Genomic DNA, 57,254 nt, shown 5'->3' with positions numbered 1-57,254 from the left:
TGCTGCGACGCTGTGATGACTTGAGCGCCTTCGTCCAGGCCCGAAATGATCTCGGTCAGTTCGCCGTCGGTGGAGCCGATCTTGACGTTGACCGGGCGCGGACGCCCATTCTCCAGCACGTAGAGCGTGCGCGAGCCGTCGGTGGGCGGCGTCGGGGCTTGGCGCTGGCGGTTGCCGCCGGGGCGGCCCATGCGGCCGGTGAACAGGTCGCTCAGGCTCCACGCGCGGGCGGCAGGCGCCGTGGGCCGATAGCGGAAGGCGGTGGCCGGCACGGTGAGCACGCCCTTGGCCTGCTTGGTGACGACCGAAACGGTGGCGGTCATGCCGGGCCGCAGCAACAGCTCGTTATTGTCGACCTCAAGCCGCGCATTGTAGGTGACGACGCCGTCGGTGGTGACCGAGGCGTAGGAAATATCGCGGATCTCGGCATCGAATGGCCGATCCGGAAAGGCATCGACGGTGAAACGGGCATGCTGGCCTGTCTTGACCGCGCCGATGTCTGCCTCGTCGACCGCAGCCACCAGTTCCATGTTCCTGAGATCGGCGGCGATGATGAACAACACCGGCGCCTGCAGGGAGGAGGCGACCGTCTGGCCGGGATCGACCGAGCGCGTCAGCACGATGCCGTCGATCGGCGCATAGATGGTGCTGTTGGCAAGGTCGGTCTGCTGCGATTTCAGATCGGCATTGGCGATGGCGAGGTTGGCCTGGGCGCTATCGAGCGCCGCCTTGGAGCGATCGCGGGTCGCGGTCGCCGCCTCGAGCGACTGCTCGGTCGCCATGCCGCGTTTGGTCAAAGCCGCCGCGCGGACAAGCGCCTTCTCGTTTTCGGCGAGCGTTACCGTGGCGTCCTCGACATTGGCCGCCGCACCCTTGGCGGAGGCCTCAGCCCGTTCGATCTGGACCTGCAGCTTGGCGGTGTCGAGCGCTGCCAGCACGTCGCCCTTCCTGACCCGCTGGTTCTCCTCGACCGACACCGAACGGATGATGCCGGAGAGCTGGCTGGAAATGTCGACCTGGGTGAGCGGCTGCAGCGTGCCGGTCGCCGACACCGCGACGGTGAGGTCGGCCTTTGCGGCTGGCACCGTGGTGTAGTCGATCCTGGCCGGCGTGCCGGCATACCACTGATAGGCGCCAAGCCCGCCGGCGAGCACGATCAGCGCCAGCAGGGCATAGAGCCAGCCGCGCCGGCGCGACTTGCGCAGACCTTGCTTGTCGAGCCCGAGCGCCGTCTCGATGGTGGTATCCGATTCCGTCTTTGGCAGATTGACAATTTGGTCCACGCTGGACCCCTATAATGCGCAAATGTCCCGATCTGTGCACAGATCAGGCTTGATGGTTCGAATATCAAATTAAATTTCGCCCATGTTTGGATTGAGGCAGGAATGAAAACCCGGAATTACTTGCTTTACGATGTGTTTACGACGGAGCGACTGGCCGGCAATCCTTTGGCCGTCGTGCTGGACAGCAAGGGATTGGACACGGCCGCGATGCAGGCAATCGCCCGCGAATTCAACCTGTCCGAATCGGTTTTCGTGCTGCCGCCGAACAATCCAAAGCATAAAAACCGCATCCGCATCTTCACGCCCGACTATGAAATGCCGTTCGCCGGTCATCCAACGGTCGGCTCGGCGATCGCGCTGGCCGAACTGGCGGAGGAGGGCGGCGCTGGCATCTTCGTACTGGAGGAAAACATCGGCCCGGTGCGTTGTGCCGTCAGCAAGCATGATGGAGCGACGTTTGCCGAGTTCGATCTGGCGAAGCTGCCGGAGCCGCTGAAGCTGGAGGCCGATCCGGAGGCTATCGGTGCAGCCCTTGGCCTGACGCCGCACGAAATCGGCTTCGAGAATCATCGCGTCGCGTTCTGGTCGGCGGGCGTGCCCTATGTGACCATTCCGGTCGCCAATCTCGAAGCGGCGGGCCGCATCCGTCTGGATAACCAAGCCTGGTCGGAACTGGCGCCGCGCAAGAGCGAATGGGCCTTCGCCAGCCCGTATGTCTATTGCCGCGAGACGGTGAACCACGAAAGCGCCTTCCATGTGCGCATGATCGTGCCCGGCACGCCATCGTATGAAGATCCGGCGACGGGTTCGGCGGCAGCGGCTTTTGCCGGCGCCATCATGCATTTCGACGCGCCGACCGACGGCATTTGGCAGCTGTGGATCGAGCAGGGGCTGGAGATGGGCAGGCCATCGCGAATTCGCCTCGAATTGAACGTGGAAGGCGGAAAACTGGCCTCCGCACGCATCGGCGGCAATGCCGTGAAGGTGGCGGAGGGCAAGCTGTTCGTTTGATCGCATGGGCTGAAAGCGATTTGTCGGGAAATGACTCCGGCAGGGCTGGACATGACCGATGGTGGCGGCTATATGCCCGCCAACGCCGGTTTTTGCCGGCCGAGTGGGTGCGTAGCTCAGTTGGTAGAGCAGCTGACTCTTAATCAGCGGGTCCACAGTTCAATCCTGTGCGCACCCACCAAATTCCTAGAAGACTTGGTGGAAAGACCCTGAAAACGAGACGCGTTTGGCGTGTCACGAGCGCGTGAGCGTGACCGTGACTACCGTGCCGATGCCGTCACTTTCCCAGCCATGCGCCTGCAGAAACACGCCAGGGAATGGCCCGATGCCGGCCTAGGCATCGGCCATGAAGAAATTCAACTGTTGAACGGGCCAGATCCCGCATTGCGCCGCCCTGATCGCAGACCTGTCCATTCCAGCCATCGTCCCAGCCGCGGCGGCCGGAGTCTGGTTCAGTGCGGCATGCCATGATATGCGTGGCGCCGCTGCATGCCGGGATCGGGCAGGCGTCGAACAGCTTGTTTCCTTTAGTTGTTGCGAAAATATCACGTCTAATGCGAGCGAGCTGTAGTATTATTCGTGCAGGGCAATGCTTGGGGATCAAACGCATGCGGGCTTCCGTTTTTATCGGTTCTGTATTCTTTGCGGCTTTGATGGCTGGTACGGCACTTGCCGCGGACCGGACGGTCGAGCTGCCGGTCGCATCGAGCTACAACTGGACGGGCGGCTACATTGGCGCCCAGATCGGCGGCGGGTGGAGCAAGGTTGATCAGCCATGGGGTGTTACCGAGGCTAGTCCGAACATCTTCGACCAGGACAATGCGGATGGAAGCGGTGTCGTCGGCGGCTTGCATGCCGGCTACAACTGGCAATCCGGCTCATTCGTGTTCGGTGGCGAAGCGGACATCAACGCAACCGGCATAGATGGCGACGACGGCGGAAGCGGAGGCGACATCAATGGCTTCAAGGCGAGATGGGTTGCTTCCGTCCGCGCCAGGGCTGGTGTCGCATTTGATCGGGTGCTGATCTACGGTACGGGCGGTTACGCCTACCTCAATGGAAAAGCAGACACTCGAGATGTGGGTCGACAGGAAAGTCACTCGGCTTCATTCAACGGATGGACGATAGGCGCAGGCGCTGAATACGGTGTCACCGACAACATTACGGTTCGTGGCGAATATCGCTACGCAGATTTCGGCTCAAAGACCGTCGTCTTCAACAACTATGTCGAAGACATTAGCCCGGCCTTGCACACTGTCACGATAGGTGTGTCGTATAAGTTTTGACCGTCTTCGGCGCGGCCCCCCCCGCGTCGACCAGCTGCGGCAAAGTTAATCACCCGCATAGCCCCGTTTCACGGAAACGGGGGAACCGGTTCAGCTCTTGTTTCGAGGCAATTCCCAAGGGGAGTGCTACGCGCCTTTCCCCGGGGAAAGCCGATACACACTTGTCCTGGAATTGCTCTACTTCTCCGACACACCAGCCTCGGCAAAACTGGCCATCCTCGCATGGCATTCCAGCGCTGAACGGACGATGTTGACGGCCAGACACGCGCCGGAGCCTTCGCCGAGCCGCATGCCAAGGTCGAGCAGCGGCGGCAGGCCGAGCGCTTCGAGCAGGCCACGATGGCCCGATTCAGCCGAAACGTGCGCGGCGATCGTGTGGGCGAGCCCGGTCGGATGCAGCTTTGCCAGTGGGGCCGCGGCGGCGGTGCAGACGAAGCCGTCGAGCAGCACGGGTATGCCCAGATGGCGGGCGGCCAGCGTGGCGCCGAAAATGGCGGCGAGTTCGCGTCCGCCAAGATTGGCTGCGACGTTTAGTGGGTCGGAAAGAGAATCGGCGTGGCGCTTCAGGCCGGTTTCGATGGCGACCACCTTGCGCCTCAGGCCGGCGTCGTCGACGCCGGTACCGCGCCCGGTCCATTTTTCAGCACCACCGCCGAACAGCGCCGCCGTAATGGCGGCGGCCGGCGTGGTGTTGCCGATGCCCATTTCGCCGAAGCAGACGAGGTCGAGGTCTTTGGTCACCGCGTCGTAGCCGGCCGACACGGCGGCGAGGAAGGCTTTCTCATCCATCGCCGGCATTTGAGTGAAGTCGCCGGTCGGCTGGTCGAGATCGAGCGGAATGACGTCGAGTTCGGCGCCAGCCATGCGGGCGAGCTGGTTGATGGCGGCACCGCCACCGGCGAAGTTCGCCACCATCTGCACGGTGACCTCGGAAGGATATGCCGACACGCCTTGCGCGGTGACGCCATGGTTGCCGGCGAAGACGAAAACCTTGACGCGATCGAGTTTTGGCATGTCGCGGCTCTGCCAGCGCGCCAGCCATGCAGCGATCGTCTCCAGCCGGCCGAGGCTGCCTTGCGGCTTGGTCAGGGTGTCCTGGCGGCGCGCAACGGCATTGGCCGCGGCGTCGCTGCCAGCCGGCAGCTCGAGGCAAGCGGCGCGCAGTCCATCGAGTGATTTGAAGGGCATGGGGGCAAAGTCTCCAAAAGAGAATCAGGTCAAAGGGAATCAGGAAAGGGCTACTGAAGCGACGAGAAGCACCGCGATTTCGCTCGCCTGCTGCAAGGCGCCGATCGTGTCGCCGGTCTGGCCACCGATCTGGTTGAGGCAAAGGGCGCAGAACGCGGCAAACAAAAGGCCGAGCAGGATGAGCGCAAAAACGGCGCCTCCCAGCCCGAGCAGGAGCAGCGGGATCGCACCGACCACGGCGCCGGCCATGGCGGCTTCCCGCGAGACGGTGCCGGCGTCGGCCGACAGGCCATCGGCCCGCGCCGGCGGCAAGAAATGCATGAAGGCGCCGAGCAGACCGCGCGAGGCCGCGTGTGCGGCCACGAGGGCGAAGAGCGCCTGTGTGGGGTCGACGAGTTGCGAAAGGACGCTCCAGCGGATCAGCAGCGACAGAGCAAGCGCCGCAGCGCCATAGGCGCCGATGCGGCTGTCGCGCATGATCTCAAGTTTTTTGCCGCGCGACTTGCCGCCGCCAAAGCCGTCGGCAACGTCGGACAGCCCGTCCTCATGCAGGCAGCCGGTGGTAAGCAGGGTAGCCGCAACGGCAAGGGCGGCCGCCGGAGCCATGGCAAGGCCAAACCGTTCCGCCGTGGCAAAGACGATGGCGCCGATCAGGCCGACCACGAGGCCGGCGGCCGGTGCGGCCCAGATCGCTGCGGCAAGGCTGCGGCCGCGAAAATCGAACACTGGCAGCGGCAGGCGGGTGAAGAAGACCAGGCAAAGCGCGATGTCGTCGAGGACCTGCCGAGGCGACAGACTGAAGTTTCGGAGCCTCATGCTCTAGCCCTTCGCTATGGCGTGGAAGAAGGTACCGCTGACATGGCCCCGCCGATAGCCCGAAGCGCCGATCGGATTGCCCTGGCCGTCGGCAAGGTCGGCCAACGGCTCGTCATTACCGATGGCGGTCATCTGCGCATAGTGGAATTCGTGGCCGCGGATCAGCGCGCCAGCTGAGCCCAGCGGACAATCGGCACGCAACCGGGCCTCGCGGTAGCCGAGGTTCATCTTGCGCTTGGCAAAGCTGGTGGAATGGCCGAGCAGGCCAAGCATCGCATGCGTTTCGCCGGAGGCGGCCTCGAGCGCTTCGCCAAGCACCATGAAGCCGCCGCACTCGCCATGGATGGGCTTCGTCGCGGCGAATCTTGCCATTCCGGCGCGGAAATTTGCGGCGGCTGCGAGCCGGCCGGCGTGAAGCTCGGGATAGCCGCCGGGCAGCCAGCAGACGTCGCAATCTTCATCGGGTGCCTCGTCGGCGAGCGGAGAGAACGGGACGATTTCGGCACCCGACTTGCGCCAGTAGGCGGCGACATGCGGATAGAGGAAGGTGAAGGCGGCATCTTCGGCCAGCGCAATGCGTTGACCGGGCGGTGCCAGCGCGTCAGCGAAGCCGCCGGGCGCCGGGGTAAGGGGTGTCGCCAGGGCCATAATGGCGTCGAGGTCGAGCGATTTTTCCGCCATGTCGGCAAGCCGGTCGAGATGTGCCATCAGGTCGTCATATTCGCCGGCCTGCACAAGACCGAGATGGCGCTCAGGCAGGTTGAGGGTCGGATCGCGCAGGATAGCGCCGACGACCGGCAGGCCGATCGCCTCGATGGCATCGCCGGACAGCCGGCGGTGCCGCTCGCTGCCCAGCCGGTTGAGCACGACGCCGGCCATGCGCACGTCCGCATCATAGGTGGCAAAGCCCTTGGCGACGGCGGCCGCGGTGGTCGACTGGCCGGACACATCGAGCACCAGCAGCACCGGCAGGCCGTAGAGCCGCGCCAGGTCGGCTGCCGAACCGCTGCGCCCCTGCGAAGCCGGAATGCCGTCGAACAGTCCCATGGCGCTTTCGAGGATGACGAAATCGGTGTCGTCGGCTGCCTGCGCTGCCAATGCGTTGAGCAGCGACGGCGGCATCGCCCAGCTGTCGAGATTGACGCCGGAAAGCCCGGTGGCTGCGGTGTGGAAGCCTGGGTCGATATAGTCGGGACCGGATTTGGCGCCCCGCACCTTCAGCCCGCGCCGGGTGAGCGCGCGCAGGATGCCGATGGTGACGCTGGTCTTGCCAGAGCCCGAGCGCGGCGCGCCGATGATGATGGCGCGAGCCGTCATGCGTTCCCCGCCAGTGCCGCGCGCATGGCGACGATGCCGCCGACGACGATCAGCGCCGGCGAGGCGAGACCGGCGGCGGCCGCTTCCTCGGCAATGGTGGCCAGCGTGGCCACGACGGTTCGTTCCTGCGGCGTCGTCGCGGCGACGATCACCGCCGCAGGTGTCGACGGCGCCAGCCCGCCGTCCAGCAATGCAGCAGCGATCAGGGGCAAATTGGCCATGCCCATATAGACGACGACAGGCTGGCCGGTGCGGGCGATCGCGCCCCAGTCGATATCGTCATCGGTGCCGGCGGCATGGCCGGTGGCCAGGATCACGGCTTTGTTGATGCCGCGCATGGTGGCCGGGATGCCGGCGGCGGCCAGCGCGCTGAGCCCCGAGGTCAGGCCGGGCAGGACGCGGAACGGGATGGCTTCCCGCGCCAGCGCCAGAGCCTCTTCACCGCCACGGCCAAAAATATAGGGATCGCCGCCCTTCAGCCTGACGACGCGACGGCCAGCGCGCGCCAGCCGCACCAAAAGGGCGGTGATGTCGTCCTGTTTCATCGACGGCTTGCCGCCGCGCTTGCCGGCAAAGAAAAGCTCGGCATTTTCGGCAACGGCGACGACATCTGATGAGACCAGCGCGTCGTAGACCAGGGCATCCGCCTCGGCCAACGCCGCCAGCACTTCCAGCGTCAGGCAGCCAGGGTCGCCGGGACCGGCCCCGGCCAGCCAGACATGGCCTGGCTCGAGCCGGCGCGGATTGAAATTCAGCCGCGACAAGGCCTTTTCGAGCGTGGCATTCTCGCCGGTATCTTTGGTGCTGCCGCTCACAATCCGTCCCGCCCGCGAAAACGCCGCTGATAGTGAGCGTCGTACAATGAACTCTCGCCAAAACCTTCCGCTGCCAGCGAACGGCCGACGAAGATGATCGCCGTACGCTCCATTGGGTCGGCGGCGAGCTGTGCCTCGATTGTGGCCAGCGTGCCGGTCAGCACGCGTTCGTCCGGCCAGGAGGCGCGAAAGACGATCGCCACCGGGCAATCGCCGCCATAGTGCGGGATCAGCTCGGCGACGACGCGGTCGATGGCGTGGATAGCCAGATGAATGGCGAGCGTCGCGCCGGTGCGGCCAAAACCGGCCAGCGTTTCGCCGGGCGGCATTTTTGAGGCGCGGCCGGAGACGCGAGTCAGCACCAGGCTTTGCGCAACTTCGGGAATGGTCAGTTCGCGGCGAAGTGCTGCGGCAGCGGCGGCGAAGGAGGGGACGCCCGGTGTCAGCGTGTAGGGGATGCCATGCTTTTCCAACCGGCGGATCTGCTCGGCAACGGCGCTCCACACAGACAGGTCGCCGGAATGCAGGCGAGCGACATCATGGCCTGATTTGTGCGCGTCGAGATAGGCGGCCTCGATCTCGTCGAGCGACATCGGCGCGGTGTCGATCAGTTTCGTCCCGGGTGCGCAGTGCTGCAACAATTCGGGCGCTACGATCGAGCCGGCATGAAGGCAGACCGGGCAGCTTGCCAAGAGTCTCGCGCCGCGCAGCGTGATGAGGTCGGCCGCACCTGGACCAGCGCCGATGAAATGAACGGTCATGGCGCGTCTCCGCTGACCGCGATAGCGCAGGTGACGGAACCGAGCACCGTGCGGGGGCCGAGCAGTCTGGCGCCTTTGCCGGCGACGGCAAGCGCGGATGCCTCGGAGACCGATGGCGTGCCGGCCAGATCCTGCGAGAGGTCGGAATGGCTGAGCAAAGCGGCCCCCTCATCCGGCCCTTCGGGCCACCTTCTCCCCGTTGGGGAGAAGAGACTGGCGTCAACGTCAACAGTCTCCTCTCCCCTTGGGGAGAGGTCAGCCGAGCGAAGCGGAGGCTGGGTGAGGGGGAGCGGCGGTTCGGAGCGGGCGACATCCACCACTATCACCGGGAGGTTGAGTTCACGGCCGGCAGCGAAAATGGCCTCCTCGTTGCGTTTGAACTCGGCAGTCGCCAGCGCGGAAAGCGCCGTCATCGCCAGCCCATGCGCTTCTAGGGCGGTTTCAATCGCGGCAAGCACGTCCTCGACGCGCACACCTTTTCGGCTGCCGATGCCCGCGACCATCATGGCTTCACCCAGCTCCATTGGGTGACCGGCATGGCCGGCCGCCATGCCTGCATCGAGCCGACCGGCGACGCGCGGGATATGGCGATCCGGGTAAGGTCGCCGCCGAGCTTCGTGTGCTGGGCAAGAAGCAGGGCTTCCATCTCCAGCGTCACCGCATTGGCAACGAGGCGGCCGCCCGCGCGCAGCGCCTTGATGGCGGCGTTCAACACGCCGGCATCGCTGCCGCCGCCGCCGATGAAGATCGCGTCAGGCGCGTCCAGCTTGGCAAGCGCCTTGGGCGCGCTGCCTTCCACCACGACAAGTCCAGGAACGCCACAGGCGGCGGCGTTGCGGCCGATGCGGGCGGCGCGGACCGGGTCGGCCTCGATGGCGATGGCGCGCATCGAGGGGTGGGCCAGCATCCATTCGATGCCGATGGAACCGGAGCCGGCGCCGATGTCCCACAGCAATTCGCCACGCCTCGGCGCCAGAGCCGACAGCGTGACGGCACGGATTTCGCGCTTGGTGATCTGGCCGTCATGGTCGAACAGATGATCGGCAAGGCCTGATGTGAGCGGAAGCACGCGGGCTTGCGAGCTAGGATCAATTTCGATCGCAAGAACGTTGAGCGGATTGATGTTTTCGAGATCGAAGGCATCGGCGCGGGCCGTGCGCTGATTCTCGTTTGGCCCGCCCAGCGCCTCCAGGACGGTGAGTCGCGACGCGCCGAAGTCGAGTTCGGTGAGCAGGCGAGCGATTGCCGCAGGGGCTTCGGCATCCGAGGTCAGCGCCAGGATGCGCGCGTTCGGCTGTAGCAGCGGCCGGATCAGGTCGATCGGCCGGCCATGCAGCGAGACGGTATCGATGTCCTGCAGCGCCCAGCCAAGGCGAGCCGCTGCCAGCGAAACGGCCGACGGCGCGGGGATGACATGCATCTCGTGTGGCGTGACCTTGCGGGCGAGGGTGGCGCCGACGCCGTGGAAGAACGGATCGCCGGAAGCCAGCACGCAGACGTGCCTGCCGGCAAGGGCGAGTACGTCTCGCATCTCGGCATCGAAAGGAACCGGCCATGGGCGCGCTTCGCCCTTGGCGAAGGAAGCGACTAGCGCCAGATGCCGCTTCGCGCCGAAGATGACTTCCGCTTGGGCAATCCGCTGCTTGGCCTCGTCGCCGAGACCCGCTAAACCGTCCTCGCCGATGCCGACGACTGTGAGCCATCGTGAGTTGACCTTGGCACCGCGCGGACCCTTAGCAGGCATGATGACCCACCGCATTCTGATCCTCGGCGGTACCACGGAAGCCCGGCAACTGGCCGGAAAACTGATCGTGCGCGCCGATTGCTCGGTCACGCTGTCGCTGGCCGGGCGCACCGAAAGCCCGGTCGCACAGGGCGTCCCGGTGCGAACCGGAGGCTTTGGCGGCGCCGACGGGCTGGCTGCCTATCTGCGGGAGATGAGCGTCGACCTGCTGATCGACGCCACGCATCCCTATGCGGCGCAGATCTCCGCCAATGCCGCGCAAGCCGCGCGCGTTGCCGGCGTGCCGATCCTTGCCCTGCGGCGCCCTGGCTGGGAGCCTGTCGAAGGCGACCGCTGGACGCTGGTCGATACGTTTGGCGATGCCGCGCAAGCGCTTGGATCCGCGCCGCGCCGCGTTTTTCTGGCGCTGGGCCGGCAAGAGGTCGCGGTTTTTAAAGCCGCGCCCCAGCACCACTATCTCATCCGTAGTGTCGACTCGGTCGAGCCGAAGCTGGCCGTGCCTGATGCGAACTATCTTCTGGCCCGAGGGCCATTCCGGGAGATGGATGAGCGCGCGCTGCTTGAAAAGCATCGCATCGATGTCGTCGTGTCCAAGAACAGCGGCGGCGCGGCCACCTATGGCAAGATCGCTGCAGCGCGAGCGCTTGGCCTCGATGTGGTCATGGTCCGACGGCCTGATCTGCCGGAGGTGCCTTCGGCTGAAACCGTCGAACAGCTCGCCGCGGTTGTTGATCAATTTGGGGTCGATCATTTTGTCGAGCCCGCTGCCGAACGCGGCGTGTAGACCAGCGCTGGCATCTCTGCGCGCCTGATGATCCGGGTTTCCGGCGAACCGATGATGATGCAGGTCGCCATGTCGGCCTTTTCAGCGTCGACGTCTGCCAGCAGGTAGACCTCGATACGCTCGTCCGGGCGGCCGGCGGCGCGGCCGAAAATCACCGGTGTGGTTCCCGGCAGGATCGCGGTGAGGCATTCAAAGGCGCGGCCGAGCTGCCAAGGGCGCGCCTTGCTGATCGGGTTGTAGAGCGCGATGACGAAGCCGGCGCCGGCCGCTGCCAGCAGGCGCAGTTCGATCAACTCCCACGGCTTCAGATTGTCGGACAGCGAGATAGCACAGAAATCATGGCCGAGCGGCGCGCCGATGCGGGCGGCGACCGCGAGCATGGCGGTGATGCCGGGCACGACGGCGACATCGACCGTGCGCCATTCGGCCGGGCCGGCCTCGATCGCTTCGCAAACGGCCGCAGCCATGGCGAACACGCCGGGATCGCCACCAGAGACGACGGCGACATCGTGGCCTTCGGCCGCCTTGACCAATGCATCCTTGGAGCGGGCGAGTTCCTCGCGATTGTCGGAAGCGACGCGGGTCTGGTCCGGCCGCAGCTCGAGCCGGTCGAGATAGGGTTTGTAGCCGTAGAAAAATTTGGCCTCGGCGATAGCGCGGCTGGCTTCCAGCGTGACCTGATCGGCATTGCCGGGGCCAAGGCCGATGACGGTGAGACGGCCACTCATGCTTCGCCTCCCAGGGCGCCGGGGCGGCCGGACCAGCCGGCCACCAGCACGATGGCGAAGTAGGGCGCCTTGTCATCCTGCTTGTCGGCAAGCTTCATCGAGACGCTGTCGGCCATGGTGCCGCGCTCGACATAGACGGCGCGCGACAGCTTGCCGGTCGCTTCCAGCGCCCGCCTGATCTTGGGCAGGTTGCGGCCGACCTTCATGATAACGGCGGCATCGGTGTCGGCCAGCCGACGGGTCAGTTCGAACTCGCTCATCGTGCCAGGCAGCACCGTCAGCACGTCGTCGCCCTGGACGATCGGAACACCAGTCTGCGACCAGCAGCCGGACATGGCGGTGATTCCGGGAATGACTTCGGTCGGGAAGCGATGAGCCAGTCGCACATGCAGATGCATGTAGGAGCCGTAGAAAAGCGGGTCGCCCTCGGACAGCACGGCAACCATTTTGCCTGCCTGAAGGTGTTCGGCGACCTTCGCGGCGGACTCCTCGTAGAAGGCCGTGATCTGCGACCGGTAGTCGTCATGATCCTTGTCGATTTCGGTGGTGACGGGATAGAGCAGCGGCAGCTCCGTCATTTCGGGCCGAAACTGCGCTTCGACGATGGCGCGCGCGTTGCTGTTATTGCCGCGCTTGGCGAAAAAGGCCACGACATCGGCCTCGGCCAAGGCCCGCGCGGCCTTCAGCGTCAGCAGTTCGGGGTCGCCGGGACCGGTGCCGACGCCGAAGAGACGACCTTTGACAAGCGCGTTCACAGGCCCGGCCTCGCCAATGAATTGAGCGCTGCGGCAGTCATGGCGCTGCCGCCAAGCCGGCCGCGGACGATGGCGTAGGGCACGCCATAGGAATTCTCGGCCAAGGCATCCTTGGATTCGGCCGCACCAACGAAGCCGACCGGCATGCCGATGATTGCCGCCGGCTTCGGCGCGCCGTCGCGCAGTTTTTCCAGGAGATAAAACAGTGCGGTCGGTGCATTGCCGATGGCGACCACCGAACCGGCCATGCGTTCGCCCCACAGGTCGATCGCGGCGGCGGAGCGGGTGTTGCCGATCGCTTTGGCGATGTCGTGCGTATGCGGGTCGCGCAAGGTGCAGATCACCTCGTTGCCGGCCGGCAGCCTGGCGCGGGTGACCCCATGCGAGACCATTTCCGCGTCGCAGAAAATCGGCGCGCCGGCCGCCAAAGCGGCGCGCGCGGCGGCAACGAAATTGGCGGAGAAGACGAAATGGCTTGATGCTTCGACCTGGCCGCAGGCGTGGATCATGCGGATGGCGACGTCGGCCTCTGCTTCGGAGAAGCGCGACAGATCTGCCTCGGCGCGGATGATGGCGAAGGAGCGCTCGTAGATCGCCGTGCCGTCATGGATATAGTCGTAGGCGGCCATGCTCATTCCTGTTGGTAAGTTCGGGCCTGTTGGTAAGTTCGGGCCTGTCGGTAAGCCTCGGCGATACCGGCCGGCTCGAGCCTTGTCAGGCAAGCGGCGGCGGTTTCGCCTTGATATCGTGCGCTGCGGATCATTGCCGCGACGCGGCTGACGCCGCGCGCGGCGTCATAGCCCGGCCTGTAGCCGGCAGGAAGGGCCTTTGCCGTCGCGTTCACGACAAGTCCGGCTCCGTTTTCGCCGCCGACTATTGTTAGCGCCGCCGGGCCAGGGTGCGCACAGCCCTTGGCGCAGCCGGAAATGTGCAGGGTGAAGTCGAGGATGTCAGCGTTTTCAGTGGCAATCGTCTCGGCGATGTCGCGTGTGGAGATCCGGCCGGAGGCGCAGGCTGGTGTGCCAGGGCAAGCGGCAATGCGGGTGCGCGGGTCGGTAGGGGAGGTGACGAAGCCGAGGGTGGCGGCGGCGTGCTGGAGGGCTTGGTTGGCGGCTGCTGGTTGGCCTAGGAAAAGCAGAGCACGACCGGGGGCGAGGCGGATTTCGGTTGTGCCGAGGGTGAGGGCGTGTTGCGCGAGGTCAATGATCTTGTCTGCTGGCATGCTGCCATAGGGGAGGGCGATGCCGAGGGCGATGGCATTGCCGCTCAAAGGGAAAAGCCCGATGGGTCCGCGATCCTTCACACCCCCCTCTGTCCTGCCGGACATCTCCCCCGCAAGGGGGGAGATTGAGCCGTCATCTTTGCTTTCGCCAATCACCAACGTTGAACTGCGGGCGCGGACAGCAAAACTGCCAATCTCCCCCCTTGAGGGGGAGATGTCCGGCAGGACAGAGGGGGGCGCCGTAGAATGCCAGCTTGCGAGAGAAGCTAATTGTCTCTCCGACAGATCCCTTGCGCGAGCCTCACGGCCTTTTTCGGCAATCATTCTTAGAGCCGCGACGGCGATATCTCGAGCCGCACCTTCATCGGCAAGGGTGAGCGGCCTCGCATTCTCCCCATCGCCCGCGACAGACACCTGCCAGCGAACTCCCGCATCGGTTCGCATCGCAACAAGCCTGACATCGGCCGTCACCGAATCCAGCCCCAGTTGCCCGCCGCCGTCCACAACGACCGACACCTTCGGGCCGAGCCGTTCCGCCAGCCCAGCCTCTTCGACCGTCACCCTGATCCGTTCCGCCAAAGGCCGGGGATCGGCGATCTCCTGTGGATCGATGCCGGCCAGCGGCCCGGTCTCGACCGGCACACCCGTGCGCACTGCAATGCCCAGTGCATCCACTTCTGCTGCCAGCAACGCCGCACTTTCCGCCGTCAGGCCGCGTATCTGCAGGCTGCCGCGCGCGGTGACTTCCATGATGCCATTGCCAAGCCGCAGCGCGGATTCGGCCAGTCCGATCAACAACTTCGGCGACAATTCTCCCGCGACCGGGTTGAGCCGCACCAGCAGGCCGTCGCCGGTCTGCATCGGCGCTGACAGGGCGGGGCAGGCGCCACGACGTGAGAAGTCGTTCATGCCGCCACCCCAAGCGCTTCCGCCTCGGCAATCAGGGCCGTGAGATCGTCGTCGATGGAATTGCGCAAGGGATGCCATAGGCCACGCCGGCGCGCCGACAGCAAGCGCTCGGCGATGATTTTTGCGGCGGCGGGGTTCTCGCGCAGGATGAAGGCGCGGACGGCTGGATTGCCGACATACGCATCGTGAACGGCCTCGATCAGCGTTCCCGATATGGCATGAGTGGTTTCGGCGAAGCCGACCAGCCGGTCGACCGTTTCGGCGAATTCGGAGGCGCCACGCGGGCCGTGGCGCATCTGGCCCGATATGAAGCGCGGATTGACGGCGCGGGCGCGCACGACGCGGGCCACCGCCTCGCCAACCGAGCGCGGCTTCGGCTTTTGCGGGTCCGTGGTGTCGAGCACGATGACGTCGGCGTTCCTGCCCAACGTTGCCAGGGCTGCCGAAAAGCCGCCGATGAAGGCGACATCGGCGGAGCCTTCGAGAATGTCGCGGCCTGGATCGTCGCCGGTGTGGACGAGAAGATCCGCTTCGGCGATGCGACCCTCGAAGGCGCCAGGGGCCGAGATGCCTTCGCCCTCGGCGCCGCCATAGGCATGCGAGGTCGCGTCGAGATAGGCGCGGCCGACCTCTTCGCGCACTCCCCAATCGCCGGAGGACAAAAGATCCTCGACGCCGGCGCCATAGGTGCCGGGCGAGGTGCCGAAAATGCGTGGGCTGACCTTGCCATCGGCGCGGGTCCTCGCCGCGAGCGGGTTTTCCGAATCCTCCTCGTCACGCGCGGCAACGGCGTTGGCGGCGGCATCGATCAGTGCGATCTGGGTCGGGAACATGTCGCGAAACAGGCCTGATATGCGCCAGGTGACGTCGACACGTGGGCGGCCAAGCGTGGCCGGCGGCAGCACTTCGATGCCGGTGATACGGCCGGTCGCAGGGTCCCATTGCGGCCGGCAGCCCATCAGCGCCAGCCCTTGCGCGATCTCCTCGCCGCCGGTGCGCAGCGAAGCCGAGCCCCAGAGATCGATGACCAGCGAGCGCGGCCAGTCGCCATGCGATTGCATGTAACCGCGTACTACCTCCTCCGCTGCCGCTCGGCCCAGATCATAGGCGGTCGGCGTCGGCATGGTGCGCGGGTCCGACGTGAAGAGGTTGCGGCCGGTGGGCAAGACGTCCGAGCGTCCCCGCGCGGGCGCGCCGGCCGGACCGGCCTTGACGTGGCGGCCATCGAGCGCGGCAAGCAGCGCCGCCTTCTCCGCGTCAGCACTTTGGCGGCGCATGGCATCGGGCTCGTCCTCGGGGGCGCGGCCATAGATGTGCAGCCCGTCCTTGATGGCGAAATCCTTAAGGTCACACAACCAGGCATCGATGCGGCGCAGCGCTTCGTCGGGCGCGTCGGTCCCGGCGACGCCGGCTTCGGAGGCGAGGCCGGTCTTTTGCGCTGTGTCGACGATAAGCTTGGCCAGGCGGTCGCGGCGGCGACGGTCGAGCCCGTCGGCCTGGGCATATTCGTCGACCAGCCTTTCCAGCCTGTGCTGATTTTCATCCAGGCCGGCGCCGGTCAGCGGCGGCGGCAGATGGCCAAGGGTGACGGCGGCGATGCGCCGCTTGGCCTGCGCCGCTTCGCCAGGGTTGGAGACGATGAAGGGATAGATGACGGGCAGGGGACCGGTGACGATCTCGGGAAAGCAGTTTTCCGACAGCGCAACCGTCTTGCCCGGCAGCCATTCCAGCGTGCCATGCGCGCCGACATGGACCAGCGCATGAACGCCGAGCGATTTGCGCAGCCACAGGCCGAAGGCGATCAGCGCATGGCGCGGCGGCAGTGTCGGGTCGTGATAGTCGGCGCGGCGATCGGCGGAGCGGCCGCGGTCTGGGGCGAGTGCCACGGTGACGTTGCCGAAGGTGGCGGCGCGGAAGGGGAATTTGGCGAAGGTAGGCGCGTGAGCACCCCCCTCTGTCCTGCCGGACATCTCCCCCGCAAGGGGGGAGATTGGCAGTGCCGTCGCCTGCACCGTTCCTGCAACGTTTGAGATTGGCGGAAGCGCAGATGACAGCTCAATCTCCCCCCTTGCGGGGGAGATGTCCGGCAGGACAGAGGGGGGTGCCTCACACCAACCTGTCTCGCCTTCTGCCTTCCCCCAAGCCGCCTCCATGGCAGCGACAGCCGCAGCCGGCAGGCTCTTGGAGAAGTCCAGATAATCCTCCAGCCCCAGCCCATCTTTGCTACCTTCAAGAAGCCCTAGCAACCCACGCGGCGTCTCCGGAATCCCCTCAACTCCATAGCCCTGTTCGCTCAAGTCATGCAGCATCGCCAGCACGCTGGACGGCACGTCGAGGCCGACGGCGTAGCCGGTGCGGCCGGGGGCGACCGGATAATCCGGGATCAGGACGGCAAGCTTGCGCTCGGCGCGTGGCGTCTGCTGCAGGCGGATGAAGGCCGCAACGCGATCAGCTACCTGCGCCACACGATCCGCTTCAGGTCGGTTGGCGAAGGCGCGGTGGCCAAGCGCGGGATCGATCTCGCTTTCGCCCTTGAAGGAAATGGCGCCGGCCAGGATGCGGCCGTCGAGTTCGGGCAGCACGACATGCATGGCGAGGTCGGCGGGCGCCAGGCCGCGCTGGTTGTTTTCCCAGATATCGCGTCGGGTGGTGGCGACGATGACCTGGAAGACGGGCACGCAGGCGCGGTCGAACAGGGTTTCGATGCCGGGCTCCGCGCCGGACGCGAAAGCGGTAGCGGTGATGATGGCGGCGGGTTTCAGGAAGGCCAGTGACGTTTCCACGAACGCCAGGGATGCTGGGTCCTTGAGGCTGGAGACGAAGATGGGGACGGGGTTGATGCCGCGCTGCCGCAGCGCCTCAAACAGCGCGTCGATGGGCGCGACATCGGCGGCCAGCAGCATCGAGCGGTAGAACAGGATGGGCACGACTGGGGCGTTGACGTTGTCAACGTCGAGTTCCGTCACACCCCCCTCTGTCCTGCCGGACATCTCCCCCGCAAGGGGGGAGATTGCGCCGTCATCAGGGATTTCGCCAATCGCGGATATCCGAGATAGATTCCTATCTGACGGGGCAGATGAGGAGCCGGCTTTGGTGACAGCCGATCTCCCCCCTTGCGGGGGAGATGTCCGGCAGGACAGAGGGGGGTGTGACGGAACGCCAACACTCGATGCGTCCGGCTTCTCCACAACTCCGCATGCGGGCTCGTAAAACCCAGCCTTCGGGACCGCGACCGGCTCGACGACAGGCTCATTCTGTCCCGCTAACCTTGCCAGCTTCCGCACCAGCGCGCTCATATTCGCCGGGCCGCCCTCGCGGAAATAGTCGAGCAAGCCGTCGAGTTCTTCGCGCGGCAGCGTCGAGGCTTCGATCAGCCTTAGGTCCTCGTCGCGGCATTCGCCAGGCAGCAGCGCCAGTTTTATACCGCGCGCCCGCGCCGTCGAGGCAAGCTGGTCGCAGCCGTAGCGCCACCAGTCGTAGCCGCCGAGGATGCGGACGAGGATGATCTTGGCGTGACGGGCGACGCTGTCGACCCAGAGGTCGACGGACATGGGATGGCGCAAGTCGCGCAGAGCCGCCAGCCGCATCGAGGGCAGGCGGTCGGCGTCGGCCTTCCATGCTGCCGCCAGTCCGGCGAGGTCGCTGTCGGTGAAGGACAGGGCCACGATATCCGCCGGCGTCTGCCGCAGATCGACCGGCTCGGCGAGGTCGTCGAGCGAGGCGGATGTCGTGGTTAGGATGTGCATCGCAACCTGTGTCCGAAATCAGCCGGCGAGTATACGTTCGATAGCCGGGCGGTTCAGCCCCTTGAGGCCGATGACGACAAGGCGCGAGCGGCGGTCGTCCTGCGCTGTCCAGGCGCGGTCATAGTAGTGGTTGACGCGCGGCCCGACGGCCTGCAGCAGCAGCCGCATCGGCTTGCCGCCGACCTCGACGAAGCCCTTCACGCGCAGCACGTTCTCTTCCTCGGCAGCCGTGGCGACGCGTTTCGCCAGTTCGTCCGGATTGGCTATCGAGGCAATATCGACGATGAACGTATCGAAGTCGTCATGCTCGTGGTCGAACGCGCCGTCGTGATGAGACTTGCGGTTTTCGATATCGTCCTCGACGGCGAGACCGAGGCCGAGCAGCACGGAGGGATCCACCTTGCCATGTGACGTCGGCACGATCTTCACCGCGCGGGCGGAGTGTTCGCCAATGATGGCATTGGCGCGGGCGGTGCCGGCGGCGTCCATCAGGTCGCTCTTCGACAGGATGATCAGGTCGGCACAGGCGATCTGGTCCTCGAACACCTCCTCGACCGGATCGTCGTGGTCGAGCGTCTCATCCTGAGCGCGCTGCGCCTGCAAGGCGTCCATGTCGTTGGCGACGCGTCCCTCGGCCAATGCCGGCCCGTCGACCACGGCGATGACGCCATCAACGGTCACGCGGCTTTTCACGCTCGGCCACTGGAAAGCCTGGACCAGCGGCTTGGGCAAAGCGAGGCCGGAAGTCTCGATCAGGATGTGGTCGACCTTCGGAGTCAGCGCGAGGATCTGGTCGAGCGCCGGCACGAAATCGTCGGCGACGGTGCAGCAGATGCAGCCATTGGCCAGTTCGACGATGTTTTCCTCGGGGCAGGTGTCGATGCCGCAGCCCTTCAGGATCTCGCCGTCGATGCCGATGTCGCCGAACTCGTTGACGATGATGGCAATGCGCTTGCCGCCGGCGTTTTCCAGGAGATGGCGGACCAGCGTCGTCTTGCCGGCGCCGAGAAAGCCGGTGACGACGGTGCAGGGGACGCGGGAGACGGAAGCAGTCATTTCAAGTCCTTCAACAGGTCGAGGGGAGGGATGCGGGCAACAAGGCCGCGCTTCAGGCTATCGGGCCGGCCGCGCCACGGGATCAAACCGTCGGTCGAGGTGGCGAAGAGCTTCGCGCCGGTGACGAGATCGCTGCCACTGGTTGCCGTCAGGTCGCCGAAGACATAACTCCAGCACCCGTCGCGCAGGATGGCGGCGCTGAGCCGCCGCTTGCAATTGCCGAGACATTCGACGCTGCCGATGCGAATGTTGTCGCCCGACGCGGCGCGTCGCGTGTCGTCCGCCAGCAGTTCGCCGGCGCGGGGATGGGCGTCGGAGCCGGTTTCATCGCGGCAGGAGGCGCAGACGATCACGGTGACGCCAGCCAAGGCATCATCATGGCCGGACGAAACATCCGCTGTGCCAGCCGAAAAACTGCTGTCGTGGTCCAAAGATCGTGCTCCTTGCCCGGAAACCCGCCGGGCGATCGGATTCTATAGACGCAGACGGCAGGTCTCCTGGCTCGCGGGTCATCGCCTTGGGTAGCCGCCTTCCCGGGATCACCCCAGTGGCTTTCGGCCTTGGCTCTTCGCTTACAGTTGCGGGGACAGCCGCGGATTTGGGATTTCGTCCCGCACCGCATTCCCTCTTGGCTCCTCTCGTTGAAGAGAAGAGACCGTCTGTACCGGATTTAGGCTTTTGCAGGCGGCGGTGTCAACGCGGCTTACGACATGGCGATGGCGGCCAGCGCCGGACCCAAGTCACCGGCGGGCGTCACTTCCATGCGCTCAAGGCCAAGCCAGCCCTGCATCTGCTTCAATTCCTCGAAGAGCTGAGCAGCGGTTTCAGGCGGCGCGCCGGACTCGGCATAGGCGGCATGGACGCGCAGGGCACTGGCCGGCCGGTCGGCCTTGAGGTCGACGCGCGCGACGATCCTGTCGCCGAGCAGGAACGGCAGGACATAATAGCCGTATTGCCGCTTGTCGGCCGGAGTGTAGATTTCGATGCGGTAGTGGAAATCGAACAGCCGCTCCGTGCGCGAGCGTTCGAAGACCACCGGATCGAACGGCGCCAGCAGGGTGCGTGCCTCGATCTTGCGCGGCAGACGGGCGTCCTTGTGAAGATAAGCGGGCTTGTCCCAGCCTTCGACGCGCACCGGCAGCAATTCGCCTGTTTCAACCAGTTCCTCCAGCCGGCCTTTCATGTCGGCCGGCGACAGGCGGAAATAGTCGCGCAAATCGCCTGATGTCGCGATGCCGTGGGCTCGGGCGGAAATGCGCAGCAATTCGCGGTGCGCGTCCTCGGCGGCCGGAACCGGAAGATCGAGGATCGCCTGCGGCAGCACACGCTCGGGCAGGTCATAGAAGCGTTCGAAACCGCGACGGTGCGCCGTGGTGATGCGTCCGGCCAGAACAGCCATTCGAAGGCATGCTTGGCATGGCTCCAGCCCCACCAGCCACCCGAGCCCTTCTGGCCCTCGATCGCGGAGGCGGCGGTCGGGCCGCGCTCGACGACCTGGCGGTAGATCTCTTCGACATAGGCGGCGTGCTCGCGGCCCCATTTGGCGAGGCCCAGATACATTTCGTCGCCGCGCTCGGCCCGTTGCATGCGCCAGCGCATCAGCGGATATGTCTCGACCGGCAGGAAAGAGGCCTCATGCGCCCAATATTCGAAGACCGTGCGCTTGCGCGTCACGGCCGCATTGTCGAGCAAGGCGAGAGGGTAAGGGCCAAGGCGCGAATAGAGCGGCATGTAATGAGCGCGCACCACCGCGCTGACGGAATCGATCTGCAGCAGACCGGTTCGAGCCAGCACGCGGGCAAAATGGCGGCGGTCGGGCGTAGCTGTTGGGCGGGGATCGAGAAAACCTTGGGCGGCAAGCGCGATGCGCCGGGCCATGGGGAGCGAGATCTTTTCCTTCATGCAGGCGTCACTCTGAGGGCGATGATGGGTGATTCCGGACAATGCTAGCAGGGTTTTGGCGGCAACCATGTCAGGAGAGAAAAGTGGAGTAAAAGGCGAAGGAAATCAAACAGGAGCGGATCGGACCAGTTTGCCGCGATAAGCCGTCCAGGTCAGTGTTTTGAACAAGGTTTGACTTGCTTCGCTGGAAGTGCTGCGCTAACCCTCGCCGCGTTGCAGCATAGGCCCTTAAAACGGTTCAGCGGTTAAACTGTCACGCTTCCGCATTAGGGTCCGGTGCTGTAATCAACGTGGATTGGCGCCAACGGAAAGCCGAGCATGAACGCACTCTTGAGCTCATACCTGCCCATCGTCCTGTTCATTGGCGTGGCGCTGGTTGTCGGCCTGGCGCTGCTGGCCGCACCCTTCCTGGTGGCTTACCGCAACCCCGATCCCGAAAAGCTTTCCGCCTACGAGTGCGGTTTCAACTCGTTCGACGACGCCCGCATGAAGTTCGACATCCGATTCTACCTGGTGTCGATCCTGTTCATCATCTTCGACCTGGAAGTGGCCTTCCTTTTTCCGTGGGCGGTGTCGTTCTCGAAGATCGGAATGCTCGGCTTCTGGTCGATGATGGTGTTTCTGGCGGTGCTGACCATCGGCTTTGCGTATGAATGGAAAAAAGGAGCGCTGGAATGGGATTGAACGACAGTTCAGGCACCCTCGTCGCGCCGAAGCCTAAAGGTATCCTCGATCCCAATACCGGCCGGCCGGTAGGGGGAGACGATCCCTTCTTCCTCGAGATCAACAACGAACTGGCCGACAAGGGCTTTCTCGTCACGTCGACAGAGGCGCTGATCACCTGGGCGCGCAGCGGTTCGCTGATGTTCATGACCTTCGGTCTTGCCTGCTGCGCGGTCGAGATGATCCACACCTCGATGCCGCGCTATGACTCGGAGAGGTTCGGCGTCGCGCCGCGCGCGTCTCCGCGCCAGTCAGACATCATGATCGTCGCCGGCACGCTGACCAACAAGATGGCGCCGGCGTTGCGCAAGGTCTACGACCAGATGCCGGAGCCGCGTTACGTCATCTCGATGGGCTCATGCGCCAATGGCGGCGGCTACTACCACTATTCCTATTCGGTGGTGCGCGGCTGCGACCGCATCGTGCCGGTCGACATCTATGTGCCCGGCTGCCCGCCGAGCGCCGAAGCGCTGCTTTACGGCATTCTTCTCTTGCAGAAGAAAATCCGCCGCACCGGCACGATCGAACGGTAAATCCATGACCGCATCCCTGAGCGAACTGTCGACCTATCTCGGCGAGAAGCTGATCGACCGCGTGAATGACGCTGATATCGCCTATGGCGAGCTTACCGTTCGCGTCGAGCCGCGCGATCTGGTCGAGGTCATGACCTTCCTGCGCGACGATACGCGCTGCCAGTTCATCTCGATCATCGACATCTGCGGTGCGGACTATCCGTCACGCGCCAAGCGTTTCGACGTCGTCTATCATCTCCTGTCGCCGAAGCAGAATGTGCGCATCCGCGTCAAGGTGCAGGCCGACGAGGAAACCATGGTGCCGTCGATCACCGGCGTCTTTCCGGGTGCCGACTGGTTCGAGCGCGAGACCTACGATCTCTACGGCGTGCTGTTCTCCGGCCATCCCGATCTACGGCGCCTGCTGACTGATTACGGTTTCGAAGGCCACCCGCTGCGCAAGGATTTCCCTCTGACCGGCTTCGTCGAGGTGCGCTACGACGACGAGGCCAAGCGGGTCATCTATGAGCCTGTGGAATTGAAGCAGGAATTCCGCAATTTCGATTTTTTGTCCCCGTGGGAAGGTACTGATTACGTCCTGCCGGGTGACGAGAAGGCAAAGCAGTAAATGGCTGAAACCTCCGTCCGCAATTTTAACATCAACTTTGGGCCTCAACACCCTGCGGCGCATGGTGTTTTGAGGTTGGTCCTTGAACTCGACGGCGAAGTCGTCGATCGCGTCGATCCGCATATCGGGCTCTTGCATCGCGGCACGGAAAAGCTGATCGAGGCCAAGACCTATCTGCAGGCGATCCCCTATCTGGACCGGCTCGACTATTGCGCGCCGATGAACCAGGAGCACGCTTTCGCGCTGGCCGCTGAGCGCCTGCTCGGCATCGACGTGCCGAAGCGCGGGCAGCTGATTCGCGTGCTCTACTGCGAAATCGGCCGCATCATGTCGCACATCCTCAATGTGACGACGCAGGCGATGGACGTCGGTGCGCTGACTCCGCCGCTGTGGGGCTTCGTCGAGCGCGAAAAGCTGATGGTATTCTATGAGCGCGCCTCCGGTTCGCGCATGCATGCCGCCTATTTCCGTCCGGGTGGTGTCCATCAGGACCTGCCGCAGAAGCTGGTCGAGGATATCGGCAAATGGATTGACCCGTTCCTGAAGTCGATCGACGACCTCGATCAGTTGCTGACCGGCAATCGCATCTTCAAACAGCGCAATGTCGATATCGGCATCGTAACGCTGGCCGATGCCTGGGCCTGGGGTTTTTCCGGAGTCATGGTGCGCGGCTCGGGCGCTCCTTGGGATCTGCGCAAGTCGCAACCCTATGAATGCTATTCGGAAATGGATTTCGACATTCCGATCGGCAAGAACGGCGACTGCTTCGACCGTTACCTCGTGCGCATGGAAGAAATGCGCCAGTCTGCAAAAATCATGCGCCAGTGCGTCGATCTCTTGCTGGGCAAGGAAAGCACCGGTCCAGTGTCGAACCTCGACGGCAAGGTGGTGCCGCCCAAGCGTCAGGCGATGAAGCGCTCGATGGAAGCGCTGATCCACCACTTCAAGCTCTACACCGAGGGTTATCGCGTGCCGGCCGGCGAGGTCTATGCGGCGGTCGAGGCGCCGAAGGGTGAATTCGGCGTCTATCTGATCTCCGATGGCTCCAACAAGCCCTACCGCTGCAAGCTGCGCGCGCCCGGCTTCGCGCATCTGCAGGCCATGGATTTCCTCTGTCGCGGCCACATGCTGGCCGACGTCACCGCCGTTCTCGGCTCCCTCGACATCGTGTTTGGTGAGGTCGATCGCTAAATGTCAGTCCGCCGTCTCGCAGAAGCCAGCGTCCAGCCAGCATCCTTCGCCTTCAACCGCGCGAATGCGGCCGCGGCGAAGCAATGGATCAAGAAGTACCCGAAGGGCCGCGAACCGTCGGCCATCATCCCGCTTCTGATGCTGGCGCAGGAGCAGGAAGGCTGGGTGACGAAGGCGGCGATCGAGACGATCTCCGACATGCTCGGCATGCCCCGTATCCGTGGCCTCGAGGTGGCGACCTTCTACACCCAATATCAGTTGAACCCGGTCGGCACGCGCGCGCATATCCAGGTCTGCGGCACCACGCCCTGCATGTTGCGCGGCTCGGAAGCGCTGATGGATGTCTGCCGGTCAAAGATCCATCACGACCAGTTCCACACCAACGACAAGGGCACCTTGTCGTGGGAAGAGGTCGAATGCCTCGGCGCCTGCGTCAACGCGCCGATGGTCATGGTGTTCAAGGATACTTTCGAAGACCTCACCCCCGAACGGCTGGCCGAGATCATCGACCTCTATGATGCGGGCAAGGGCGCCTCGGTAACGCCGGGGCCGCAGAACGGCCGCACGGGCTCGGAGCCGGCCTCCGGCCTCACCAGCCTGAAGAGCGAAAAGGCGATTCTCAAGTCGACCCGCGATAGGGAGGCCAGGGAGGCGGCCAAGGCCGCCAAGGCGGCGCCTGATGCGATCATCGCCACGGTCGCGCCAGTAGCAGCTGACGCTCCGGTTGCGCCGTCGAAGGCCAGCAAGCCGAAAACCGATGCGCCGGAAACCAGCCCGGCGCTGAAATCGCCTTCGCCGGTCAAAGTGGCGCCGGCCGTTGAAAAGGCGGCGAGCGTTTCGGCACCGTTGCATTCGGCCGCCAATGCCAACAAGGCGGACCCCGAGGTCGAGCAGGTTTCCAAGCAGCGCAGCGGCCCGAAGAACAAAGCCGAGCCGGCGACCGCCTTCAAAGCACCGGAAGTCAAAGTGCCGGCGGCGAAAGCCGCCAAGCCTTCCAAGCCGTCGCTGGAGGACAAGAACCGTCCAGCCGGCATCGACAGGCCGGCGCTGGTCGACGACCTCAAGCTGATCTCCGGCGTCGGCCCGAAGATCGAAGGCATCCTGCATTCCCTTGGCATTTTCACTTTCGCGCAGATCGCATCGTGGAAGAAGGTCGAGCGTGAGTGGGTGGACGGCTATCTCTCCTTCCAAGGCCGCATCGAGCGTGACGACTGGGTCAAGCAGGCCAAGGCGCTCGCCAAGGGCGGCGTCGCCGAATACATCCGCGTCTTCGGCAAGAAGCCGGTCTGAGGGACGAAAAATGCTTCAGGACAAAGATCGCATCTTCACCAACATCTACGGCCTGTTCGACAAGTCGCTGGCCGGCGCGCAGGCGCGCGGTGCCTGGGACAACACGCCGGGCATCGTCGCGAAGGGACGCGACTGGATCGTCAACGAGATGAAGGCGTCGGGCCTGCGCGGCCGCGGCGGCGCAGGCTTTCCGACGGGCCTCAAATGGTCGTTCATGCCCAAGCAGAGCGACGGCCGGCCGAGCTACCTCGTCATCAATGCCGACGAATCCGAGCCAGGCACCTGCAAGGATCGCGACATCCTGCGCAATGACCCGCACACGCTGGTCGAGGGGGCGCTGCTTGCCGGTTTCGCGATGGGTGCGATTGCAGCCTACATCTATGTGCGCGGCGAGTTCGTCCGTGAGCGCGAGGCGCTGCAGCGGGCGATCGACGAGGCCTATGAGGCCAAGCTGATCGGCAAGAACAACACCTCCGGCTATGATTTCGAAATCTACATGCACCACGGCGCCGGCGCCTATATCTGCGGCGAGGAGACAGCACTCCTCGAAAGCCTCGAAGGCAAGAAGGGCCAGCCCAGGCTGAAGCCGCCATTTCCGGCCAATGTCGGCCTTTATGGTTGTCCGACCACGGTCAACAATGTCGAATCGATCGCCGTGGCGCCAACCATTCTGCGCCGCGGTGCTGCCTGGTTCTCGTCCATCGGCCGGCCCAACAATGTCGGCACCAAGCTGTTCTGCATCTCCGGCCACGTCAACAATCCGTGCACGGTCGAAGAGGCGATGTCGATCCCGTTCCGCGAGCTGATCGAGACGCATTGCGGCGGCATTCGCGGCGGCTGGGACAATCTTTTGGCGGTCATCCCCGGCGGTGCATCGGTGCCCCTGGTGCCGGCCGAGCAGATCATCGATACGCCGATGGATTTCGACGCATTGCGCGACCTCAAGTCCGGCCTCGGTACGGCGGCTGTCATCGTCATGGACAAGTCGACCGATATCGTGAAGGCGATCGCTCGGCTTTCCTACTTCTACAAGCACGAGAGCTGCGGCCAGTGCACGCCGTGCCGCGAAGGCACCGGCTGGATGTGGCGGGTGATGGAGCGGCTGGTGCGCGGCGAGGCGCAGAAGCGCGAGATCGACATGCTGCTCGACGTCACCAAGCAGGTCGAGGGTCACACGATCTGCGCGCTGGGCGATGCGGCGGCATGGCCGATCCAGGGCCTGATGCGGCATTTCCGCGGCGAGGTGGAGCGGCGCATCGACGAGTTTTCGCGCAACGCGCACCGGGCCGAGCCGGTGATGGTGGCGGCGGAATAGAAGAATTTTTTGAATGCGGGCGAGAGCCCGAAGCGAAATACGGGCAAGTGCCCGATTTGAGATACGGGCAAGTGCCCGATTTGAGACAACCGGGGCGGGCGAACGAAGAAACGACCAGGAGAATATATGGCGCCGTATTCGACACCCAATCCACTGATGCCCAATTTGGACCAGCTCGAGAAAATGAACCAGGACCTGACCAGGATGATGCCGAAGGAGATGGCCAGTGCCGTCAATCTTCTCGTGCATCCCGTGGCGGGTGCGGCGGCGATGTCGGCGCTTGGCCTCGGGTTCGCCAATCACGCATTCGGCGTCTGGCTGGGCGCGCTTTCGGGGGCGGCTGAAGCCTCGCAACGGCTATTGCAGCCGATCGTCGATGATTTCGAGGCGCGCGTCGCGCAGTTCGACGATCCGAGCCCGTCCTCCACCAAGGCGCGCGCGACGGCGAAAACCATGATTGCCGAGGCGCAGTCCTTTGCCCAAGAAGTCACGGACATTGCCGCGAAGGAAGCAGCCGCTGCAGTGCCGGCGGCGAATGCCGTTCCGGCGGCCGGCGACGCCGCCGATGTGCTGATGCCAGAGGATTTCAGACAGCCCAAGGCGATGGAAAAGCCGGCAGAACCGGCGGATCTCAAGGCCATATCGGGTATCGGTCCCAAGCTGGAAAAGGTTCTCAACGGCCTGGGCATCTGGACCTATGCCCAGATCGCGGCATGGACACCGCAAGAGGTTGCCTGGGTCGAGGACTATCTGTCGCTCGGCGGCCGTATCAGCCGCGACGACTGGACGGCCCAAGCGGCGGCGCTAGCCGTCACGAAGTGAATGAAATGCCCGGTGTGGTTTCGACCATGCCCGGAAAAAGAGATTGCGGGAACTCCGCAGGGGTTTGAGGCGAATGGCAAAGCTCAAGGTCGACGGGAAAGAGATCACTGTACCCGACCACTACACGCTGCTGCAGGCGGCGGAAGACGCTGGCGCGGAAGTGCCGCGCTTCTGCTTCCATGAGCGGCTGTCGATCGCCGGCAATTGCCGGATGTGCCTGATCGAGGTGAAGGGCGGACCGCCCAAGCCGCAGGCTTCCTGTGCCATGGGCGTGCGCGACCTGCGCCCCGGCCCGAATGGCGAGGCGCCGGAAATCTTCACCAACACGCCGATGGTCAAGAAGGCCAGGGAAGGCGTGATGGAGTTCCTGCTGATCAACCATCCTCTGGATTGCCCGATCTGCGACCAGGGCGGCGAATGCGACCTGCAGGACCAGGCGATGGCCTTCGGCGTCGATTCCTCGCGCTATCATGAAAACAAGCGCGCGGTCGAAGACAAGTATATCGGGCCTCTGGTCAAGACGGTGATGAACCGCTGCATCCATTGCACGCGCTGCGTCCGCTTCACCACGGAAGTCGCCGGCATCTCCGAACTCGGCCTGATCGGCCGTGGCGAGGACGCCGAGATCACCACCTATCTCGAAAGCGCGATGACCTCGGAGCTGCAGGGCAATGTCATCGACCTGTGTCCGGTTGGCGCGCTGACCTCAAAACCCTTCGCCTTCCAGGCGCGGCCGTGGGAGCTGACCAAGACCGAATCCATCGACGTGATGGACGCGGTCGGCTCGGCGATCCGCGTCGACAGCCGGGGCCGCGAAGTGATGCGCATCCTGCCGCGCGTCAACGAAGCGGTGAACGAGGAGTGGATTTCCGACAAGACCCGCTTCATCTGGGACGGCCTGCGCACGCAGCGCCTCGACCGCCCCTATGTGCGCAAGGATGGCAAGCTGGTTCCGGCAAGCTGGGCCGAGGCGTTCGCCGCTATCAAGGACGAGGTGTCGAAGACCGCTCCCGAGAAGATCGGCGCCATTTCAGGCGATCTGGCCGCAGTCGAGGAAATCTACGCGCTGAAGCTGCTGATGGCCTCGCTCGGTTCAAGAAATATCGATTGCCGCCAGGACGGTGCCGCCCTCGATCCGGCGCTTGGCCGTGCGAGCTATATCTTCAACCCGACCATCGAAGGCATCGAGCAGGCCGATGCGGTGCTGATCATCGGCGCCAACCCGCGCTACGAAGCCTCGGTGCTCAACGCCCGCATCCGCAAGCGCTGGCGGATCGGCAATTTGCCGGTCGGTGTCGTCGGCGATGTCGGCGACACGCGCTATGACTACGAACAGCTGGGCGCCGGCCCGGATTCGCTGAAGGATTTGGCGGACGGCAACGGCAAGTTCTTCCAGGTGCTGAAGAAGGCGACACATCCGCTTGTTATCGTCGGCCAAGGCGCGCTGGCGCGCGCCGACGGCGCGGCCGTGCTTGGCCAGGCGGCAAAACTGGCCACCGCAGTGAACGCTGCTCGCACGGACTGGAACGGCTTTGCCGTATTGCACAACGCGGCCGGACGTGTCGGCGGCCTCGATCTCGGCTTCGTGCCGGGCGAGGGCGGCAAGAATGTTGCCGGCATGCTGGGCGACATGGAGCTGCTGTTCCTGCTCGGCGCCGACGAGATCGACATGGCCAAGACCGGCGGCGCCTTCGTCGTCTATATCGGCACGCATGGCGACCAGGGCGCACACCGCGCCAATGTCATCCTGCCGGCTGCCGCCTATACCGAAAAGTCGGCCACCTATGTCAACACCGAGGGCCGCGTACAGCAGACCAACCGCGCCGGCTTCGCACCGGGCGAAGCGCGCGAGGACTGGGCGATCCTGCGGGCCCTGTCGGATGTGCTGGGCAAGAAACTGTCGTTCGATTCGCTGCCGCAATTGCGCGCCAAGCTCTACGGCGAATACCCGCACCTGGCCCGCATCGATCAGGTCGCGGCCGGCAATGCCGAGGACATCGCCAAAGTGGCCAAGCTCGGCGGGCGCCTGAACAAGGGCACCTTCACCTCGCCGGTCAAGGATTTCTACCTGACCAACCCGATCGCGCGGGCATCGGCCGTGATGGCGGAATGCTCGGCGCTGGCCAAGAGCGGCTTCAAGCAGGCGGCGGAATAAGCATGGACACTTTCTTCTCCTTCTACGTGCTGCCGGCGCTGCTGATCCTGTTGAAGTCGGTCGTGCTGATCGTCGTGCTTTTGATCTTCGTCGCCTACATCCTCTACGCCGATCGCAAGATCTGGGCGGCGGTGCAATTGCGCCGCGGCCCGAACGTCGTCGGCCCCTGGGGCACGCTGCAGGCATTCGCCGATCTGCTAAAGTTCGTCTTCAAGGAACCGGTGATCCCGTCCGGCGCCAACAAGGGCGTCTTCCTGCTGGCGCCGCTGGTCTCGGCCGTGCTGGCGATCTCGGCCTGGGCGGTCATCCCGGTCAGCCAGGGCTGGGCGATCGCCAACGTCAATGTCGGCATCCTCTACGTCTTCGCCATCTCTTCGCTCGAGGTCTATGGCGTGATCATGGGCGGCTGGGCGTCCAACTCGAAATATCCGTTCCTCGGCGCGCTGCGTTCGGCCGCGCAGATGGTGTCCTACGAAGTCTCGATCGGCTTCGTCATCGTCACCGTGCTGCTCACTGCCGGCTCGCTCAACCTGTCCGAAATCGTGCTGTCGCAGCATGACGGGCTTGGTACGCGGCTTGGCCTGCCCAACACCTTCCTCGATTGGAACTGGCTGGCACTGTTCCCCATGTTCATCATCTTCTTTATCTCGGCACTGGCCGAGACGAACCGTCCGCCTTTCGACCTGGTGGAAGCCGAATCGGAACTGGTCGCCGGGCACATGGTCGAGTACTCGTCGACGCCGTTCCTGCTGTTCTTCCTCGGCGAGTATGTCGCCATCGTACTGATGTGCGCGCTGGCCACCATCCTGTTCCTCGGCGGCTGGCTGCCGCCCTTCGATTTCGCGCCGTTCACCTGGGTGCCGGGCGTCATCTGGTTCGTGCTGAAGGTCTGCTTCGTGTTCTTCGGCATTTCCATGGTGAAGGCCTTCGTGCCGCGCTATCGCTACGACCAGCTGATGCGGCTTGGCTGGAAGGTGTTCCTGCCTATCTCGCTGTTCATGGTGGTCGCCACCGCCGCCGTCCTCAAGATCACGGGGTTTGCGTGATGTCCGCTCTTTCCCAAGCCGCAAAATCGCTGCTGCTGCAGGATTTCGTCAGCGCCTTCTTCCTGTCGATGCGCCAGTTCTTCGCGCCGAAGGAGACGATCAACTATCCGCACGAGAAGGGGCCCACCAGCCCGCGCTTCCGGGGCGAGCACGCGTTGCGCCGCTATCCCAATGGCGAGGAACGCTGCATTGCCTGCAAATTGTGCGAGGCCATCTGCCCGGCTCAGGCGATCACCATCGAGGCCGGGCCGCGCCGCAATGACGGCACGCGCCGCACGGTGCGTTACGACATCGACATGGTGAAGTGCATCTATTGCGGCTTCTGCCAGGAAGCCTGCCCGGTCGATGCCATCGTCGAGGGGCCGAATTTCGAATTCGCGACGGAGACGCGCGAGGAACTCTACTACGACAAGGACAGGCTGTTGGCGAATGGCGACCGTTGGGAGCGCGAACTGGCGCGCAACATCTCGCTGGACTCGCCGTACCGCTGATATTTGACGCATGGACGGGGCGAGAGGCCTCGGCCAGAGGATGATCCCGAAAAGTTGCAGCCTTTTCGGACCTGATCATCCTCAGGAATTCTGAGTGGCGCATGTTTCTTTCGATCGGGTCTTTCAACCCGATCGGAACATGGGCTAGGAACACGCAACTTGCCGACCGGAGGCGGTGGCAAAAATCGAAACAGGACGAGCGTCCTGTTCGGACAGGAACCTGGGGGAACCCCAATGCTGAGTGGACTAGAGGCGGCCTTTTTCTACCTCTTCGCCTTTGTCGCGGTGGCGTCGGCGTTCATGGTCATTTCGTCGCGCAACCCCGTGCATTCGGTGCTGTTCCTGATCCTGACCTTCTTCAACGCCGCCGGCCTGTTCATGCTGACCGGGGCCGAGTTCCTGGCGATGATCCTGCTCGTCGTCTATGTCGGCGCGGTCATGGTGCTGTTCCTGTTCGTGGTCATGATGCTCGACGTCGATTTCGCCGAGATGAAGGAAGGTGCCCTGCAGTATGCGCCGATCGGCGCCATGGTCGGGCTGATCCTGGCGGCGGAGCTGATCGTCGTGCTCGGCGGCTATACATTCGCGCCGCAGCTCGCCTCTACGGTCTCGAAACCCATCCCGGATCTCGCGGCGCGGACAAATACGGCCGCACTCGGCGACATCCTCTATACGGACTACCTCTACTACTTCCAGATTTCGGGCCTCATCCTGCTTGTCGCCATGATCGGGGCCATCGTACTGACGCTGCGCCACAAACCGGGGATCAAGCGGCAGTCGATCGCGGCCCAGGTCGGCCGCACGCCGGCGACGGGCATGGAAATCCGCAAGGTCAAGACAGGCGAGGGACTCTGAGATGGTTGTCGGCATCGCGCATTACCTGACCGTATCGGCGATCCTGTTCACGCTCGGCGTGTTCGGCATCTTCCTGAACCGCAAGAACGTCATCGTCATCCTGATGTCGGTCGAGCTGATCCTGCTCGCGGTCAACATCAATTTCGTCGCCTTTTCGGCCGCACTTGGCGACCTGGTCGGCCAGGTTTTCGCGCTGTTCGTGCTGACGGTCGCGGCGGCCGAGGCCGCCATCGGACTTGCCATTCTCGTCGTCTTCTTCCGCAACCGCGGCTCGATCGCGGTCGAAGACGTGAACATGATGAAGGGTTGACGGAACCACCATGTATCAGGCCATCGTCTTCCTTCCGCTGCTCGGCTTCCTGATCGTCGGCCTGTTCGGCACGTCGCTCGGCGCCAAGGCGTCCGAATACATCACCTCCGGCTTCCTGGTGATCGCGGCCGTGCTGTCCTGGATCGCGTTCTTCACCGTCGGTTTCGGCCATGGCGAGGTGTTCACCGTGCCGGTGCTGCGCTGGATCCAGTCGGGCGGACTGGAAGCGTCCTGGGCGCTGCGCATCGACACGCTGACGGTGGTGATGCTGGTGGTGGTCAACACCGTGTCGGCGCTGGTCCACATCTATTCGATCGGCTACATGCACCACGATCCGAACCGCCCGCGCTTCTTCGCCTATCTGTCGCTGTTCACCTTCGCCATGCTGATGCTGGTGACGGCGGACAATCTGGTGCAGATGTTCTTCGGCTGGGAAGGGGTCGGCCTCGCCTCCTACCTGCTGATCGGCTTCTGGTACAAGAAGCCGTCGGCCAATGCCGCGGCGATCAAGGCCTTCGTGGTCAACCGCGTCGGCGATTTCGGCTTCGCGCTTGGCATCTTCGGCTTGTTCGTGCTGTTCGGCTCGGTCAATCTCGGCACTATCTTCGCCAATGCGGCGACGTTCGTTCCGGCCGAAGGCGCGCCAGAGGGCGCCGCCGTGCTGACCTTCCTTGGCTATGCGCTGGACAAGCAGGCGGCCATGACGATCGTCTGCCTGCTCTTGTTCATGGGTGCCATGGGCAAGTCGGCGCAGGTGCCGCTGCACACCTGGCTGCCGGACGCCATGGAAGGCCCGACGCCGGTTTCCGCACTGATCCATGCCGCCACGATGGTGACGGCCGGCGTGTTCATGCTGGCGCGTCTGTCGCCGCTGTTCGAACTGTCGCATTCGGCACTTATGGTGGTCACCTTCATCGGCGCCTTCACCGCCTTTTTCGCGGCGACGGTCGGCCTCGTCCAGAACGACATCAAGCGCGTCATCGCCTATTCGACCTGTTCGCAGCTCGGCTATATGTTCGTGGCGCTCGGCGTCGGCGCCTATGGCGCGGCGATCTTCCACCTGTTCACCCACGCTTTCTTCAAGGCGCTGCTGTTCCTCGGCTCGGGCTCGGTGATCCATGCCGTCTCCGACGAGCAGGACATGCGCAAGATGGGCGGCCTCAGGACCCTGATCCCGACCACCTACTGGATGATGGTGATCGGCACGCTGGCGCTGACCGGCGTCGGCATCCCGGTGACGGTCATCGGCACCGCCGGCTTCTTCTCCAAGGACGCTATCATCGAGAGCGCCTTTGCCAGCCACAATCCGGTTGCCGGCATGGCCTTCATCCTTCTGGTCATCGCCGCCTGCTTTACCTCCTTCTACTCCTGGCGGCTGATCTTCATGACGTTCCACGGCCAGCCGCGGGCGAGCCATGAGGTGATGCACCACGTCCACGAATCGCCGCCGGTTATGCTGGTGCCGCTGTTCATCCTGGCCGCGGGCGCGCTGTTTGCCGGCATTATCTTCCACGGCGCCTTCATCGGTGAAGGCTATGCCGAGTTCTGGAAGGCGTCGCTGTTCACGCTGCCGGAAAATCGCATCCTGCACGAGATCCACGAATTGCCGCTGTGGGTCGAACTGTCGCCGTTCATCGCCATGCTGATCGGTTTCGCGGTGGCCTGGAAGTTCTACATCCGCTCGCCGGAAATGCCCGTCAATCTGGTTGCACACCATCGCGGGCTCTATGCCTTCCTGCTCAACAAATGGTATTTCGACGAACTCTACGACTTCCTGTTCGTGCGGCCCGCCAAGCGCCTCGGCCATTTCCTGTGGAAGACCGGCGACGGCGCCGTCATTGACGGCCTCGGCCCGGATGGCATCTCGGCGCGGGTCGTCGATGTCACCAACCGCGTGGTCAAGCTGCAGACCGGCTATCTCTACCACTATGCCTTCGCCATGCTGATCGGCGTTGCCGCACTCGTCACCTGGATGATGCTCTGATGACCGCCTGGCCAATCCTCTCGCTGGTCACCTTCCTGCCGCTGGTTGGTGTGCTGCTCATCCTGTTCATCAACGATGACAGTGAAAACGCGCGCCGCAACATCCGCGCGATCGCTCTGTTGACGACGACGTTCACGTTCGTCATCTCGCTGTTGATCTGGACCGGTTTCGACAATTCGCAGTCCGGCTTCCAGTTCGTCGAGAAAGCCGCCTGGCTCGACTCCGGCATTTCCTACCATATGGGCGTCGACGGCATCTCGATGCTGTTCGTCATCCTGACGACCTTCCTGATGCCGCTCTGCATCCTGGCGTCGTGGGAATCGATCGAGAAGCGCGTCAAAGCCTACATGATCGCCTTCCTGCTGCTCGAAACGCTGATGATCGGCGTGTTCTGCGCGCTCGATATCGTGCTGTTCTACGTCTTCTTCGAAGCCGGCCTGATCCCGATGTTCATCATCATCGGCGTCTGGGGCGGCAAGCGGCGCGTCTACGCCTCGTTCAAGTTCTTCCTCTACACGCTGGCCGGCTCGGTGCTGATGCTGCTCGCCATCATGGCGATGTTCTACCAGTCCGGCACGACCGACATCCCCACTCTGTTGACGCACAATTTCCCGGCCAACATGCAGACATGGCTATGGCTCGCCTTCTTTGCCTCTTTCGCGGTGAAGATGCCGATGTGGCCGGTGCATACCTGGCTGCCGGACGCGCACGTCGAGGCGCCGACGGCGGGGTCGGTCATCCTGGCCGCTATCCTCTTGAAGATGGGCGGTTACGGGTTCCTGCGTTTCTCCTTGCCGATGTTCCCGCTGGCGTCCGAGATGTTCGCGCCGCTGGTCTTCGTGCTCTCCGTCGTCGCCATCATCTACACTTCGCTGGTGGCGCTGATGCAGGAGGACATGAAGAAGCTGATCGCCTATTCGTCGGTCGCCCATATGGGCTTCGTCACCATGGGCATCTTCGCCATGAACCAGGAAGGCGTGCAGGGTGCCATCTTCCAGATGCTCAGCCACGGCCTCGTCTCCGGCGCGCTGTTCCTGTGCGTCGGCGTTATCTACGACCGCATGCACACGCGCGAGATCGACGCCTATGGCGGCCTGGTCAACAACATGCCGAAATACGCCGCCGTGTTCATGATCTTCACCATGGCCAATGTCGGCCTGCCCGGCACCAGCGGCTTCGTCGGCGAGTTCCTGACCATGCTCGGCGTGTTCCGGGTCAACACCTGGGTGGCGTTCTTCGCCGCCACCGGCGTCATCCTGTCGGCCGCCTACGCGCTCTGGCTCTATCGCCGGGTAATCTTCGGCGCGCTGACCAAGGACAGCCTGAAAAACCTGCTGGATCTGTCGCCGCGCGAGAAGCTGATCATCTACCCGCTGGTCATGCTGGTCATCTTCTTCGGCGTCTATCCCGCCCCCGTCTTCGACGCGACGGCCGAATCGGTCAAGTCGCTCGTCACCAATGTCACTGCATCCATCGGCGCCGCGCAGACCGCGGCGGCGAACTGACCAGAGGTTTTGCGAAACATGACGCCGGACCTTCTCTCCAGCCTGTCGCTCTCGACGCCAGAGTTGATCCTTGCCGTCGGCGCCCTGGCGCTGCTGATGGTCGGGGCCTATTCGCGCGCCAACACCGCCAACACGGTGACTGGCATTGCCGTCGCCGTGCTGGTGATCGCCGGAGCCTGGCTGATCTTCCAAACCGGGCAGGGCAGCGCCTACGGCAATGCCTTCATCCAGGATACCTTCGCCCATTTCATGAAAGTGCTGGCGCTGGTCGGCTCGGCGGTGACGCTGGTTATGTCGATGCGCTTTGCCAAGGCGGAACGGTTCGACAAGTTCGAATATCCGGTGCTGATCCTTCTCTGCACGCTCGGCATGATGCTGATGATCTCCGCCAACGGCATGATCGGCCTCTATCTCGGCCTCGAACTGCAGTCGTTGGCGATCTATGTGCTGTGCGCGATCAATCGTGACAATCTGCGCTCGACCGAGGCCGGCCTCAAATATTTCGTCCTCGGCGCGCTGTCGTCGGGCATGCTGCTCTACGGCATCAGCCTGGTTTACGGCTACACCGGCAACACCGGCTTCCAGGAGATCGCAACGGCACTGGGCAGCGGCGAGCGCCAGCTTGGCCTCGTCTTCGGTCTCGTCTTCGTGCTGGCCGGCCTTGCCTTCAAGATCTCGGCGGTGCCCTTCCACATGTGGACGCCCGACGTCTATGAGGGCGCGCCGACGCCGGTGACGGCCTTCCTGGCGGCGGCACCGAAGATGGCGGCGATGGCGCTGATCGTGCGCGTCACCATGGGCGCGTTCAAGCCGATCGCCGCCGACTGGCAGCAGATCATCGTCTTCATTTCGATCGCGTCGATGGCGCTCGGCGCTTTCGCCGCGATCGGCCAGACCAACATCAAGCGGCTGATGGCTTATTCCTCGATCGGCCATATGGGCTACGCACTGGTCGGCCTTGCCGCCAACAGCCAGGCCGGCGTGCGCGGCGTGGCCATCTATATGCTGATCTATCTGGTGATGACGCTCGGCACCTTCGCCTTCATTCTCGCCATGCGGCGCAAGGAAGGCAATGTCGAGCAGATCAGCGATCTGGCCGGCCTGTCGTCGACCAATCCGATCATGGCGACGATCCTGACCATCCTGATGTTCTCGCTGGCCGGCATCCCGCCGCTCGCCGGCTTCTGGGGGAAATGGTACGTCTTCCTCGCCGCCATCAATGCCAATCTCTACGCGCTGGCGATCATCGGTGTGCTGGCCTCTGTCGTGGGCGCCTATTATTATCTGCGCATCATCAAGATCATGTGGTTCGACGAACCGGTCGGCGGCTTCGTGCCGATGGCGAGCGAATTGCGTGTCGTTCTCGGCGTCTCCGGCGCCTTCGTGCTGTTCTATGTGCTGATCGGCGGACCGATCGGCACCTATGCCGAAGCCGCCGCCAAGACGTTTTTCTAGACGGCATGGCGTTTCGGCTGGCTCCAACCTCGGCGTCGGAAGGGTTCCGGCTCGAGGCGCATGACAGCGTCGGCTCCACCAATGCGCTGGCACTGGACCACGCAAGGGCCGGCGATCCAGGCAGGCTGTGGGTTGTTTCCAAGAAACAGGAAAGCGGGCGCGGGCGCCGTGGCCGCGTCTGGGCAACGCCCGAAGGCAACCTGGCTGCGACGCTGCTCGTCATCACCAAGGCCGAGCTTCGCCTTGCCGCGACGCTGGGTTTCGTCGCCGGGCTGGCGCTGGCCGATGCGCTCGACGCCGTGGTGCCGAAGGGCCGGATCGCCGTCGGCCTCGATGGCGGCAGTGAGGGAAAGAACCGTTTCGAGCTGAAATGGCCGAATGACGTGCTTGCCTCGGGCGCCAAGCTGGCTGGCATCCTGCTGGAATCGGCGATCCTGGAAGGCGGCCGTTTCGCGGTGGCGGTCGGCATCGGCGTGAATGTGGTGGCATACCCTGAGGATTTGCCCTATCCGGCAACATCATTGCGCGCGCTGGGCGCGACATGCGATGCGGAAACACTGTTCCTGGCGCTGTCGGATGCCTGGAGCGAGAATGCCCGGTTGTGGGACGAGGGGCGCGGACTTGCCGCCGTCAGGCGACGCTGGTTAGCTCGCGCGGCGGGGCTCGGTGGGCAGGTTGCTGTCAGAATTGACGGTAACGTCGTGCGTGGGATCTTTGAAACCATTGACGAGGACTGCCGTTTCGTGATCCGCGACGATGAAGGTTCTGTTCTGACGATCGCCGCCGGCGACGTGCATTTCGGCGCGGTCGCGTCTGCCCGCGTCTAGGGCCGTTCGCTAGCGGCTCTAAGTGTTTGTTTTCATGCAATTCCTGTGGGAAAATCGTTAGACACTTTTCCTGGAATTGCTTTATGGACTTGGTCTGAGGACCAGGAAGGGAAAAATCATGGCGAAAGCGGAAAACGCCGACCTTGTCTTCGTGCCGCTCGGCGGCGTTGGCGAGATCGGCATGAACTTCGCTCTTTACGGCTACGGTCCGCCGAGCGCGCGCGAGTGGATCGTTATCGATGTCGGTGTGACCTTCCCCGATGCCACCCTCCCCGGGGTCGACCTCGTGCTGCCAGATACGCGCTTTATCGAGGAGAACCTCGCCAATCTGCGCGGCATCGTCATCACCCATGCGCATGAAGACCATTATGGCGCGCTGCTCGACACCTGGCCGAAGCTGAAGGCGCCGGTCTGGATGACGCCGTTCAGCGCCGGCTTGCTCGAAGCCAAGCGGCAAGGCGAGCAGGGCGCTCCGAAAATACCGGTGACGATCTACAAGGCGGGTGAGAAATTCACCGTCGGTCCGTTCGAGATCGAGGCGATTCCGGTCGCGCACTCCATTCCCGAGCCGATGTCGTTGGCGATCACCTCGCCGGCCGGCACAGTCATCCACACCGGTGACTGGAAGATCGATCCGGAGCCGACGATCGGGCCGAAGACCGACGAGGCGCGTTTCCGCGCCTATGGCGACAAGGGCGTTCTGGCGCTGATCTGCGATTCGACCAACGCGCTGCGGGAAGGCGAGTCGCCGTCGGAGGTCGCGGTCGGCGAAGGACTGAAAGGCGTCATCCAGTCTGCCAAGGGCCGTGTTGCCGTCACCACATTTTCCTCCAATGTCGGCCGCATCGTCTCCATCGCCAGGGCGGCGCGCGATGCCGGCCGCCAGTGCCTGGTGCTCGGCCGCTCGCTGAAGCGGGTGATCGATGTCGCCGGCGAACTCGGCTATATGGACGGGCTGCCGGAGTTCATCGCCGAGGAGGATTTTGGTTTCATCCCGCGCGAAAACCTCGTCATCATCTGCACCGGCAGCCAGGGCGAGCCACTTGCCGCATTGGCCAAGCTGTCGCGCGACGAGATGAAATCGGTATCATTTACGGCCGGCGACACGGTGGTGTTTTCCTCGCGCACCATTCCAGGCAACGAGAAGGCGATCCTCGAGATCAAGAACCGCCTCATCGACCTCGGCATCAAGATCATCGAGGACGGCGATGCGCTGGTGCATGTCTCCGGCCATCCGCGGCGCAGCGAATTGCGCAAGATGTACGAATGGGTTCGACCGCAGATCGGCGTTCCCGTGCATGGCGAAGCGGCGCATCTGGTGGGGCAGGGATCGCTGATGTCGACTTCGGGCATCGGTCAGGTGGCGCAGGTACGCGACGGCGACATGCTCAGGCTTGCTCCTGGCCCTGCCACCATCATCGACCAGGTGCCGTTCGGCCGCATCTACAAGGATGGCAGACTGATCGGCACCGATCAGGCGATGGGCATCCGCGACCGGCGCAAGCTATCCTTTGCCGGCCATGTCGCGGTCAATGTCGTGCTCGACGACAAATATGAGCTTGCCGGCGATCCCGACCTGGTCGCCATCGGCGTCGCCGAGGCCGACGGCCGTGGCGAGACGCTGGAGGACCTGATGATCGATGCGGCAATCGGCGCTGTGGACTCGATCCCCCGTCAGCGCCGAAAAGACCTCGACCTTGTGCAGGAAGCGGTCCGGCGCGCCGTGCGCGGCGCAGCCAACGAAGCCTGGGGCAAGAAACCGCTGGTGACTGTATTCGTCACAAGGTGACGAAGGGAGTAGGGCAGTATGGGGGTAGGGCAGTAGGGGAAGGGCAATTCGCTTTGCGCCCAACTTGGTTCCCCTACTCCCATACTGCCTTACTCCCCTATTCCCCGATTTTTCGGAGCACCCTATGCTCGAACGCCTGAACCATGTCGCGCTTGCCGTGCCGGATCTGGCTGCTGCCGTCGCCGCCTATCGCAACACGCTTGGCGCTGAAGTGACGGAGCCGCAGGCGCTGCCGGAGCATGGCGTCACGGTGGTGTTCGTCAATGTCGACAACACCAAGATCGAGCTTCTGGAGCCGTTGGGCGAGGGGTCGCCGATCGCTGCCTTCCTGGAGAAGAACCCTTCCGGCGGCATGCATCATCTTTGCTACGAGGTCGACGACATCCTGGCCGCGCGTGACCGTCTCAAGGCTGCCGGCGCCCGTGTGCTCGGCGACGGCAACCCGAAAATCGGCGCGCACGGCAAGCCGGTGCTGTTCCTGCATCCGAAGGATTTCTTCGGCACGCTGATCGAACTGGAGCAATCATGAGCTGGGTTTCGTTCACCGCCCTGTTTTTCGCGACCTGGTGGGTGGTGCTGTTTGCCGTGCTGCCGTTCAGTGTGAAGACGCAGGATGACGATCATGATGTGACGCTGGGCACGGTTCCGAGCGCGCCGCGCGGTCCCCATATGCTGCGCGCCGTGATCCGCACCACCCTCGCCACGGCCGTCCTCATGGGCATTTTTTATGGCCTGACGCATGGGTTGGGATATAGCCTCAACGACATCCCGCACATCGTGCCGGAATTCAACCAAACCCCAACCAAATAAACCGCCCCGCAAGGGCGTTTTTACCAGCCGGAATGCTGCGCGTTCCGAACAGGAATGCCGTGCCGTTCGCGGCTGCACGAGTGCTGCCGCAAGGTAAGGTAGTTTGGCAACTCGTTGCGCTAAGCGGGTGATTGCACAAAAAAAATGCAAGGCACAAGGCCTTGCAATTTAAACGCGTCCGATCTGTTTCCGGTTTCCGGTGGCAGCGAGTAACCGCGCCTAGATCGCATCCTCCCAAGACTTTGACCGCGTAGGAGAGCAGATTTTTTTCTACCCTCTCGGTTATGAGGGCACATTAGCCTAACGCGAATGAAAATGTCACGAAGAATTTTGCCTTGAAACGGGCATTCTCGTGCTGCACTGCACAATAGTGCGGCAGGCGTTGCTTGGGAAACGACCTGCAAGGCGCGCGGGGCAATCACGGCGCCTTGGAACGCCGCGCGTTTGCCCCGATCCGCGAAGGACAGTGCAACCGTTTTACTCGCAGCAGCGCCGTATTTTTGAAAATCAATTTCCAATTTTCGGGCCGGTGCGTCCGGGTTTCCATTCCGCCATGAAATGGCTATGAAGCCGGGGCAAGCAAGCCCGTGCCGCGCCGATTCCCGCGCGGCGATCCTCACTCACGGACCAGTCCATGCGTTTGTCGCGCTATTTCCTGCCTATCCTGAAAGAAAATCCGCGCGAGGCTGAAATCGTCTCGCATCGGCTGATGCTGCGCGCCGGCATGATCCGCCAGCAGGGGCAGGGCAGTTTCTCGTGGCTGCCGCTCGGCAAGCGGGTGCTGGACAAGGTCTGCCGCATCATCCGCGAGGAGCAGAATCGCGCCGGTGCGCTGGAAATCCTGATGCCGACCATCCAGTCGGCCGATCTGTGGCGCGAAAGCGGCCGCTATGACGACTACGGCAAGGAGATGCTGCGCATCAAGGACCGGCAGGATCGGGACATGCTTTACGGCCCGACCAATGAGGAAGTGGTCACCGAGATCGTCCGCGCCTATGTGAAATCCTACAAGGACCTGCCGCTCAATCTCTACCACATCCAGTGGAAGTTCCGCGACGAGGTGCGGCCGCGCTTCGGCGTCATGCGCAGCAGGGAATTCCTGATGAAGGATGCCTATTCCTTCGACCTCGACTTCGAGGGCGCCAAGGCGGCCTACAACAGGATGTTCGTGTCCTATCTCAGGACGTTTACGCGCATGGGCCTGCAGGCTATTCCGATGCGGGCCGACACCGGACCGATCGGCGGCGACCTCAGCCATGAATTCATCATCCTTGCCGATACCGGCGAGAGCCAGGTCTACTGCCATCGCGACTATCTTTCGCTCGATGTGCCCGGAGAGAAGACCGACTTCACCAACGACGCCGAGATCGGCGACATCGTCAAGACGTGGACGACGCCTTACGCCGCCACCGACGAGATGCATGACGAGGCGGCTTGGGAAAAGATCGGCGAGAACGACAAGGTTTCGGCTCGAGGCATCGAGGTCGGCCACATCTTCCATTTCGGCGACAAATATTCCAAGCCGATGGGCGCCAAGGTGACCGGCCCCGACGGCAAGGATCATTTCGTCTCCGGCGGCTCCTACGGCATCGGTCCGTCGCGCCTTGTCGCGGCGATCATCGAAGCGAGCCATGACGACAACGGCATCATCTGGCCGGAGGCGGTGGCGCCGTTCGACATCGGGCTGATCAACATGAAGGCGGGCGACGCCGAGTGCGACCGCGTCTGCGACGAGCTGCATGCCGCTTTCGTCGCTGACGGCAAGGACGTGCTCTATGACGACACCGACCAGCGCCCCGGCGGCAAGTTCGCCACCGCCGACCTGATCGGCCTGCCGTGGCAAGTGATCGTCGGACCGCGCGGCGTGGCTGCCGGCGAGATCGAGATCAAGAATCGCAGGACCGGCGAGCGCGAGACGCTGCCGATCGCGGACGCGAAAAAGCGCTTCGGTATCGCCGCATGAGCGAAGCGGTGGCGGCAAGATCGGCGGGCGCCGGGCCCTTTTCCATCTTCGAGCGCATGGTCGCCTGGCGCTATTTGCGCTCGCGGCGCAAGGAGACGGTGATCTCGGTGATCGCGTCGATCTCCTTCCTCGGCATCATGCTGGGGGTCGCCACGCTGATCGTGGTGATGGCGGTGATGAACGGCTTCAGGGCGGAGCTGCTGACACGCATTCTCGGCGTCAACGGTCATCTCATCGTGCAGCCGCTCGATTCGCCGCTTGAGGACTATGCCCAGGTCGCCGGCCGCATCAACGGTGTATCAGGCGTCAGATACGCCATACCGCTGATCGATGGCCAGGTGCTGGCACAGGGCAATGTCGGCGGCGGAACCGGTGCGCTGGTGCGCGGCATCCGCGGCGAGGATCTCGGCAAGATCGCCATCGTTGCCGGCAACATCAAGCAGGGCTCGATCGCCGATTTCGATACGGGCGAGGGCGTGGCCATCGGCAAGCGCATGGCCGAGAATCTCGGCTTGACGCTCGGCGACACCATCACCCTGATCTCGCCGGACGGCGATGTGACCCCGATTGGCACGACGCCGCGCATGAAGGGCTACAAGATCTCGGCGATCTTCGAAGTCGGCATGTCGGAATATGACACGTCCATCGTCTACATGCCGTTCTCCGAGGCGCAGCTTTATTTCAACATGGACGGCCGGGCGCAAACGATCGAGATCTATGTCGACAATCCCGATGACGTCGATGCGCTGAAACCGAAGGTGGAGGCGGCAGCGCAGCGGCCGATCGACATGGTCGACTGGCGCCAGCGCAACGAGACGTTCTTCTCCGCCCTGCAGGTCGAGCGCAATGTCATGTTCATGATCCTGACGCTGATCGTGCTGGTGGCGGCGCTCAACATCATTTCCGGCCTGATCATGCTGGTGAAGGACAAGGGCCACGACATCGCCATCCTGCGCACCATGGGAGCGTCGCGCGGCGCCATCCTGCGCATCTTCCTGATGACCGGGGCAGCGATCGGCGTGACCGGCACGCTCGCCGGCGTGCTGCTCGGCGTGCTGATCTGCACCAACATCGAATCCATCCGCCAGTTCTTCTCCTGGATGACCGGCAAGGTGCTGTTCAACCCGGAGCTCTATTTCCTCAGCCAGCTGCCGGCGAAGATGGATCCGCGCGAGACGACCTATGTCATCCTGATGGCGCTCGGCCTGTCATTCCTGGCAACGGTTTTTCCAGCATGGCGGGCCGCGCGCCTCGATCCCGTCGAAGCCTTGAGGTACGAGTGATGGCCGAGGCCATTATTGAGTTGAAGAGCGTCGAGCGGCACTATGTCCAGGGGCCGCGCAAGCTCACCATTCTCAACGGCGCGGATTTCTCGCTGAAGCGCGGCGAGATGGTGGCGCTGGTGGCGCCGTCGGGCACCGGCAAGTCGACGCTGTTGCACACGGCCGGCCTGCTGGAGCGCCCCGATGCCGGCGACGTCATCCTCGCCGGCCGCGCCTGCGGACGGCTCTCCGACGACGACCGCACGGCGATCCGCCGCAACGATGTCGGGTTCGTCTACCAGTTCCATCATTTGCTGCCGGAATTCTCGGCGCTGGAAAACATCATGATGCCGCAGCTCATCAAAGGGCTGAGCCGCAAGGAAGCGGCGGAGCGCGCCGCGCAGCTGCTCGACTACATGCAGATCGGCAAACGCGCGTCGCACCGGCCGTCCGAGCTTTCCGGCGGCGAGCAGCAGCGCGTCGCCATCGCCCGCGCCGTTGCCAATGCGCCGCTGGTGCTGCTGGCGGATGAGCCGACCGGCAATCTCGACCCGGTCACTGCCTCCTATGTGTTCGAGGCGCTGGCGGCGCTGGTCAAGCAATCGGGCCTCGCGGCGCTGATCGCCACCCACAATCACGAACTGGCGTCGCGCATGGACCGGCGGGTGACGCTGGCCGATGGCAAAGTCGTCCCGCTCTAGCGCATGCCGATATTCAGATAATGCCGGCCTGACCTGAATCTCGACGGGCCCTGGTCGGCGCCGGGCCACCGTCGCACGCCCGTCAACCTTTTCTTAACCCTGCCGATCCGACCTCCCGAAAATTCCGGAGGCGGCCGGATTGTGCACGTTGACATTTGAACAAAATTAGAACAAAATACGAACATATCAACAACAGGAGAGAGTTATGACCGATCTGGTTCAGGATGTCATCTCACTGGTTTGCATGAGCACTTTCCTCGTTTCCATGGCGATCTGGATCGGAGCCATGTGATTTTGGCGGCATTCGCCGCCGCGGATCCTGCGCGGCCGAGACCGTTGCGCCCGTTAAGCCTTTCTTGCCGCCGCGACGATAGGGTGATCTGAAAGACAGGGGAGCAACGTCCAAGTGTCGCCCATCGTCACGGCCATTCTGGTGGCCAGCAATCTCGGGCTGATCTTTCTCTTGATGACCGTGCCGTTTGGTTTGCGCACGGTCCGGCTGTCTCGTCTGGTGGCGATGGACCGGCAACGTCTCTGGCAGGCGCTGTGGCCGCTCGGCAGCGATGCCGGCTGGTCCGGTGAGATACTCTCGGCCGAAGGGCCGGACGGCGAGGGCGTGGCTCGAATCATGCTGTCCTGGGAAGGCCGCGATGGCAAGCCGATCGAGCGCAAGTCGCGGTTTGAAGACGTCGTCGAGGGAAGCCGCTTTTCGATGCGCGTCATCGAGGACACCGCGCTCGACGCTTCGTTCTGGAGGGATTATCGCGAAACCGCCGAACTCGTTTCCGAGGGCAACGGCACGCTGGTGACGCTGAGCCAGACCGATCGTTATCGCGGCGTTGCCTTCCTGGTGTTCCGCTATTTCGCCATGCGCCGCGAACTCTCCAAGTTGCAGCGCTGGGCGAAGACCGGGCAATATCGCAAGGGCGGGTGGTTCGAGCATCCGCTGAGCCAGGTGGGGTTCGCCGGTCTTTCGGCGCTGATCCTGTGGCCGTTCTTCGGCCTTCATCTTGGCGGGCTGGCACTTGCCGCGATCCTGACATCGGTGGTCGCCCTGCATGAGCTCGGTCACATGGCTGCATTTCGGCTGATGGGCCACAACAGGGCGCGGATGATCTTCATTCCGTTGCTCGGTGGCATCGCCATTGGCGGGCGGCCCTATAACAGCCGTTTCGAGGTCGCCTTCGTGGCGTTGATGGGCGCCGGCTTCTCCGCCTTCCTGGTGCCGATCGCAATCGCTGCGAGCACCTTTGCCGGCGCGGAAGGGCATCGGTTGGCGGCTGGGCTGCTGGCGACGCTGGCTGGCTTCGCCGCCCTGTTCAATATCGCCAATCTTGTGCCAGTGTGGAAGTTCGACGGCGGCCAGGTGCTGCGCCAGATCTGTCCGGGGCCCATCGTGCTGGCGCTGGCCTCGTTCTTCCTGCTCTCGGCCTTTCTGGCGGTGGGTTGGCAGGCCGGGTTTTCCTCAAACTTTCTGCTCGCTACAGGAGCGGTGTTTTCAATTCTCAGCCTGCTGACGATGAGCAGCGGGTTCAAGCCGCGCCACGAGCTGAAGCCGATCCGCACCGTTGACCGCTTCGCCATGGCGGCGGCGCTGCTGGCGGTGTTCGCCATCCATGGCTACGGCGTCTTGTGGGCCTCAGCTCAGCTAATTTGAGCCGTGCCGGATCAGGAAGAATCAACCCGCCTTGCGTGCGGCTTCGACAGGCAATGCCGTGGCTGGACCGAAGACATCCTCGAAGGCGGATTTCAGCGCGAGATCGAGGTCGGCCATTGTCAGGGGAAGACCGAGGTCGACGAGGCTGGTGACGCCATGGTCCTGCACGCCGCAGGGCACGATGCCGCTGAAATGGTCGAGATCCGGTTCGACATTGATGGCGATGCCGTGAAAGCTCACCCAGCGTCGCAGCCGGATGCCTATTGCCGCGATCTTGTCCTCGGCCGGCGAGCCGTCCGGCAGGAAAGGGCGATCCGGACGCACAACCCAGACACCGACCCGGTCCTCGCGGCGCTCGCCATGCACGTTGAAGGCTGCGAGCGTGCCGATGATCCACTGTTCGAGCGCGGCGACGAAAGCGCGCACATCCTCGCGTCGTCGCTTCAGGTCGAGCATGACATAGGCAACCCGCTGGCCCGGTCCATGGTAGGTGTATTCGCCGCCGCGTCCTGCTTCAAACACCGGGAAGCGGTTGGCGTCTATCAGATCCTCGCCGCGGGCACTGGTGCCGGCCGTGTAAAGCGACGGATGTTCGACCAGCCAGACCATTTCGCCGGCGGCCCCGCTGCGGACCGCCTCGGCGCGCGCCTCCATGAAGGCAAGCGCATCGGGATAGGCGGTGAGGCCTGGTTCGACGCGCCATTCGACCGGTGCCGACCCGGGGAGCGGCAGGAACGACGTGGCGATCTGGCTGCGTTCTGGCATGGCGTATCTCGTGTTGCCCTCATATGGCGCCAATCCGGCGAAACGTCCAGTTCGGCCCTGCATTGCCATCCTGTGGAACGTTATGCCAATCGCCTGACATTATTGCGTGCCGCGCACTTGTTTCGCCGGAAACGATTTGCTACACGCCGCGAGCCGGTCGGTTCCGGCTCTACCACGTGCGGTCGTGGCGGAATTGGTAGACGCGCAGCGTTGAGGTCGCTGTGGGGCAACCCGTGGAAGTTCGAGTCTTCTCGACCGCACCAGTATCTCTTCCCAGAATCCGATTTGTGCCAGCCTCCGCCCGCTGCGGGCAGGGCGCATTTCGTTTGATATTCCCGCGCTTTACGCCATTTCCTTATTGAACATCGGATTCTCCCAAAACCGGTTTCCACTTTTGGGCCCGATGTTCTAGACCTGATTTGCACCTTTTCCGGGATTGCGATGGCGGGAGGCGCTGGTGGAAGGCCAGGACGAACGGATGACCGGCGCCAGGGCCGCCGAGGAACACCAAGCCGATATCTATGGCGAGGACGGCGCCGTTCTTTCGTCCTTCCTAGCCCAGATCGGTGCTGCGATCGCCGATCGCGACACGCTCTCGCTGAAGCGTGAAGTCGACGATCTGCACCAATCGGAACTCGGCGACCTGCTTGAGGCGCTGCACCCCGACCAGCGCCGCGCGCTGGTTGAACTGTTGGGCGCCGACTTCGACTTCTCCGCGCTGACCGAGGTCGACGAGGCGATCCGCATGGAGATCGTCGACAGTCTGCCCAATGCGCAGATTGCCCAAGCGGTGCAGGAACTCGATTCCGACGATGCGGTCTACATTCTCGAGGATCTCGACCAGGAAGACCAGGACGAGATCCTGTCGCGGCTGCCGTTCACCGAGCGGATCAGGCTGCGCCGCTCGCTCGACTATCCGGAAGAGACCGCCGGCCGCCGCATGCAGACCGAGTTCGTCGCGGTGCCGCCGTTCTGGACGATCGGTCAGACCATCGACTACATGCGCGAGGACAACAATCTGCCCGAGCGCTTCAGCCAGATCTTCGTCATCGATCCGAGCTTCAAGCTGCTCGGCGCCATCGACCTCGACCAGATCCTGCGCACCAAGCGCTCGGTCAAGGTCGAGGAGGTGATGCATGAGACGCGGCACGCCATTCCCGCCACCATGGACCAGGAAGAGGCGGCGCGGGAATTCGAGCAGTACGATCTCTTGTCGGCCGCCGTCGTCGACGAGAACGAGCGGCTGGTCGGCGTGCTGACCATCGACGATGTCGTCGACGTCATCCAGCAGGAGGCCGAGGAAGATCTGATGCGCATGGGCGGCGTCGGCGACGAAGAGCTCTCCGACAGTATCTTTTCGACCTCGCGCTCGCGCGTTCCGTGGTTGCTGATCAACCTTTTGACCGCGTTCCTGGCGGCGTCGGTGATCAGCCTGTTCGACCGCACGATCGAACATATCGTGGCACTGGCGGTGCTGATGCCGATCGTCGCGGGCATGGGCGGCAACGCCGGCTCGCAGACCATGACCGTCACCGTGCGGGCGCTGGCGACCAGGGATCTCGACATCTACAACGCCAGCCGCATCATTCGCCGCGAGATGGGGGTCGGCTTCATCAACGGCATCATCTTCGCCATCCTGATCGGTGTCGTCGCGGCAGCCTGGTTCCGCGATCCCAATCTGGGCGGCATCATCGCGGCGGCGATGATCATCAACATGTTCGTGGCCGCGCTCGCCGGCATCCTGATCCCGCTGCTGCTCGACCGTTTCAAGATCGATCCGGCGGTCGCTTCTGCGGTCTTCGTCACCACGGTTACCGATGTCGTCGGCTTCTTTGCGTTTCTGGGCATCGCCACATGGTGGTTCGGCGTGCGTTGAGGTGCGCCCTTCAATTGACTTTTACGTAAACGCCGTGCGAGGCTGGCGCGGGGCGCCATGTCGATTCCGGCATGGCATGGGTTTGGTCGGGATTCCGGCGTGTGGGAGTGACAATGCGGGAATATTATTCGATCACCGAGTTGACTCGCGAGTTCGACGTATCGACGCGGACGCTGCGCTTCTATGAGGATGAAGGACTGGTGCAGCCGGTGCGGCGTGGCCGCACACGACTGTTTCGCCCCTCCGATCGCCACCTCATCCGGCAAATCATGCGCGGCAAGAGACTTGGTTTTTCGATCAACGAAATCCGCGAAATCATCCAGATGTACAAGGAGCCGCCCGGCGAGGTCGGTCAACTCAAGCTGATGATCAAGCGCATCGAGGAAAAGCGCGAGGACCTCAGGCAGAAGCGTCGCGACCTCGAGGAAACGCTCGCCGAACTCGACCAGGCCGAAGAGTCCTGCGTCGAGCGGTTGGTGGAGCTTGGCGTCAACACCTGAACGGCCAATGATCGCGGCCGTTCCGGCAAGTCTGCGTCTTCTCATAGGGCCAGCGAAACAACCGCGCAGCCATAGGCTTCGAGTTCAATCGCGCCGCCGACCGGGCGGCCGGTCAAGAGATCGACGCCCAGCGGTACGTTCGGGACGGTGATGGAAGTATCCCTGGTATTCAAAACGAACATCAGTTGACGGTCGTCGGTTTCCCGTATGGACACCTCCACCCCGGCCGGCAGTTCCGGCAGCAAGGACACCACGCCGACCTTGGCCAGCACGACATCGGCGATTGCTTCGGCAAGCTCGGGCGTCAGATAGGTGCCGACATAGACGACGCGACCCTGGCCGAGTTGGCGAGAGGTGATCGCCGGCTGTCCGGCGCAAAAACGGTTCGACCATGTGCCCAGCACCTCGGCGTCCGGCTCGACCTCGAGCAGCTCGTAGAGGTGGGCTGCCTCGAACTGCCTGTTGCCCAAGGTGAAGCGATATTTGCGCTCCGCCGACGAAGACGGCAGTGGTGACGGAGGCACGTAGGCGCCCATCGCGGCCTGCCGGAACAAGGGGAACAGCCCAGTGCCGCCCTCCGGAACCAGGCGGCCGAATTCGGTGACCCTGACGCCGCTCAACGCCGAAAGCTCGCGCCCGGGTGCTTGCTCGCGAACAATGTGGTTGTTCTCGTCTCGGGTGCCGGTCAACGCCGACAGGATCAGCGTGCCGCCGTTGCGGACGAACGTCTCGACCGGGGCATTCCATTCCTGCTTCCACATCACCCAATGCGGAACATAGAGCGCCTTGAGCCGTGACAGATCGTCCTCGGGGTGGATGAAGCCGCAGGCAATGCCATTCTGGTAGCAGTAGCGATGCAGCAGCGTAGCGTCTTCGAGCGGGCTCGGTAGTCCCATAGGATAGGTCTTGTGCGCCTCCTGGTTGTCGAAATCGGCGCCGGCAATGCCGAGGTCCATGCGCACGACGGTGCCGAGGGTCTGGTCCTTGATGGCGGCGATCTCATGGAAGAAGCGGCTTGCCTCGTCGTAGCGACGCCGCGGCACATCGTCGTGGTCGATGACGCCCATCCAGTAGATCTCGGCGCCGAAATGGGCAGGGCGCCAGCGGAAGAACATGATGCCGTCGGCGCCGCGCGCCACGGACGTCATAGCCATGCGGCGCATCTCTCCCGGCTCCGGCGTCATTGTCGAAAAACCCGGCTGGCTGCCGAAACCGGAAGCCTGCTCCGGCACGATGTAATTGCCGGTGTATGCGCGGCAGATGTCGAGATGCAGTGCTTGGGTGGCCGCATGTCCACCGGTGCGCCTCATCTCATCGTACAGCATCGGATAGATATCGAAGCCGATGAAATCGAGGTCTTGCCCGAACTGGCCGCGGAAATCGATGTCGCCGAGCTGGCCAAGATTGTGAAAGATGAACCAGTCCGAATTGGTGGCACGCAGGATCTCGACCTGGTCGTGCTGGAAAGCCGCCGTCGCCGCGGCCAGGAACCGGTGATAGTCCTGCACATGCCCAGGGCTCGGATAGGACGGCATCAGCGGGCGCGGCAGGTCGATCTGCGAGAAATCGTCGTAAGCGGTCGCCCAGAAATGGCCGCCCCAGGCGAAGTTCAGCGCGCCGATCGCACCGTATTTGTGCTGGAGGAATTTCTGGAATTCCAGCCGTGTCGCCGGCGCGAACGATTCCGAAACGGTCGTATTGAGCTCGTTGTCGGTCTGCCAGCCGATGACGCGGGGATTGTCCCTGTAGTGTTCGGCCATGGCGCGCGTGATGCGCCGGCTATGGCCGCGGAACACCGGGCTGGTGGTGTCGGCATGTTGGCGCGATCCGTGGCTAGCGGGGCGGCCGCTCACATCGACACGCAGCACCTCCGGATAGTTGGCTGTGAGCCAGCGCGGCGGCGTGGCCGTCGGCGTGCACATGATGGTGTCGATCCCTGCGTTCGCGAGAACCTCGATCGCGCGGTCGAACAGGCCGAAGTCGACCTTGCCTTCGTAGGGTTCGAAGATGTGCCAGGCGAACTCGCCCATCCGGACCGTGTTGACGCCGGCTGCAGCCATGCGTTCGGCATCGCGCTGCCAGCAGCTTTCGTCGACATGTTCGGGATAATGCGGCGCTCCCAGCAGGAAGCGGTCGAGGTTGAGTGGTCGCCATACCGAAAGCGGGGCGGGCTTGTTGCGCTGCATACGAGGATACTCTTGGATTCGGGGGTCAGGTTGCGGGGACGGGTTTTCGCGGCGTCAGCGTGCGGCCATCGGGTCCGAAGAGATAGGCATCGGCGACATCGAAGCCAGCCGTGAGCCGGGCCTCGGCGCTGATTGGAGACACCTTGTTGAGCTGGACCGTGAAATTGCCTGTGCCGCTGTCCGAATTGATCGCCTGAAGAGGAGAGGCGTCGAGGTAGAGAACCGTTTCCCGGCCCAGATGTTCGACCAATCGCACCTGGCCTGGGAACGATGCCTGGCGTGCGCTCGCCGCTTCGACCAGGTGCAGATTTTCCGGCCGGATCCCGACGGTCACCGCGTCGCCTGCCGAAAGGCCGTCGATGCCGCCAAAGGCAAGCGCCGGCATTCCGGCCGCCGTCAGCGCGATCTCGCCCGCGCCGGCGGTTTCCACCCGCGCTTCGATGAAGTTCATGCGCGGGGCGCCGAGAAAGCCGGCGACGAAGATATTCGCCGGATTGGCGTAGAGTTCGAGAGGAGAGCCGACCTGCTCGACTCGCCCTTTATTCAGCACCACGATCCGGTCCGCCATGGTCATGGCCTCGATCTGATCGTGGGTGACATAGACCATGGTCGATCCGAGCTGGGCGTGAAGGCTGGAAAGCTCGACCCGCATCTGCGTACGAAGCGCGGCGTCGAGGTTCGACAGCGGTTCGTCGAACAAGAAGACTTCAGGCGAGCGCGTTATGGCGCGGCCGATCGCGACGCGCTGGCGCTGCCCGCCCGACAATTGCTTCGGGCGCTTGTCCAACTGCTCCTCGAGGCGAAGGATCTGCGCGGCCCGCTTGACGGCAGCGTCGATCTCCGCCTTCGGGCGTTTCGCCATCCGCAAGCCGAAGCCCATGTTCTCGGCCACGGTCATGTGCGGATAGAGTGCATAGGACTGGAAGACCATGGCGATGCCGCGATCGCCGGGCTCTTCCCTGGTGACGTCGCGCCCGTTGATCACGACCTGGCCGGAGTTGATGGTCTCAAGCCCAGCGATCGTCTTCAGCAATGTCGATTTTCCGCAACCGGACGGTCCGACCATGACGACGAACTCGCCCTTTTCGATCCTCAGGTCGACTGCCTTCAAGGCATGATAGCCGGCATAGTGCTTGTCGACCTTGCGCAGTTCCACGCTGCTCATCGCGCGCCGCCCTTCTGTGTTGGCCGGCGTCCGTACGGTGCGGCCTGAATTCCTCGAACAAAAATCATCCCTTGACCGCCCCCATGGTGAGGCCGCTGATGAAGTGCTTCTGCATCAGGAAGAACATGACCACGGGCGGCAGGGCGACGAAGATCGTTGCCGCCGAGACGATGTTCCAGGCGGACGTCCATTCGCCGCGCAGATTGTTCAGCCCGGCCGTGACGGGTTTGACGGCGTCGCTCTGGGTGAGCACGATCGCCCAGAAATAATCATTCCAGATGAAGGTGAAGGTGAGGATGGCAAGCGCCGCCAGCGCCGGCCGTACCAGAGGTACCACCACATGGCGCAGCACCTGGAAGGGCGATGCGCCCTCGGCGCGCGCGGCCTGGAACAATTCGCCCGGCAGTGCCGCGATGAAGTTGCGCATGAACAGCGTCGCAAAGCCGGTCTGGAAGGCGATGTGGAATACGATCAGCGCGTAGACCGTGTCGTAGAGGCCGAGCCTGACCATGAGGTCACGCACCGGGATCATCATGACCTGGGCCGGCAGGAAATTGCCGCCGACGAACAGCGCGAAAATGAGATTTGAGCCGCGGAACGGATAGCGCGACAACACGAAGCCGGTCAACGTCGACAGGATCAGCACGCCGATCACCGAGGGGATGGTGATCAGCAGGCTGTTGAGGAAGAAGCGCAGCATCGCGGTCTGCTCGAAGACCGCCGTGTAATTCTCGACCAGGCTGAACTTCTGTGGCCAGCCCCAGTAATTGCCTGCCATCAATTCCTCATTGGAGCGGATCGAGGTCAGCATGACGGCAATCAGCGGCAGCAGCCACAGCGCGACGACCAGCGTCACGCCGCCGACGTAGAGCGCACGCTTGATCTTGGCGTCTTCGGGGATCGGGCGCGGATACATCAGGCATTGCTCCGTTCGGCCTTGATAAGGCCGTGCAGGTACCAGGCGATGAAGGCGCTCATGATCACGAAGAGCACTGTGGCGATCGCCGCGCCATAGCCGAAGCGATAGGAAAAGATCGATTCCTCATACATCTGATAGGCGAGCACAGTCGACGAGCCGTAGGGTCCGCCGGTGGTCATGACGGCGACCATGTCGAAGGAGCGCAGCGCGCCGATCACCGTCACCGCGATGGCGATGAAGCCGACTTGCGACAACTGCGGCAGGATTACGTGGCGCAGCATGCGCCAGCCGCGTGCTCCGTCGACTCGTCCGGCGCCGATCAGATCCTCGTCGAGGTTGTTCAGCCCCGCCAGGAACAGAACCATGCAGAAGGCGATCTGCGGCCAGAGAGCCGCGGCGGCGACAGCGAAAGTGGCGAAATTCTCGTCGGAAAGCAGCGCCGGCGCGGTGGCACCGAACAGGCCGAAGATCAATTGCAGCAAGCCGAAGGTGGGATCATAGACCCAGCCGAAAACGACACCCACGGTCACCGTAGCCAGCACCAGAGGGATAAAGAACAGCGACTTCAGAATGCGCATGCCGCGGATCTGCTGGTTGACGATCAGCGCCAGCGCGAGACCGATCGGCGGCGCCAGCATGAAGATCAGCAACCAGATCACGTTGTTCTTCAGCGAGACGTAGAATTGCGGGTCCTCGGCCAGTTCGGCATAGTTGGCGAGGCCGACCCAGGTCTTGGCGCCGATACCGTCCCATTCGTGCAGCGAAATCCAGACCGTCTCGACGGAGGCGGCAAGGATCACCAGGCTGAACAGGATGAGGCCCGGCAGAAGGAACAATGCCGGCGTCAACCAATGACGATGTCTGCGCCAGAAGCGGGGCATGGGAATTCATCCAAAAGGAGACGGGGCCGCCAGGACAAGCGGCGCCCGTCAAGTCCGGGAGGACTAAGCCGTGTTCAATTTGTCCCAAAACCGCTACGCGCTTTTGAGCGACAGCATCAGCTGAATATTCTCTTGCGGGTCTTTTCCAGCCGTTCGAGGATCTGGTCGCGCCGTTCGGGTTTGACCATGAATTCCTGAAGTCCGGTCATGCCTTCCTGGGCCATGTCCGGATCGGTGTCGCGATCGTAGTATTGCGACGTGCCGACCACTTTCTTCAGCTCTTCCACGGCGGCGTTGACCAGCGGATCGTTGCTGGGCGGGCAATCGTTGCGCGGCGGGATCGCTCCCTCCGCGGCGAGGAAGGCTCCGAGATTCTCCGGTTTGTAGAAATAGGCGAGGAAGTCGCGCGCGCCTTGCTTGTTCTTGGCGTTGGCCGGCACATGAACGGAGTTGACCGAAAAATCCTCATATCTGGCGACACCGGGGATGATTTCGGGAAACGGCGCGTAGGCGAGCTGCGGGAGGTCTGCCTCCGGGAAGGCGGACCTGACGAAACCACCAAGGTCCATCATGGCGGCTTTCTTCTGCGCCAGGGCAGCGCCGGCTTGCTCCCAGCCGAAGGAACTGTGGTTCGGCGAGAAGAACCCGGCCTTGATCAGCTCGTTCCATTTGTCGAAGACGGGCGTAAGCATCGGATCGGTGTAATGGACCTTCCCGTCCATCAGGGCGATGTGCTTGTCGAGGCCGTTGATGCGCAGGTTCATATGGTCGAACCAGCCGCCCGCGGGCCAAAGCTCCTTGGTGCCCATGCTCATCGGGATCATGCTTGCAGATTTCGCGGCCTCGCCAAAGGCGAGAAAATCGGTCCACGTCTTCGGCGGCGTCCAATTGTGTTCGGCAAAAACATCCTTGCGGTAGAACAGACCCCAAAGCAGGCCGCCCATCGGCAGGCCATACTGCTTGTCGCCGACCGTGACTGCATTTGTCGTGGCGCCGAGCACGCTCTTGTAGTTCTCTCGGGCAAACAGATCGGAGATGTCGTCGAACAGGCCCTTGGTGACAAAGGCCTTCATGCGATTGCCGGAGAACCAGAAGCAGATGTCGGGGGCGCCGACGACAAGATAGCTGCGGATCGCCGTCTTGTGCGCCTCGTGGTCCATGTTGTTGATGGTGATCTTGGCGCCGGATTTCGCCTCGTATTCGGCTGCCAGCCTGTGCAGGATGTCGCGTTGCCCGGCGTTGCTGAGATTGGAAATGATGGTGATTTCCTGCGCCTGCGCCAGGGCCGGCAAGCAGAGGCTCCCGGTGGCAGATGCAGCGAGAGCCGCGCCCGTGCCCTTCAGGAATCGACGTCTTGTCGTGGATAGCATTGTAGCGGTGATGGTCATGGCTTTTATCTCCTCCCTGAGAACAGCCGGATTCCAATTGAACCACGGCGAGTCGTAGCGTATGCAGATGGAGCCGGTCAATATTTAATTTACAAAATTAACAATGAGGCGAGGATGAAACTTAAAGGCGACCAGCAGACGTCGCGCTCGATCAATCGCCGGCTGATTCTCAACCTGCTGCGAAGGGAAGGGGCGATCAGTCGTGCCGAGATTGCCGCGATCACCGGACTAAGCCCGGCGGCGGTGACGTTCGTCGTCACCGACCTGTTGCACGAGAACATTCTGATGGAGGGAGAGGCCAGCGTCGGAGCGCCGGGGCGACGGCCAATCCCGATCAACATCAATTATGCCGGCCGCCTTGTCGTCGGGTTCAAGCTGATGGTCGGTGCGATCGATTGCGTGCTGACTGACCTGGCCACGACACCGCTTGTCTCCAAACGCGTCGCTGTGCCTGATCAGTCGCCGCGAAGCACGGTAGAAGCCTGCGCCGCCGCCGTCAGCCAGTTGCTTGCCGATCGGGCCGCGCCAACCGGGGCGCAGCTCAGCGGCATCGGCATCGCCGTGCCCGGGGTCATCGACCATGGCGTCTGTCGGCTCAGTCACCGGTTCAATTGGACTGACGTGCCGATAGCGGCCATGCTGGCCGATCTCGTCAATGTGCCCGTGTGGGCCGACGACGATACCAACGCTTTCGCGCTGGCGCAGCAATTGTTCGGTCTCGGCCGGCATCACCGCACTGTCGGCGCGCTGGCCATCGGTGCCGGCATCAGTTGCGCGGTGGTGATCGATGGTTCGGTCCATCACGGCGCGAACGGGGCCGCGGGCAAGATCGGGCACTCCATCTACGATCCAAACGGGCCGCAATGCGAGTGTGGCCGCCGCGGATGCCTTCAGACGTTCTTCTCCGAACCAGCATTGGTTAAGCGGTGGCGTGAGACGAAGGGCCTCTCAGCCGACGTT

At 63.6% G+C, this 57,254-nt stretch carries 50 protein-coding genes, 2 tRNA genes, 1 pseudogene and 1 riboswitch (2 of these 54 running past the window's edge); of the genes and pseudogenes, 31 read left to right on the top strand and 22 right to left on the bottom strand.

Features of this window, described 5'->3' with window-relative positions; genetic code table 11:
- On the bottom strand, positions 1-1,283 hold the 5' portion of the coding sequence (locus NKI20_RS04355) for an efflux RND transporter periplasmic adaptor subunit (protein WP_352828613.1). 10 nt of this gene lie to the left of the window's left edge; only the first 1,283 of its 1,293 coding nucleotides appear in the window; it begins with the start codon at positions 1,281-1,283; its stop codon lies beyond the left edge, outside the window.
- Positions 1,284-1,385: 102 nt separating this feature from the next.
- Here NKI20_RS04355 and NKI20_RS04350 point away from each other — a divergent pair, with 102 nt between their 5' ends.
- The 3 genes from NKI20_RS04350 to NKI20_RS04340 all read left to right on the top strand — a co-directional run bounded on the left by NKI20_RS04350 (position 1,386) and on the right by NKI20_RS04340 (position 3,580).
- On the top strand, positions 1,386-2,294 hold the full coding sequence (locus NKI20_RS04350) for a PhzF family phenazine biosynthesis protein (protein ID WP_352602959.1): 909 nt from the start codon (positions 1,386-1,388) through the stop codon (positions 2,292-2,294).
- 105 nt (positions 2,295-2,399) lie between these two features.
- Positions 2,400-2,475 (top strand) — tRNA-Lys (locus tag NKI20_RS04345).
- A gap of 427 nt (positions 2,476-2,902) precedes the next feature.
- On the top strand, positions 2,903-3,580 hold the full coding sequence (locus tag NKI20_RS04340) for an outer membrane protein (RefSeq protein ID WP_352602958.1): 678 nt from the start codon (positions 2,903-2,905) through the stop codon (positions 3,578-3,580).
- A gap of 177 nt (positions 3,581-3,757) precedes the next feature.
- Here the strand turns inward: NKI20_RS04340 and cobT are convergent, their stop codons facing one another.
- From cobT to cbiE, 7 genes are read right to left on the bottom strand one after another with little or no spacing between them, the layout of a single operon-like run.
- Positions 3,758-4,768 (bottom strand): nicotinate-nucleotide--dimethylbenzimidazole phosphoribosyltransferase, encoded by a 1,011-nt coding sequence (cobT, locus tag NKI20_RS04335; protein ID WP_352828609.1) that lies wholly within the window; start codon positions 4,766-4,768, stop codon positions 3,758-3,760.
- Between the two features lie 39 nt (positions 4,769-4,807).
- Positions 4,808-5,584 carry an adenosylcobinamide-GDP ribazoletransferase gene (gene cobS / locus NKI20_RS04330; RefSeq protein WP_352828607.1) on the bottom strand — a complete coding sequence of 259 codons (777 nt, stop codon included), beginning with the start codon at positions 5,582-5,584 and terminating at the stop codon, positions 4,808-4,810.
- 3 nt (positions 5,585-5,587) lie between these two features.
- Entirely contained in the window at positions 5,588-6,901 is a 1,314-nt protein-coding gene (locus NKI20_RS04325) for a cobyrinic acid a,c-diamide synthase CobB (protein WP_352828604.1), read from the bottom strand.
- A complete protein-coding gene (cobA, locus tag NKI20_RS04320) occupies positions 6,898-7,716 on the bottom strand; it encodes a uroporphyrinogen-III C-methyltransferase (protein ID WP_352828603.1) in 819 nt (272 codons plus the stop codon). Before cobA ends, NKI20_RS04325 begins: the two co-directional genes overlap by 4 nt.
- Entirely contained in the window at positions 7,713-8,477 is a 765-nt protein-coding gene (cobM, locus tag NKI20_RS04315; protein WP_352828600.1) for a precorrin-4 C(11)-methyltransferase, read from the bottom strand. Before cobM ends, cobA begins: the two co-directional genes overlap by 4 nt.
- The gene (locus NKI20_RS04310; protein WP_502898036.1) at positions 8,474-8,983 is read right to left on the bottom strand and encodes a cobalamin biosynthesis protein; all 510 of its coding nucleotides are present in this window, start codon (positions 8,981-8,983) and stop codon (positions 8,474-8,476) included. Before NKI20_RS04310 ends, cobM begins: the two co-directional genes overlap by 4 nt.
- Entirely contained in the window at positions 8,980-10,221 is a 1,242-nt protein-coding gene (gene cbiE, locus NKI20_RS04305) for a precorrin-6y C5,15-methyltransferase (decarboxylating) subunit CbiE (protein WP_352828594.1), read from the bottom strand. The genes NKI20_RS04310 and cbiE overlap by 4 nt, the downstream gene beginning before the upstream one ends.
- Before the next feature lies 1 nt (position 10,222).
- Between cbiE and NKI20_RS04300 the strand changes: the two genes are divergently transcribed.
- Positions 10,223-11,005, top strand: coding sequence for a cobalt-precorrin-6A reductase (locus NKI20_RS04300; RefSeq protein ID WP_352828592.1), 783 nt, complete (start codon positions 10,223-10,225; stop codon positions 11,003-11,005).
- Here NKI20_RS04300 and NKI20_RS04295 read toward each other — a convergent pair.
- The 8 genes and pseudogenes from NKI20_RS04295 to NKI20_RS04260 all read right to left on the bottom strand — a co-directional run bounded on the left by NKI20_RS04295 (position 10,969) and on the right by NKI20_RS04260 (position 21,152).
- Positions 10,969-11,733 carry a precorrin-3B C(17)-methyltransferase gene (locus NKI20_RS04295; protein ID WP_352828591.1) on the bottom strand — a complete coding sequence of 255 codons (765 nt, stop codon included), beginning with the start codon at positions 11,731-11,733 and terminating at the stop codon, positions 10,969-10,971. The two genes, NKI20_RS04300 and NKI20_RS04295, sit on opposite strands and share 37 nt — an antisense overlap.
- On the bottom strand, positions 11,730-12,488 hold the full coding sequence (locus NKI20_RS04290) for a precorrin-2 C(20)-methyltransferase (RefSeq protein ID WP_352828588.1): 759 nt from the start codon (positions 12,486-12,488) through the stop codon (positions 11,730-11,732). Before NKI20_RS04290 ends, NKI20_RS04295 begins: the two co-directional genes overlap by 4 nt.
- Positions 12,485-13,117 carry a precorrin-8X methylmutase gene (locus tag NKI20_RS04285; protein ID WP_352828585.1) on the bottom strand — a complete coding sequence of 211 codons (633 nt, stop codon included), beginning with the start codon at positions 13,115-13,117 and terminating at the stop codon, positions 12,485-12,487. Before NKI20_RS04285 ends, NKI20_RS04290 begins: the two co-directional genes overlap by 4 nt.
- A 2-nt stretch (positions 13,118-13,119) precedes the next feature.
- Positions 13,120-14,619 (bottom strand): precorrin-3B synthase, encoded by a 1,500-nt coding sequence (cobG, locus tag NKI20_RS04280; protein WP_352828582.1) that lies wholly within the window; start codon positions 14,617-14,619, stop codon positions 13,120-13,122.
- On the bottom strand, positions 14,616-18,365 hold the full coding sequence (locus NKI20_RS04275; protein ID WP_352828580.1) for a cobaltochelatase subunit CobN: 3,750 nt from the start codon (positions 18,363-18,365) through the stop codon (positions 14,616-14,618). The genes cobG and NKI20_RS04275 overlap by 4 nt, the downstream gene beginning before the upstream one ends.
- 18 nt (positions 18,366-18,383) lie before the next feature.
- The gene (gene cobW, locus NKI20_RS04270; protein WP_352828577.1) at positions 18,384-19,421 is read right to left on the bottom strand and encodes a cobalamin biosynthesis protein CobW; all 1,038 of its coding nucleotides are present in this window, start codon (positions 19,419-19,421) and stop codon (positions 18,384-18,386) included.
- Complete coding sequence (locus tag NKI20_RS04265) at positions 19,418-19,852, bottom strand: DUF1636 family protein (protein ID WP_352828575.1); 435 nt, start codon at positions 19,850-19,852, stop codon at positions 19,418-19,420. Before NKI20_RS04265 ends, cobW begins: the two co-directional genes overlap by 4 nt.
- Positions 19,853-19,891: 39 nt before the next feature.
- A riboswitch (cobalamin riboswitch) is annotated at positions 19,892-20,096 on the bottom strand.
- A gap of 28 nt (positions 20,097-20,124) precedes the next feature.
- Positions 20,125-21,152, bottom strand: a pseudogene (locus NKI20_RS04260) (winged helix-turn-helix domain-containing protein).
- A gap of 489 nt (positions 21,153-21,641) precedes the next feature.
- Between NKI20_RS04260 and NKI20_RS04250 the strand changes: the two are divergent.
- The 23 genes from NKI20_RS04250 to NKI20_RS04140 all read left to right on the top strand — a co-directional run bounded on the left by NKI20_RS04250 (position 21,642) and on the right by NKI20_RS04140 (position 46,614).
- Positions 21,642-22,007 (top strand): NADH-quinone oxidoreductase subunit A, encoded by a 366-nt coding sequence (locus NKI20_RS04250; RefSeq protein WP_010910112.1) that lies wholly within the window; start codon positions 21,642-21,644, stop codon positions 22,005-22,007.
- On the top strand, positions 21,998-22,579 hold the full coding sequence (locus tag NKI20_RS04245; protein WP_023757133.1) for a NuoB/complex I 20 kDa subunit family protein: 582 nt from the start codon (positions 21,998-22,000) through the stop codon (positions 22,577-22,579). The genes NKI20_RS04250 and NKI20_RS04245 overlap by 10 nt, the downstream gene beginning before the upstream one ends.
- A 4-nt stretch (positions 22,580-22,583) precedes the next feature.
- Entirely contained in the window at positions 22,584-23,186 is a 603-nt protein-coding gene (locus NKI20_RS04240; RefSeq protein ID WP_352828569.1) for an NADH-quinone oxidoreductase subunit C, read from the top strand.
- Complete coding sequence (locus tag NKI20_RS04235; protein WP_352828567.1) at positions 23,187-24,377, top strand: NADH-quinone oxidoreductase subunit D; 1,191 nt, start codon at positions 23,187-23,189, stop codon at positions 24,375-24,377.
- Entirely contained in the window at positions 24,378-25,667 is a 1,290-nt protein-coding gene (locus NKI20_RS04230; protein WP_023757137.1) for an NADH-quinone oxidoreductase subunit E, read from the top strand.
- A gap of 10 nt (positions 25,668-25,677) precedes the next feature.
- On the top strand, positions 25,678-26,982 hold the full coding sequence (nuoF, locus tag NKI20_RS04225) for an NADH-quinone oxidoreductase subunit NuoF (protein ID WP_352602917.1): 1,305 nt from the start codon (positions 25,678-25,680) through the stop codon (positions 26,980-26,982).
- A 126-nt stretch (positions 26,983-27,108) separates the two neighbouring features.
- Positions 27,109-27,804 carry a helix-hairpin-helix domain-containing protein gene (locus tag NKI20_RS04220; RefSeq protein WP_352828562.1) on the top strand — a complete coding sequence of 232 codons (696 nt, stop codon included), beginning with the start codon at positions 27,109-27,111 and terminating at the stop codon, positions 27,802-27,804.
- Positions 27,805-27,877: 73 nt separating this feature from the next.
- Positions 27,878-29,959 (top strand): NADH-quinone oxidoreductase subunit NuoG, encoded by a 2,082-nt coding sequence (nuoG, locus tag NKI20_RS04215; RefSeq protein ID WP_352828559.1) that lies wholly within the window; start codon positions 27,878-27,880, stop codon positions 29,957-29,959.
- 2 nt (positions 29,960-29,961) lie between these two features.
- Positions 29,962-31,005 carry an NADH-quinone oxidoreductase subunit NuoH gene (nuoH, locus tag NKI20_RS04210; RefSeq protein WP_023757141.1) on the top strand — a complete coding sequence of 348 codons (1,044 nt, stop codon included), beginning with the start codon at positions 29,962-29,964 and terminating at the stop codon, positions 31,003-31,005.
- The gene (gene nuoI, locus NKI20_RS04205) at positions 31,005-31,496 is read left to right on the top strand and encodes an NADH-quinone oxidoreductase subunit NuoI (protein WP_013531098.1); all 492 of its coding nucleotides are present in this window, start codon (positions 31,005-31,007) and stop codon (positions 31,494-31,496) included. The genes nuoH and nuoI overlap by 1 nt, the downstream gene beginning before the upstream one ends.
- Positions 31,497-31,730: 234 nt before the next feature.
- Complete coding sequence (locus NKI20_RS04200) at positions 31,731-32,351, top strand: NADH-quinone oxidoreductase subunit J (RefSeq protein ID WP_352727724.1); 621 nt, start codon at positions 31,731-31,733, stop codon at positions 32,349-32,351.
- A 1-nt stretch (position 32,352) separates the two neighbouring features.
- Complete coding sequence (nuoK, locus tag NKI20_RS04195) at positions 32,353-32,661, top strand: NADH-quinone oxidoreductase subunit NuoK (RefSeq protein ID WP_019858930.1); 309 nt, start codon at positions 32,353-32,355, stop codon at positions 32,659-32,661.
- A gap of 10 nt (positions 32,662-32,671) precedes the next feature.
- Positions 32,672-34,645: an NADH-quinone oxidoreductase subunit L gene (gene nuoL / locus NKI20_RS04190; RefSeq protein ID WP_352828554.1), complete on the top strand. Its 1,974-nt coding sequence runs from the start codon at positions 32,672-32,674 to the stop codon at positions 34,643-34,645.
- Positions 34,645-36,150 carry an NADH-quinone oxidoreductase subunit M gene (locus NKI20_RS04185; protein ID WP_352828552.1) on the top strand — a complete coding sequence of 502 codons (1,506 nt, stop codon included), beginning with the start codon at positions 34,645-34,647 and terminating at the stop codon, positions 36,148-36,150. Before nuoL ends, NKI20_RS04185 begins: the two co-directional genes overlap by 1 nt.
- A gap of 18 nt (positions 36,151-36,168) precedes the next feature.
- Positions 36,169-37,605 carry an NADH-quinone oxidoreductase subunit NuoN gene (nuoN, locus tag NKI20_RS04180; RefSeq protein ID WP_023757145.1) on the top strand — a complete coding sequence of 479 codons (1,437 nt, stop codon included), beginning with the start codon at positions 36,169-36,171 and terminating at the stop codon, positions 37,603-37,605.
- A gap of 5 nt (positions 37,606-37,610) precedes the next feature.
- Complete coding sequence (locus NKI20_RS04175; protein ID WP_352828549.1) at positions 37,611-38,432, top strand: biotin--[acetyl-CoA-carboxylase] ligase; 822 nt, start codon at positions 37,611-37,613, stop codon at positions 38,430-38,432.
- Positions 38,433-38,550: 118 nt separating this feature from the next.
- Positions 38,551-40,221, top strand: coding sequence for a ribonuclease J (locus tag NKI20_RS04170; protein WP_352828546.1), 1,671 nt, complete (start codon positions 38,551-38,553; stop codon positions 40,219-40,221).
- A gap of 124 nt (positions 40,222-40,345) precedes the next feature.
- Positions 40,346-40,750: a methylmalonyl-CoA epimerase gene (gene mce, locus NKI20_RS04165; RefSeq protein ID WP_352828543.1), complete on the top strand. Its 405-nt coding sequence runs from the start codon at positions 40,346-40,348 to the stop codon at positions 40,748-40,750.
- Positions 40,747-41,031, top strand: a complete 285-nt coding sequence (locus tag NKI20_RS04160) for a DUF1467 family protein (RefSeq protein WP_352602899.1) — start codon at positions 40,747-40,749, stop codon at positions 41,029-41,031. Before mce ends, NKI20_RS04160 begins: the two co-directional genes overlap by 4 nt.
- Before the next feature lie 634 nt (positions 41,032-41,665).
- Positions 41,666-42,994: a proline--tRNA ligase gene (gene proS / locus NKI20_RS04155; protein ID WP_023757149.1), complete on the top strand. Its 1,329-nt coding sequence runs from the start codon at positions 41,666-41,668 to the stop codon at positions 42,992-42,994.
- Positions 42,991-44,277: a lipoprotein-releasing ABC transporter permease subunit gene (locus NKI20_RS04150; RefSeq protein ID WP_023757150.1), complete on the top strand. Its 1,287-nt coding sequence runs from the start codon at positions 42,991-42,993 to the stop codon at positions 44,275-44,277. Before proS ends, NKI20_RS04150 begins: the two co-directional genes overlap by 4 nt.
- A complete protein-coding gene (locus NKI20_RS04145; RefSeq protein WP_023757151.1) occupies positions 44,274-44,957 on the top strand; it encodes an ABC transporter ATP-binding protein in 684 nt (227 codons plus the stop codon). The genes NKI20_RS04150 and NKI20_RS04145 overlap by 4 nt, the downstream gene beginning before the upstream one ends.
- Positions 44,958-45,363: 406 nt before the next feature.
- Entirely contained in the window at positions 45,364-46,614 is a 1,251-nt protein-coding gene (locus NKI20_RS04140) for a site-2 protease family protein (RefSeq protein ID WP_352828540.1), read from the top strand.
- A gap of 21 nt (positions 46,615-46,635) precedes the next feature.
- Here the strand turns inward: NKI20_RS04140 and lipB are convergent, their stop codons facing one another.
- Complete coding sequence (lipB, locus tag NKI20_RS04135; protein ID WP_352828537.1) at positions 46,636-47,379, bottom strand: lipoyl(octanoyl) transferase LipB; 744 nt, start codon at positions 47,377-47,379, stop codon at positions 46,636-46,638.
- A 178-nt stretch (positions 47,380-47,557) separates the two neighbouring features.
- On the opposite strand from lipB, the gene NKI20_RS04130 reads away from it, so the two are divergent.
- The 3 genes from NKI20_RS04130 (at position 47,558) to NKI20_RS04120 (ending at position 49,755) form a co-directional block, all read left to right on the top strand.
- Positions 47,558-47,642, top strand: a tRNA-Leu gene (locus NKI20_RS04130).
- Between the two features lie 215 nt (positions 47,643-47,857).
- Positions 47,858-49,255 (top strand): magnesium transporter, encoded by a 1,398-nt coding sequence (mgtE, locus tag NKI20_RS04125; protein WP_502898035.1) that lies wholly within the window; start codon positions 47,858-47,860, stop codon positions 49,253-49,255.
- 113 nt (positions 49,256-49,368) lie between these two features.
- A complete protein-coding gene (locus tag NKI20_RS04120; RefSeq protein WP_006203215.1) occupies positions 49,369-49,755 on the top strand; it encodes a MerR family transcriptional regulator in 387 nt (128 codons plus the stop codon).
- A gap of 41 nt (positions 49,756-49,796) precedes the next feature.
- Here the strand turns inward: NKI20_RS04120 and NKI20_RS04115 are convergent, their stop codons facing one another.
- The 5 genes from NKI20_RS04115 to NKI20_RS04095 all read right to left on the bottom strand — a co-directional run bounded on the left by NKI20_RS04115 (position 49,797) and on the right by NKI20_RS04095 (position 56,294).
- Positions 49,797-51,941 carry a beta-galactosidase gene (locus NKI20_RS04115; protein WP_352828531.1) on the bottom strand — a complete coding sequence of 715 codons (2,145 nt, stop codon included), beginning with the start codon at positions 51,939-51,941 and terminating at the stop codon, positions 49,797-49,799.
- A gap of 25 nt (positions 51,942-51,966) precedes the next feature.
- A complete protein-coding gene (locus tag NKI20_RS04110) occupies positions 51,967-53,106 on the bottom strand; it encodes an ABC transporter ATP-binding protein (RefSeq protein ID WP_352828529.1) in 1,140 nt (379 codons plus the stop codon).
- Between the two features lie 64 nt (positions 53,107-53,170).
- On the bottom strand, positions 53,171-54,022 hold the full coding sequence (locus tag NKI20_RS04105) for a carbohydrate ABC transporter permease (protein WP_352828527.1): 852 nt from the start codon (positions 54,020-54,022) through the stop codon (positions 53,171-53,173).
- Positions 54,022-54,906 (bottom strand): carbohydrate ABC transporter permease, encoded by an 885-nt coding sequence (locus NKI20_RS04100; protein ID WP_352828524.1) that lies wholly within the window; start codon positions 54,904-54,906, stop codon positions 54,022-54,024. Before NKI20_RS04100 ends, NKI20_RS04105 begins: the two co-directional genes overlap by 1 nt.
- Positions 54,907-55,022: 116 nt before the next feature.
- Entirely contained in the window at positions 55,023-56,294 is a 1,272-nt protein-coding gene (locus tag NKI20_RS04095; protein WP_352828521.1) for an ABC transporter substrate-binding protein, read from the bottom strand.
- A gap of 114 nt (positions 56,295-56,408) precedes the next feature.
- Here NKI20_RS04095 and NKI20_RS04090 point away from each other — a divergent pair, with 114 nt between their 5' ends.
- Positions 56,409-57,254, top strand: partial view of an ROK family protein gene (locus NKI20_RS04090; protein WP_023757160.1) — the 5' portion only. The gene runs 330 nt beyond the window's last position; the window shows 846 of its 1,176 coding nt (coding positions 1-846); its start codon is at positions 56,409-56,411; its stop codon lies beyond the right edge, outside the window.

It is taken from the genome of Mesorhizobium sp. M0830, from assembly GCF_040319965.1.
Classification (GTDB): Bacteria; Pseudomonadota; Alphaproteobacteria; order Rhizobiales; family Rhizobiaceae; genus Mesorhizobium.
The sequence above is the reverse complement of the archived record's forward strand: the minus strand, read 5'-3'. Positions and strand labels throughout refer to the sequence as shown.

Coding starts and splice junctions, on each gene's coding strand:
- NKI20_RS04350 (WP_352602959.1), top strand. CDS start 1,386: ATGAAAACCCGGAATTACTTGCTTTACGATGTGTTTACGACGGAGCGA.
- NKI20_RS04340 (WP_352602958.1), top strand. CDS start 2,903: ATGCGGGCTTCCGTTTTTATCGGTTCTGTATTCTTTGCGGCTTTGATG.
- cobT (WP_352828609.1), bottom strand. CDS start 4,768: ATGCCCTTCAAATCACTCGATGGACTGCGCGCCGCTTGCCTCGAGCTG.
- cobS (WP_352828607.1), bottom strand. CDS start 5,584: ATGAGGCTCCGAAACTTCAGTCTGTCGCCTCGGCAGGTCCTCGACGAC.
- NKI20_RS04325 (WP_352828604.1), bottom strand. CDS start 6,901: ATGACGGCTCGCGCCATCATCATCGGCGCGCCGCGCTCGGGCTCTGGC.
- cobM (WP_352828600.1), bottom strand. CDS start 8,477: ATGACCGTTCATTTCATCGGCGCTGGTCCAGGTGCGGCCGACCTCATC.
- NKI20_RS04310 (WP_502898036.1), bottom strand. CDS start 8,983: ATGATGGTCGCGGGCATCGGCAGCCGAAAAGGTGTGCGCGTCGAGGAC.
- cbiE (WP_352828594.1), bottom strand. CDS start 10,221: ATGCCTGCTAAGGGTCCGCGCGGTGCCAAGGTCAACTCACGATGGCTC.
- NKI20_RS04300 (WP_352828592.1), top strand. CDS start 10,223: ATGACCCACCGCATTCTGATCCTCGGCGGTACCACGGAAGCCCGGCAA.
- NKI20_RS04295 (WP_352828591.1), bottom strand. CDS start 11,733: ATGAGTGGCCGTCTCACCGTCATCGGCCTTGGCCCCGGCAATGCCGAT.
- NKI20_RS04285 (WP_352828585.1), bottom strand. CDS start 13,117: ATGGCCGCCTACGACTATATCCATGACGGCACGGCGATCTACGAGCGC.
- cobG (WP_352828582.1), bottom strand. CDS start 14,619: ATGAACGACTTCTCACGTCGTGGCGCCTGCCCCGCCCTGTCAGCGCCG.
- NKI20_RS04275 (WP_352828580.1), bottom strand. CDS start 18,365: ATGCACATCCTAACCACGACATCCGCCTCGCTCGACGACCTCGCCGAG.
- cobW (WP_352828577.1), bottom strand. CDS start 19,421: ATGACTGCTTCCGTCTCCCGCGTCCCCTGCACCGTCGTCACCGGCTTT.
- NKI20_RS04250 (WP_010910112.1), top strand. CDS start 21,642: ATGAACGCACTCTTGAGCTCATACCTGCCCATCGTCCTGTTCATTGGC.
- NKI20_RS04245 (WP_023757133.1), top strand. CDS start 21,998: ATGGGATTGAACGACAGTTCAGGCACCCTCGTCGCGCCGAAGCCTAAA.
- NKI20_RS04240 (WP_352828569.1), top strand. CDS start 22,584: ATGACCGCATCCCTGAGCGAACTGTCGACCTATCTCGGCGAGAAGCTG.
- NKI20_RS04235 (WP_352828567.1), top strand. CDS start 23,187: ATGGCTGAAACCTCCGTCCGCAATTTTAACATCAACTTTGGGCCTCAA.
- NKI20_RS04230 (WP_023757137.1), top strand. CDS start 24,378: ATGTCAGTCCGCCGTCTCGCAGAAGCCAGCGTCCAGCCAGCATCCTTC.
- nuoF (WP_352602917.1), top strand. CDS start 25,678: ATGCTTCAGGACAAAGATCGCATCTTCACCAACATCTACGGCCTGTTC.
- NKI20_RS04220 (WP_352828562.1), top strand. CDS start 27,109: ATGGCGCCGTATTCGACACCCAATCCACTGATGCCCAATTTGGACCAG.
- nuoG (WP_352828559.1), top strand. CDS start 27,878: ATGGCAAAGCTCAAGGTCGACGGGAAAGAGATCACTGTACCCGACCAC.
- nuoH (WP_023757141.1), top strand. CDS start 29,962: ATGGACACTTTCTTCTCCTTCTACGTGCTGCCGGCGCTGCTGATCCTG.
- nuoI (WP_013531098.1), top strand. CDS start 31,005: ATGTCCGCTCTTTCCCAAGCCGCAAAATCGCTGCTGCTGCAGGATTTC.
- NKI20_RS04200 (WP_352727724.1), top strand. CDS start 31,731: ATGCTGAGTGGACTAGAGGCGGCCTTTTTCTACCTCTTCGCCTTTGTC.
- nuoK (WP_019858930.1), top strand. CDS start 32,353: ATGGTTGTCGGCATCGCGCATTACCTGACCGTATCGGCGATCCTGTTC.
- nuoL (WP_352828554.1), top strand. CDS start 32,672: ATGTATCAGGCCATCGTCTTCCTTCCGCTGCTCGGCTTCCTGATCGTC.
- NKI20_RS04185 (WP_352828552.1), top strand. CDS start 34,645: ATGACCGCCTGGCCAATCCTCTCGCTGGTCACCTTCCTGCCGCTGGTT.
- nuoN (WP_023757145.1), top strand. CDS start 36,169: ATGACGCCGGACCTTCTCTCCAGCCTGTCGCTCTCGACGCCAGAGTTG.
- NKI20_RS04175 (WP_352828549.1), top strand. CDS start 37,611: ATGGCGTTTCGGCTGGCTCCAACCTCGGCGTCGGAAGGGTTCCGGCTC.
- NKI20_RS04170 (WP_352828546.1), top strand. CDS start 38,551: ATGGCGAAAGCGGAAAACGCCGACCTTGTCTTCGTGCCGCTCGGCGGC.
- mce (WP_352828543.1), top strand. CDS start 40,346: ATGCTCGAACGCCTGAACCATGTCGCGCTTGCCGTGCCGGATCTGGCT.
- NKI20_RS04160 (WP_352602899.1), top strand. CDS start 40,747: ATGAGCTGGGTTTCGTTCACCGCCCTGTTTTTCGCGACCTGGTGGGTG.
- proS (WP_023757149.1), top strand. CDS start 41,666: ATGCGTTTGTCGCGCTATTTCCTGCCTATCCTGAAAGAAAATCCGCGC.
- NKI20_RS04150 (WP_023757150.1), top strand. CDS start 42,991: ATGAGCGAAGCGGTGGCGGCAAGATCGGCGGGCGCCGGGCCCTTTTCC.
- lipB (WP_352828537.1), bottom strand. CDS start 47,379: ATGCCAGAACGCAGCCAGATCGCCACGTCGTTCCTGCCGCTCCCCGGG.
- mgtE (WP_502898035.1), top strand. CDS start 47,858: ATGACCGGCGCCAGGGCCGCCGAGGAACACCAAGCCGATATCTATGGC.
- NKI20_RS04120 (WP_006203215.1), top strand. CDS start 49,369: ATGCGGGAATATTATTCGATCACCGAGTTGACTCGCGAGTTCGACGTA.
- NKI20_RS04115 (WP_352828531.1), bottom strand. CDS start 51,941: ATGCAGCGCAACAAGCCCGCCCCGCTTTCGGTATGGCGACCACTCAAC.
- NKI20_RS04110 (WP_352828529.1), bottom strand. CDS start 53,106: ATGAGCAGCGTGGAACTGCGCAAGGTCGACAAGCACTATGCCGGCTAT.
- NKI20_RS04105 (WP_352828527.1), bottom strand. CDS start 54,022: ATGTATCCGCGCCCGATCCCCGAAGACGCCAAGATCAAGCGTGCGCTC.
- NKI20_RS04100 (WP_352828524.1), bottom strand. CDS start 54,906: ATGCCCCGCTTCTGGCGCAGACATCGTCATTGGTTGACGCCGGCATTG.
- NKI20_RS04095 (WP_352828521.1), bottom strand. CDS start 56,294: ATGACCATCACCGCTACAATGCTATCCACGACAAGACGTCGATTCCTG.